The organism is Prosthecobacter sp. GW821-HT29F12, assembly GCF_058803405.1.
This window is the reverse complement of the sequence record NZ_CM179517.1, coordinates 7,509,986-7,567,656: the sequence shown is the minus strand read 5'-3', so window position 1 is coordinate 7,567,656 and position 57,671 is coordinate 7,509,986. Positions and strand designations below refer to the sequence as shown.

At 59.9% G+C, this 57,671-nt stretch carries 43 protein-coding genes and 1 tRNA gene (2 of these 44 running past the window's edge); 19 read left to right on the top strand and 25 right to left on the bottom strand.

All coding sequences use genetic code 11. From position 1 onward, the window contains the following. From AC3RLQ_RS31060 to AC3RLQ_RS31040, 5 genes are all read right to left on the bottom strand, one after another. A protein-coding gene (locus AC3RLQ_RS31060; RefSeq protein WP_493032949.1) for a DUF5906 domain-containing protein crosses the window boundary here: on the bottom strand, nucleotides 1-764 show its 5' portion. It extends 424 nt beyond the left edge of the window; the window shows 764 of its 1,188 coding nt (coding positions 1-764); the start codon lies at nucleotides 762-764; the stop codon falls past the left edge of the window. 149 nt (nucleotides 765-913) lie between these two features. Further along, entirely contained in the window at nucleotides 914-1,930 is a 1,017-nt protein-coding gene (locus tag AC3RLQ_RS31055) for a hypothetical protein (RefSeq protein WP_493032947.1), read from the bottom strand. Nucleotides 1,931-2,286: 356 nt separating this feature from the next. Continuing rightward, a tRNA-Lys gene (locus AC3RLQ_RS31050) sits at nucleotides 2,287-2,361 on the bottom strand. A 39-nt stretch (nucleotides 2,362-2,400) separates the two neighbouring features. Next, the gene (locus AC3RLQ_RS31045; RefSeq protein WP_493032945.1) at nucleotides 2,401-3,096 is read right to left on the bottom strand and encodes an HAD-IA family hydrolase; all 696 of its coding nucleotides are present in this window, start codon (nucleotides 3,094-3,096) and stop codon (nucleotides 2,401-2,403) included. Between the two features lie 63 nt (nucleotides 3,097-3,159). Further along, nucleotides 3,160-3,708, bottom strand: coding sequence for a hypothetical protein (locus tag AC3RLQ_RS31040; protein ID WP_493032943.1), 549 nt, complete (start codon nucleotides 3,706-3,708; stop codon nucleotides 3,160-3,162). Between the two features lie 264 nt (nucleotides 3,709-3,972). On the opposite strand from AC3RLQ_RS31040, the gene AC3RLQ_RS31035 reads away from it, so the two are divergent. Continuing rightward, a complete protein-coding gene (locus tag AC3RLQ_RS31035; protein ID WP_493032941.1) occupies nucleotides 3,973-6,258 on the top strand; it encodes a DUF1549 domain-containing protein in 2,286 nt (761 codons plus the stop codon). 59 nt (nucleotides 6,259-6,317) lie between these two features. Here the strand turns inward: AC3RLQ_RS31035 and AC3RLQ_RS31030 are convergent, their stop codons facing one another. Together AC3RLQ_RS31030 and AC3RLQ_RS31025 are read right to left on the bottom strand one after the other, a co-directional pair. Continuing rightward, on the bottom strand, nucleotides 6,318-7,718 hold the full coding sequence (locus AC3RLQ_RS31030; protein ID WP_493038791.1) for a DUF1501 domain-containing protein: 1,401 nt from the start codon (nucleotides 7,716-7,718) through the stop codon (nucleotides 6,318-6,320). A gap of 117 nt (nucleotides 7,719-7,835) precedes the next feature. Continuing rightward, nucleotides 7,836-8,942: a sensor histidine kinase gene (locus AC3RLQ_RS31025; protein WP_493032939.1), complete on the bottom strand. Its 1,107-nt coding sequence runs from the start codon at nucleotides 8,940-8,942 to the stop codon at nucleotides 7,836-7,838. Nucleotides 8,943-9,277: 335 nt separating this feature from the next. Between AC3RLQ_RS31025 and AC3RLQ_RS31020 the strand changes: the two genes are divergently transcribed. Further along, on the top strand, nucleotides 9,278-9,460 hold the full coding sequence (locus tag AC3RLQ_RS31020; RefSeq protein ID WP_487682164.1) for a hypothetical protein: 183 nt from the start codon (nucleotides 9,278-9,280) through the stop codon (nucleotides 9,458-9,460). Nucleotides 9,461-9,758: 298 nt separating this feature from the next. Here the strand turns inward: AC3RLQ_RS31020 and AC3RLQ_RS31015 are convergent, their stop codons facing one another. Further along, on the bottom strand, nucleotides 9,759-11,477 hold the full coding sequence (locus AC3RLQ_RS31015; protein WP_493032937.1) for a DUF4407 domain-containing protein: 1,719 nt from the start codon (nucleotides 11,475-11,477) through the stop codon (nucleotides 9,759-9,761). 84 nt (nucleotides 11,478-11,561) lie between these two features. Between AC3RLQ_RS31015 and AC3RLQ_RS31010 the strand changes: the two genes are divergently transcribed. Then, nucleotides 11,562-12,221, top strand: a complete 660-nt coding sequence (locus AC3RLQ_RS31010) for a GNAT family N-acetyltransferase (RefSeq protein WP_493032935.1) — start codon at nucleotides 11,562-11,564, stop codon at nucleotides 12,219-12,221. A gap of 70 nt (nucleotides 12,222-12,291) precedes the next feature. Here AC3RLQ_RS31010 and AC3RLQ_RS31005 read toward each other — a convergent pair whose 3' ends face one another. Further along, a complete protein-coding gene (locus AC3RLQ_RS31005) occupies nucleotides 12,292-13,668 on the bottom strand; it encodes an alkaline phosphatase family protein (RefSeq protein ID WP_493032933.1) in 1,377 nt (458 codons plus the stop codon). A 158-nt stretch (nucleotides 13,669-13,826) separates the two neighbouring features. Then, nucleotides 13,827-15,611, bottom strand: a complete 1,785-nt coding sequence (locus AC3RLQ_RS31000; RefSeq protein ID WP_493032931.1) for an SLC13 family permease — start codon at nucleotides 15,609-15,611, stop codon at nucleotides 13,827-13,829. 354 nt (nucleotides 15,612-15,965) lie between these two features. On the opposite strand from AC3RLQ_RS31000, the gene AC3RLQ_RS30995 reads away from it, so the two are divergent. Together AC3RLQ_RS30995 and AC3RLQ_RS30990 are read left to right on the top strand one after the other, a co-directional pair. Then, a complete protein-coding gene (locus AC3RLQ_RS30995; RefSeq protein WP_493032929.1) occupies nucleotides 15,966-17,237 on the top strand; it encodes a putative Na+/H+ antiporter in 1,272 nt (423 codons plus the stop codon). Nucleotides 17,238-17,518: 281 nt separating this feature from the next. Next, nucleotides 17,519-18,199 carry a hypothetical protein gene (locus AC3RLQ_RS30990; RefSeq protein ID WP_493032927.1) on the top strand — a complete coding sequence of 227 codons (681 nt, stop codon included), beginning with the start codon at nucleotides 17,519-17,521 and terminating at the stop codon, nucleotides 18,197-18,199. Nucleotides 18,200-18,215: 16 nt separating this feature from the next. Here AC3RLQ_RS30990 and AC3RLQ_RS30985 read toward each other — a convergent pair whose 3' ends face one another. Beyond that, nucleotides 18,216-19,163, bottom strand: coding sequence for a class I SAM-dependent methyltransferase (locus AC3RLQ_RS30985; protein ID WP_493032925.1), 948 nt, complete (start codon nucleotides 19,161-19,163; stop codon nucleotides 18,216-18,218). A gap of 176 nt (nucleotides 19,164-19,339) precedes the next feature. Here AC3RLQ_RS30985 and AC3RLQ_RS30980 point away from each other — a divergent pair, with 176 nt between their 5' ends. From AC3RLQ_RS30980 to AC3RLQ_RS30960, 5 genes are all read left to right on the top strand, one after another. Further along, nucleotides 19,340-19,873 (top strand): sigma-70 family RNA polymerase sigma factor, encoded by a 534-nt coding sequence (locus AC3RLQ_RS30980; protein ID WP_493032923.1) that lies wholly within the window; start codon nucleotides 19,340-19,342, stop codon nucleotides 19,871-19,873. Beyond that, nucleotides 19,870-21,333 carry a LamG-like jellyroll fold domain-containing protein gene (locus tag AC3RLQ_RS30975; RefSeq protein WP_493032921.1) on the top strand — a complete coding sequence of 488 codons (1,464 nt, stop codon included), beginning with the start codon at nucleotides 19,870-19,872 and terminating at the stop codon, nucleotides 21,331-21,333. Before AC3RLQ_RS30980 ends, AC3RLQ_RS30975 begins: the two co-directional genes overlap by 4 nt. 9 nt (nucleotides 21,334-21,342) lie before the next feature. Continuing rightward, complete coding sequence (locus AC3RLQ_RS30970; protein WP_493032919.1) at nucleotides 21,343-24,150, top strand: PSD1 and planctomycete cytochrome C domain-containing protein; 2,808 nt, start codon at nucleotides 21,343-21,345, stop codon at nucleotides 24,148-24,150. Continuing rightward, the gene (locus AC3RLQ_RS30965) at nucleotides 24,147-24,389 is read left to right on the top strand and encodes a hypothetical protein (RefSeq protein WP_493032917.1); all 243 of its coding nucleotides are present in this window, start codon (nucleotides 24,147-24,149) and stop codon (nucleotides 24,387-24,389) included. Before AC3RLQ_RS30970 ends, AC3RLQ_RS30965 begins: the two co-directional genes overlap by 4 nt. A 270-nt stretch (nucleotides 24,390-24,659) precedes the next feature. After that, on the top strand, nucleotides 24,660-26,135 hold the full coding sequence (locus AC3RLQ_RS30960; protein WP_493032915.1) for a DUF1501 domain-containing protein: 1,476 nt from the start codon (nucleotides 24,660-24,662) through the stop codon (nucleotides 26,133-26,135). A gap of 286 nt (nucleotides 26,136-26,421) precedes the next feature. On the opposite strand, the gene AC3RLQ_RS30955 is transcribed toward AC3RLQ_RS30960, so the two are convergent. Genes AC3RLQ_RS30955 through AC3RLQ_RS30930 form a run of 6 tightly spaced genes read right to left on the bottom strand, consistent with a single transcriptional unit; the run spans nucleotide 26,422 to nucleotide 32,248 of the window. Then, a complete protein-coding gene (locus AC3RLQ_RS30955; protein WP_493032913.1) occupies nucleotides 26,422-27,303 on the bottom strand; it encodes a ribokinase in 882 nt (293 codons plus the stop codon). Next, entirely contained in the window at nucleotides 27,303-28,298 is a 996-nt protein-coding gene (locus tag AC3RLQ_RS30950; protein WP_493032911.1) for a nucleoside hydrolase, read from the bottom strand. Before AC3RLQ_RS30950 ends, AC3RLQ_RS30955 begins: the two co-directional genes overlap by 1 nt. Then, a complete protein-coding gene (locus AC3RLQ_RS30945; RefSeq protein WP_493032909.1) occupies nucleotides 28,295-29,299 on the bottom strand; it encodes a nucleoside hydrolase in 1,005 nt (334 codons plus the stop codon). The genes AC3RLQ_RS30950 and AC3RLQ_RS30945 overlap by 4 nt, the downstream gene beginning before the upstream one ends. 5 nt (nucleotides 29,300-29,304) lie before the next feature. After that, entirely contained in the window at nucleotides 29,305-30,228 is a 924-nt protein-coding gene (locus tag AC3RLQ_RS30940; RefSeq protein ID WP_493032907.1) for an ABC transporter permease, read from the bottom strand. A 15-nt stretch (nucleotides 30,229-30,243) separates the two neighbouring features. Further along, entirely contained in the window at nucleotides 30,244-31,176 is a 933-nt protein-coding gene (locus tag AC3RLQ_RS30935; RefSeq protein WP_493032905.1) for a sugar ABC transporter substrate-binding protein, read from the bottom strand. Between the two features lie 52 nt (nucleotides 31,177-31,228). Next, nucleotides 31,229-32,248 carry a LacI family DNA-binding transcriptional regulator gene (locus tag AC3RLQ_RS30930; RefSeq protein WP_493032903.1) on the bottom strand — a complete coding sequence of 340 codons (1,020 nt, stop codon included), beginning with the start codon at nucleotides 32,246-32,248 and terminating at the stop codon, nucleotides 31,229-31,231. Nucleotides 32,249-32,506: 258 nt separating this feature from the next. Between AC3RLQ_RS30930 and AC3RLQ_RS30925 the strand changes: the two genes are divergently transcribed. From AC3RLQ_RS30925 to modA, 5 genes are all read left to right on the top strand, one after another. Continuing rightward, entirely contained in the window at nucleotides 32,507-33,037 is a 531-nt protein-coding gene (locus AC3RLQ_RS30925) for a sigma-70 family RNA polymerase sigma factor (protein WP_493032901.1), read from the top strand. After that, nucleotides 33,034-34,569, top strand: coding sequence for a LamG-like jellyroll fold domain-containing protein (locus AC3RLQ_RS30920; RefSeq protein ID WP_493032898.1), 1,536 nt, complete (start codon nucleotides 33,034-33,036; stop codon nucleotides 34,567-34,569). The genes AC3RLQ_RS30925 and AC3RLQ_RS30920 overlap by 4 nt, the downstream gene beginning before the upstream one ends. Nucleotides 34,570-34,957: 388 nt before the next feature. Then, the gene (locus AC3RLQ_RS30915; RefSeq protein WP_493032896.1) at nucleotides 34,958-37,810 is read left to right on the top strand and encodes a PSD1 and planctomycete cytochrome C domain-containing protein; all 2,853 of its coding nucleotides are present in this window, start codon (nucleotides 34,958-34,960) and stop codon (nucleotides 37,808-37,810) included. Nucleotides 37,811-37,813: 3 nt separating this feature from the next. After that, the gene (locus AC3RLQ_RS30910) at nucleotides 37,814-39,238 is read left to right on the top strand and encodes a DUF1501 domain-containing protein (protein WP_493032894.1); all 1,425 of its coding nucleotides are present in this window, start codon (nucleotides 37,814-37,816) and stop codon (nucleotides 39,236-39,238) included. 39 nt (nucleotides 39,239-39,277) lie between these two features. After that, nucleotides 39,278-40,804 carry a molybdate ABC transporter substrate-binding protein gene (gene modA / locus AC3RLQ_RS30905; RefSeq protein ID WP_493032892.1) on the top strand — a complete coding sequence of 509 codons (1,527 nt, stop codon included), beginning with the start codon at nucleotides 39,278-39,280 and terminating at the stop codon, nucleotides 40,802-40,804. Between the two features lie 164 nt (nucleotides 40,805-40,968). On the opposite strand, the gene AC3RLQ_RS30900 is transcribed toward modA, so the two are convergent. From AC3RLQ_RS30900 to AC3RLQ_RS30865, 8 genes are all read right to left on the bottom strand, one after another. Then, nucleotides 40,969-42,102 (bottom strand): ribonuclease D, encoded by a 1,134-nt coding sequence (locus tag AC3RLQ_RS30900; RefSeq protein ID WP_493032890.1) that lies wholly within the window; start codon nucleotides 42,100-42,102, stop codon nucleotides 40,969-40,971. Beyond that, nucleotides 42,099-43,565: a transcription termination factor Rho gene (gene rho / locus AC3RLQ_RS30895; protein WP_493032888.1), complete on the bottom strand. Its 1,467-nt coding sequence runs from the start codon at nucleotides 43,563-43,565 to the stop codon at nucleotides 42,099-42,101. The genes AC3RLQ_RS30900 and rho overlap by 4 nt, the downstream gene beginning before the upstream one ends. Beyond that, nucleotides 43,562-44,218 (bottom strand): dephospho-CoA kinase, encoded by a 657-nt coding sequence (gene coaE, locus AC3RLQ_RS30890; protein WP_493032886.1) that lies wholly within the window; start codon nucleotides 44,216-44,218, stop codon nucleotides 43,562-43,564. Before coaE ends, rho begins: the two co-directional genes overlap by 4 nt. 63 nt (nucleotides 44,219-44,281) lie before the next feature. Further along, nucleotides 44,282-46,873 carry an Amuc_1098 family type IV pilus outer membrane protein gene (locus AC3RLQ_RS30885; protein ID WP_493032884.1) on the bottom strand — a complete coding sequence of 864 codons (2,592 nt, stop codon included), beginning with the start codon at nucleotides 46,871-46,873 and terminating at the stop codon, nucleotides 44,282-44,284. Between the two features lie 169 nt (nucleotides 46,874-47,042). Continuing rightward, entirely contained in the window at nucleotides 47,043-48,035 is a 993-nt protein-coding gene (locus AC3RLQ_RS30880; RefSeq protein WP_493032882.1) for an Amuc_1099 family pilus-like system protein, read from the bottom strand. A gap of 38 nt (nucleotides 48,036-48,073) precedes the next feature. Further along, complete coding sequence (locus tag AC3RLQ_RS30875; protein WP_493032880.1) at nucleotides 48,074-49,066, bottom strand: Amuc_1100 family pilus-like protein; 993 nt, start codon at nucleotides 49,064-49,066, stop codon at nucleotides 48,074-48,076. Nucleotides 49,067-49,072: 6 nt separating this feature from the next. Further along, nucleotides 49,073-50,830, bottom strand: a complete 1,758-nt coding sequence (mul2B, locus tag AC3RLQ_RS30870) for an Amuc_1101 family PilM-like pilus complex protein (protein ID WP_493032878.1) — start codon at nucleotides 50,828-50,830, stop codon at nucleotides 49,073-49,075. Nucleotides 50,831-50,884: 54 nt separating this feature from the next. Next, nucleotides 50,885-51,517 carry an Amuc_1102 family pilus-like protein gene (locus AC3RLQ_RS30865; protein ID WP_493032876.1) on the bottom strand — a complete coding sequence of 211 codons (633 nt, stop codon included), beginning with the start codon at nucleotides 51,515-51,517 and terminating at the stop codon, nucleotides 50,885-50,887. 303 nt (nucleotides 51,518-51,820) lie between these two features. Here AC3RLQ_RS30865 and AC3RLQ_RS30860 point away from each other — a divergent pair, with 303 nt between their 5' ends. From AC3RLQ_RS30860 to AC3RLQ_RS30845, 4 genes are all read left to right on the top strand, one after another. Next, complete coding sequence (locus AC3RLQ_RS30860; RefSeq protein WP_493032874.1) at nucleotides 51,821-52,954, top strand: substrate-binding domain-containing protein; 1,134 nt, start codon at nucleotides 51,821-51,823, stop codon at nucleotides 52,952-52,954. A 23-nt stretch (nucleotides 52,955-52,977) separates the two neighbouring features. Next, nucleotides 52,978-53,718 carry a YdjY domain-containing protein gene (locus AC3RLQ_RS30855; RefSeq protein ID WP_493032872.1) on the top strand — a complete coding sequence of 247 codons (741 nt, stop codon included), beginning with the start codon at nucleotides 52,978-52,980 and terminating at the stop codon, nucleotides 53,716-53,718. Between the two features lie 252 nt (nucleotides 53,719-53,970). Beyond that, nucleotides 53,971-55,134, top strand: a complete 1,164-nt coding sequence (locus AC3RLQ_RS30850; protein ID WP_493032870.1) for a prenyltransferase/squalene oxidase repeat-containing protein — start codon at nucleotides 53,971-53,973, stop codon at nucleotides 55,132-55,134. Nucleotides 55,135-55,663: 529 nt separating this feature from the next. Continuing rightward, nucleotides 55,664-57,671, top strand: partial view of a hypothetical protein gene (locus AC3RLQ_RS30845; protein ID WP_493032868.1) — the 5' portion only. Its footprint extends 914 nt past the window's final position; only the first 2,008 of its 2,922 coding nucleotides appear in the window; the start codon lies at nucleotides 55,664-55,666; its stop codon lies beyond the right edge, outside the window.

Genomic DNA, 57,671 nt, shown 5'->3' with positions numbered 1-57,671 from the left:
ATTGCTTCGATGATTGAGATCAAGACGCTTTTGCCCGATCCCCCCTCCCCTTCAAGAATGGCGATGGTCTGTGCCTCGTTACCGGCAAACAGCTGGCGTCCAAGATCTCGCTGAAGAAGCAGGACATCGTCTGGATCAGGCAGGGCAGGACGAATCAGCTCATTGAGAAAACGTTCACATTGCGCCTCCTGATTATAGACGAAGGGGATCTTTTCAGTGAACCAATAATCAGGACTGTTTGGCAGCAAGACAGGAGCATCTGCCGAGAGATTGAGGACGCCATTTGCGATAGGTAAAAATGCTCCGACGGGCGGAGGAGGTTCACTGAATCCACGACATGCACCCACGAGATGCAGGAGATCCTTCAACTGCCCCGTTTTGCGTTTAACCAGCAATTCTGGTGCTTTGAACTCATCAGCCAGTTCCTTGAGCGTCGCAGCCATCTGCTTGATCAGGGAGTTGGAACTGACAGGGGCCCAAATGCCTTCTTTGTCGTGAAATTGGAAGAACTGCTTGTCTCTGGTCCGAAATGCGACCTTACGAGTTTCGGCGAACAAGGCGGCAAACGCTACCGGATTGAGCTTCGGCTTCTCACCTTCATTGATCAGGATGGAGCCGTGTTCTTCTGCGATTTTCTCCCGGTGTTTTGCTTTATCGTCATCCTGGTTGTCCGGGGCGTTATTGCTAGTGGGGTTGGTGTGAGGGGCATTTTTCTTGGTGAGAGGTGCCTTTGGTGATGGTTTCGTCTGAGGTGGTTTTTTCATAACGATGGGATGGTGCCTCCTCCACCCCTCTTCCGCGACGCACGGCTATTCCTTTGGAATACAAATGCACCTGTGCGTATTTGAACCTGCTTGCGAGCCAAGGTCGTACGAGTCGTCCGTCTCTGTCGCAACGATAGAGATTTTGATCCCTAATGCCTCCTCTTGGCCATTAGCATCTCCTCCCAATTATCGCACCTTCGCGCCTTCGCGACATGCTGCGCGCTCTCATCAACCGGGAATCGGCATACCCAGCTCATGCGCTCTTCCGCCTTATCCTGCGACATCGTTAAAAACCTCCGTGCGACCCGTAAAGGGACTCGTTCTGCAATCCATTCCGCCAGAGGCTTTTTGCCGCAATCCTTGGCGTTTTCCTTTGAAAGTTGGGACAATAGGCGCGCTTCAAGATCATGATTGCAGGTGAATTGCTTCTGAATTGGGGTCGCCCAGGCTTTGATTATTCGATCCGCCTGTTTCTTTGCAGCTGTCCAAACTGACGCTTTCTCTGCGAACAATCCCTGTGCGTTTCCTCTCCCGATTTTCGAGAGCTTCACTGCCGACTTGTATTCTCGGTTCTTCAGCAATCTCATGGCGCCAAGTGCCTTCAGAGCTTTCCGGACTGTCGCACGTTCGTCTTTACCCGGCTTCTTGACCTTGCAATCATCGGAGGCCTTTGGCTCGTTTTCATCGAGCCATTGTTTGAAAGCCGCAACAATTTCCCCGTTCGAATAGTGCCAAGAAAATACGAACGGCATGGCTGTCACGTGCACGAGTCCCTGTTCGCCAAAGCCGATTGCGTCCACCAGGCCATCCGTTGTTGTTTCCAGAGCCGCAAGACCACATCGAAACAACGGTGGAAATGATGGTGAATCCTTTCTGTGCTGATTCAAAATTGCCGTGCGTCTCTCGGCAGGTATTTTCAGCCATGGAGTAGAGGGGAAGTGTTTGGCGCACAACTTGTAGAACTTCTTCAGTGATGATGATTTCTGAATGACATCCTTGAGCGTTCCCCCATTGAAGATCCAGGCCCGTGAATATTCGTATTCAAAGCAGTCATACAACTCATCGTCTGAGCACGCCCTAAAGTCAGAATCCTTGTTCTCTGACGGATTAAAGTCCCATTCCTCTCTGAGGATGTCCTGGGGCTTAATAACGTTGTGGTCGGGCATACGCAAACAATGAAGAATCACCGATATTTGGCAACCTCCTCACCTGATCACATCCGGCAACGACTCCGCAGCCTTCTTCAGCGCACCAGTGCAGACGGATCCTGTGGTGTTTGCTCCACAAATGCCGAAAGGTCGTCCAAGTCGTCCGGAGACCATCGAGGAGGCAGAAAATTTGCGCCTGCGTCACATCCGGCTGAAACTCGGCTTTTCCCTTTGAGATTTCCCATTCCTGTGTCGCCCACTTTCACCGTGAAACGTCGCCGAACGATTCAGAATATAGGCGGATAATGTTCCCACTATGTTCCCTTTGGGCACCATTTGGGCCGCTTTTCTTCATCAACCACTCATTATCAAAGTGGTACGCAGGGAGGGGATCGAACCCTCGACCAATTGGTTAAAAGCCAACTGCTCTACCGCTGAGCTACCTGCGCATTCCCGAATCGGGGGCGGGTATGTATTCATAAGACAGCTCAGTGCAAGCCTGAATATGCCCCGGCGCGGACTTTCTTCACCAGCACGCAGAGTCCGCTTTCAGGTCGATTCACGTGAAAAGCATGAATTCCGCTGTTCTCCGCCCCGACCAGATCACACTTTTTGTCATCGCCGATATGCAGTGCCTCCTGTGGAAGACAGCCTGCAGTGGCCAGCGCGGCCTCAAACATGCGCGGATGCGGCTTGGCGGCCCCGACCTCGCTGGAAATGATGACCTGCTCAAAAAAGCGCAGCAGACCATGCCCGGCCAGGATGCTGCGCAGCCGGCGGTCGAAATTCGACAGCACCAACAGCCGGTGATCACGCGAGAGGTCCTCCAGCGTCGGCACCACGTCCTCAAACACGCTCCAGGCCTGCGGCAGCGCGTAGTGGAGGTAAAGCTCATCAAACAGGCCATCCAGCACGTGTTCCGCCACAGGATCACCCAGCACGCGGCCAAACACATCTCCCACAAGGGCCCGCCACCAGCCACGGTCATCATCTGCGGGCAGCTGGCCGACCGCATGCAGCGGTGGTGCAGTCTCCTTCCAGGCCATGCGGAAGGCCTGCATGATGGCCTCCGGCTCTGCCTTGATGCCATGCCGCAGGGCATGCTGCGCATACGTCAGTCCTACCGGCTCAGCAGGCCGGATCAGCGTACCGGCCGCATCAAAAAACAACGTTTGCAGCGGCATAAGGCTGAAAAACAAAAAACGGGAGCGACTTTGCAGTCGCTCCCGTGGGGAAATCAGATGCAATTACTTGGAAGCGGTGACCGGATTCTTCGGATTCTTGCCGTAGGTCTGCTCCTGCTCAGGCTCCACGGGGAGCTGTGGCAGGCGGCAATGATGGCCGGAACCAGGGAGGAGATAGCCACCATTGAGATCGTTCAGGCTGCCCACCATGTAGGACTTGGGCTCTGGCGGAGTGATGATGTCCACAGCACCAAAGAGACCACGGCTGACGGTTTCACCGTAGGTGTAGAGCGCGCTCTGATACACGCGCTTGGTCGAAACCATGCCACGCTGCATGATGCCTGTCGCCACCCCGGGCCAACGGCGGATCGCGCGGGAAGCAAAGCTGGCGCCATCATCCACGGTGTCCATACCGTAGTCGGCGTAGCGGTTGGTCTCACGGAAAGCGATGTCGTCAGTGCGATACACGGCATCCACGCCGATGTTGGTATAGTCACGGGCCTGGCGATCACTCACCTTGCCGACGAAATTGCTGCCGTCATCGACGATGTCCATCGTGCTGGTTTCCGCCTGACCGACGCCCTGACTTGCATAGCCGAGGCCTCTGTTCACGTAGCCCGCATCACGGCAAGGCAGCACTGAAGAAGGACGCGGGTTGTTCACGAGGTTCCTCGTAGCAGTGCAGGAAGCGAGTGTGGAGAGTAGAACAAGGGGCAGGAGCAATTTCATAGATTAATGCGTGATTCTGTCGGAAAGGACCATGGATTGTCAAAGCTAAAATCCTCCAATCTCCGACAAATGCACGCTCGAATGTCGCAGAATGTGAAAGACCCCTGCCAGCAGGGCGTTATCGCGCCATCCCCCCTCTGTATGTTCATGAAGCTGAATCCTCTCTGTGCCGTTATTGCATCGCTCGCCACGTCGGCCTTGGTGGCCCATGCCGCTCCCGATCTGAAGGCCACTGCCGCCAAGATTGACGAACTCGTCAACGCCAAGCTCGCGAAGGAGAAAATCCAGCCCAACAAACCCGCCAGCGATGAAATCTTCGTCCGCCGCGTTTATCTCGATGTCGCAGGCCGCATCCCCACGCTACAGGAGACCAGCGAGTTTCTCAAAAGCAACGACACCGACAAAAGGGAGAAGTTGATCGACAAGCTCCTCGCCGGTGACGGCTACGTGCAAAACTTCTACAACTACTGGGCCGACATCCTGCGCATGAAGAGCCAGATGGTCGGCGGTGGCCAGAGCCTGCCCGCCTTTTACGGCTACTCCAAATGGCTGAAGGACAGCCTGCGCGCCAACAAGCCCTACGATGAAATGGTGCGCGAAGTCGTCACTGCCAGCGGCAAGAGCTACGAAGACGGAGCCATCGGCTTCTACATCCGCGATTACAACATGCCGCTGGATAACATGGCGGTGACCACCCAGATCTTTCTGGGTACCAGCATGGTCTGCGCTCAGTGCCACAACCATCCGTTCGATAAATGGACGCAGATGGACTACTACCAGATGGCGGCCCACACCTACGGCATGACCGCCAGCAACGGTGTCACCAACCCTCTGCTCGCCCAGGCCATATACGGCGGCGGCGCGGCCAAGAACAAGGCCAACCGTTACGGCAGTGCCGTTACTAAATTTGAACTCCCCCAAGGCATCGAGCGCAAGGACGTCGGCCGAGCCATGACCGAAATCCTCCGCCCGCTGCGCTACAACACCGTGCTGGATCAGACGGACAAAAAGCCCCTGCTGCTGCCGCACGATTATCAGTACCCCGACGCCAAACCCAAGCAGAAGATCGGGCCCGTCATCCCCGCCGCCTTCAGCAAGGACGGCAAGATCGTGAAGGAGGGAGTGAAGCCCGTCGCATCCTACGCCTCATGGATGACGAGCAAGGACAACCCGCGCTTCACCACCGTCATCGCCAACCGCCTGTGGAAAAAGCTCATGGGCCAGGGCATCATCGAACCCGTTGACGAGATCACGGACAGCACCGTGCCGAGCAATCCGCAGCTCATGACCTTCCTCGAAGAGACGATGAAGGCCGCCAACTACGACATGAAAGCCGTCCTGCGCGCCATCCTGAACTCGCAGGCCTACCAGCGCGAAGCCTACACCAAGGACGTCGAACTCGGTGAAGTGTACAATTTCCCCGGCCCCCTCCTCCGCCGCATGAGCGCCGAGCAGATCTGGGACAGCATGGTCGCCCTCTACAAGCCGGGTGCCGACAATCCCAGCATCACCACCAAGGTGGATGCCGAGATCGCACTGCGCCGTATCGAGTGGCTGGATCGCGCGCTGAACAGCCTCACTCCACAGCAGCTCCAGGCCTGCACCATCGCAGTCGCTCAAAAGCAGAAGGAACTGGCCGCCGAAGTCCGCGCCGCCCAGGAAACCATGGATGCCGCCTCCAAGGCCAAGGACGAAGCCGCCATCCGCGCCGCCCGCAAGGCCATCCAGAGCCAGCGCAAGCGCATCGATGAAGCCGTGGACGCCGTGGTCTATGACGTCGGGTTCAAGCGCTTTGCCGAGCTCGCCCGCGAAGGCAAGCTGGATGAATTCTCCAAGGATGAAGACTTTGCCAAGGAAGTGGCCGCAGTCATCAAGCTCAAAAAAGACGGCGAAGACCTCAGCATGGATGAGGCCCTTGACATTCTGGCCAAGCAGCGCCGTGCCAAGCTCAATGCGCAGGCCAAGGCCCGCCTCGCCGCCGACGCCGGACGCTTTGAGGTCGATGACAAAAATGAAAAAGCCGCCCTCGTCGCCTGGGAAAACTTCCGCGACACCTACATGCTGCGCGCTGCCGATCTCCGCAGCCCGGCGCCCAACGGCCACTTCCTGCGCGAGTTCGGCCAGAGCGATCGCGAGCTCGTCGAAAACTCCAACGACGATGCCAGCGTGAGCCAGGCGCTCATGCTGCTGAACGGCAAGATCTTCAGCCAGCTCATGAACCGCTACACCGTCATCGCCCGTGCGATGGACAAGGCCAGAAAAGAAGGTTCCGAAGCCGTCATCGACACCGTCTATCTCAGCCTCCTCAGCCGCAGGGCCACCCCCGAGGAAAAGGAACTGCTCAAGCCCATCGCCGACAACGCCGACACCACCGACCGCGGCGACGTCCTCTGGACCGTCCTGAACACCCGCCAGTTCTTCTTCATTCAGTGAAGTTGCCCAGTTGCGGCGCAACTGGGATGCCTTGTTGCCAAGCAACAAGGCAGCTTTCTCTACGCCATCACGCCCTTCACCACCTCGCCCGCAATGTCCGTGAGCCGGAAGTCACGCCCGGCGTAGCGGTAGGTCAGTTTCAAATGGTCCAGACCCAGCAGGTGCAGGATCGTGGCATGCAGGTCGTGAATGTGCACTTTGTCCACAGCGGCGTAGTAGCCGTAGTCGTCCGTCGCGCCGTAGGCCGTGCCGGGTTTGCAGCCGCCACCAGCCAGCCACACGGTGAAGCCGTGCGGATTGTGGTCCCGGCCATCACTGCCTTGCGCCACCGGGGTGCGGCCAAACTCGCCACCCCAGACCACCAGCGTGTCTTCCAGCAGGCCGCGTGATTTGAGATCTGCCAGCAGTCCCGCGATGGGCTTGTCGACTTCGGCCGCGTTCTTCGTGTGGCCTTTGAGAAGGTCGCTGTGCTGATCCCACTGCACAAAGCTGTCGCTATGCGTCACCTGCACAAACCGCACGCCGCTTTCGGCAAAGCGCCGCGCCATGAGGCACTGGCGGCCAAAATTCGCCGTCACCGGATCGTCGAGGCCATACATCTTGCGCGTGGCCTCCGTCTCACCGGAGATGTCCTGCAGCTCCGGCAGCGTGGATTGCATGCGGTAGGCCAGTTCAAAGGAATTGATGCGCGCCTCCAGCGCCGCATTCGCCCCGGCCACCTCCAGATACGAGTGATTCATCTGCGACACCAGATCCAGCTGCGCGCGCTGCTGCTCAGGCGTGAGCATCTTGTTGTGGATGTGCTTCACCACCGCCTGCTCCGCCGGCACGCTGGCATTGCCCAGTGGCGTACCCTGGCAGTAGGCCGGCAGGAAGGCGGAGCTCCAGTTGCTCACTCCGCCATGCGCCAGCGTCGGGCAGATGGTGACAAAGGCCGGCAGGTCTGAATTCTCCGTCCCCAGACCGTAGCTCACCCATGAACCAAGACTCGGGCGCACAAACGTGTCACTGCCCGTGTGCAGCTTCAGCAACGCCCCGCCGTGCGCCGGGTTCGTGCCGTGCATGGAGCGGATGATGCACAGGTCATCCACATGCTTGGCCACATGCGGAAAGAGATCGCTCACCGGCAGGCCGCTCTGGCCGTACTGGCGGAATTTCCACGGCGACTTCAGAAGATTGCCCGTCTCGGCGAATTTCACGCGCGGCAGCGCAAAAGGCGGTGGCTTGCCGTGATCGCGGTCCAGCATCGGCTTCGGATCAAACGTGTCCACCTGCGAGGGGCCGCCCTTCATCAGCAGGAAAATCACCCGCTTGGCCTTGGCCGGAAAATGCGGCTGCTTCGGTGCCAGCGGATCAATCACCGCCGCCTTGGCAGATTCCAGCCCCAGCACGCCCTGCAGCGCCAGATAGCCAAATCCCGCGCAGGAATTGCGCAGCATCTCGCGACGGCTGAAAGGCATCATGGGGGGCATGGTTTTCACATAGCAACATACGGGCCTTGTTGGCCGACTCTTGCTGCCCAAGTACGCTGGATCGGCTTCGCCCGTGCCATTCCGGCTTCTACCGACCTGCCCTCATCAATGACGGACGCAAAGATTGGGAAGTCTCACCCCAAAGGATGCTCCCTTCCCCACCTCAGATTCAAACGTGATTTCGCCGCCCAGAAGATGCGTCAGGTACCGTGTGGCCAGCAGTCCCAGCCTCAGCCCGGGAAAATGGGAAGCAGATGCGTGATGCATCACACAAAACATCTGTCGTGCCTCCACCACGCTGATTCCATTCCCGTTGTCCGAGACCTTCAGCAGAACACCCTCCGCCCCATCTCCTGAAACTTCGACTTGGACCACTCCCGTCTGGGCTGCACAAATGGCATTGGTCACCAGATTGTCGGCAATGGCATTGAGCTTCTTCAGATCGGTTGTGATCGTCGCCGGCCCGCTGGTCCTCTGGCACGTCAGCCGAGTTTGCGTTGTCCTCGCCAAGGCGCGATGCCTCTGTTCCAGCGCTTCCAGAAAGGAATCCAAATCCACGCGATCACTCTGGGCCGGAGATTCGCCCGCCAGCAGGGGTGCATAGCTTTGCAGCCGGTCGAGAAGCCTCTGCAAGTGAGTGCCGTTCATTGCCAGCCTGTCCATGACCTCATTCACTCCAGGGTCTCTGGGCCCCTCCACCAGAGATGTTGCATTGAGCAAGACGGACTGCAGGGAGTTGCGCAGTTCATGGGTCACCCCCTGCAAAAGCTGCACCCGTGAATGAGCGGCCGCCCTGGAGATTTCTGATGCCGCCATCAGTCTCTTGTTCGCGTCTTTGAGCTGGCTGGCGTGCAAGGCAATCTCCGCCTCTTGCGCCGCCACGAAGTGCAGGCAGTAGTTCGCGACCTTGACATCAAAAAAAAGCCGCGCCTCTCGACAGGCCTCGGCCAGAGACGCGTCTGCAACGCATCCCTTCAACCGTAAAATCTCCAGCACCACCACCTCGCTGATGCCGCCCAGCGCCTTGATGACCACATCAAGCCGATGCCCCGTGTGGCACTCCATCCCTGCCGCAGGGCTTGGCGGCATTTGCGGCTCCCCGGTCATCACATGAGGAAGCACCAAAATCAATTCGTCCAGCAGCAGCGGCAGATTCGTTTGAATCGAATCCAAGATGGATTGATGCCCCTGCCCCCTTGAGTCAAAAGCCATGGCGCATTCGGCCATGATCCGGGCGCTGTTTTCTTTCAGGCACTGCCCCAACACTCCGACATCTGAAGGTTGGTTTGGGTGGGGCGTGATCATTTGGCATGACTCTTCGCATCTGCTGGCATCATCAGATGCGTCTAAATGCACCCGTGAGTAGCGGAGGCCTCCACGATCGCTCTGAAGTCGTCCCCGGAAGGCAGCAACCGGGTTTTTATGATCATTGAATGCATGGTCGAAATCTACGCTTCAAAGCACATCATTGCGCCAAAATTTCCCTCTGAAATATGCACGCGACTTTGGGGGTGCACGCGATTTCACGGGGAATCCACTTAAAAGCCATGTCATCTCACATCACCGTCGAACGCGTTGAGACAAAGCAGACCCTCATTGAAGTTGCCGCCAAGACTGCAGAAGAGGCCTTTAACGAAGTAAAAGCCGGTCAAGGACACGAATTGGGGACAGTCAAAAACTCCGAGCTCCTGATCCGTGACAAAGACCTGCCCAAGCGGTCGCGCAAATAAGCTGCCGAAGAAGCCAGACGACAAAATAAAGACATCACCTCATCAAAGCGGGACGATTCTTTAGCTGAGCATCAGGCCAGTACGATGGACACTCCTGTCGGTCGACCAGCGCTCACGCAGGCCGTATCATAACCGCGCCGGTGGAAGCCCTTCTGAGCCGGTTCCATCGCTGCGCAAAAGCACAAAGTTTGCAGCTGGCAAACCGGCGATCATGACTATTGAAGGCCGGTTTGGAGTGAAGCGTGAGCGAGACAGCCTGCACCGCCGCTGATCGACAGGCAGGAAAGCCTGTCGTACTTTACGCCCGCCCCGTCGCCGGCGTCCCGCGCTTGGCATCATCTTGGAAGAATCTCTCCATGCGCTCGCGCAGGTCGGCGTAGAAATTGCGGGACATCTCCTCGATCGCATCGGCGGTGTGGCTGACCCCGCTCTTGGCGGCCAGTTCCCGCGCAATGCGGCTCCGTTCTTCAAAGTCGCGCTCCAGGTCCATGAGGTACACCAGGAACTCCTTCGCGGAACGCGCACCGTCCACGCTGGTGACCAAAGAACGCTCCAGCGTCTTGTTGCGCGTGAGGTTCAGCATTTTGCTCCCCGCCAGCTCCTTCATCTGCAGGCTGAAGCCTTCCATGAAGGCCTTGCGCTCGCCTTCAAAACCCATCTCCTCGCGGTCCAGCAGCGTGTCATACGGGCCGGGCTTGGAGAAGAATTTCATGATCAGCGGAATCGTGTCCACCAGCATGAAGAGCAGCGTCAGCACCAGGTAGGCGACGAGTGCAAACGTGCCGCCCTGCGCCCCCTGCTCAAACAGCTCATGCAGCGCCAGCGTCTGCGTGAGGATGTCACGCCGCGGCTCCGCGCGGATGCCGGAGATGCGGGTGTCCTCGTCCTTGATGAGCTGGGTGATCTCCGTGTGCAGATTCTTCTGCTGCAGCAGCAGCGCGTCGATCTGCGTTTTGAGCGTCTCGCGGATGGCGTTCTGCTGGCCCACAAACTGGTCTGCCTGCTCCGTCTGCACCTTCTGCTTCAGCATTGCCACGCGATCCCGCTCCGCCTTGTCCAGCGCGGCTTTCTCAGCCGCCTGGGCATCCAGCGCGGTGTTCACACCATCCTCGGCCGCTTTGATTTCAGCCACCACTGCCACGCGGGTCTTCGTCATCGTGTCCAGCACGCCGCTCAGACGCGCGGACTCCGCACGCCGCCAGGTGAGCTGGTCTTCCTGAATACTCTTGGCACGCGGCCCCAGGCCGATGATGCCGCTGCGCTGGCCATTGACCTCGCGCTCAAATTCCGTCTGCCAGTGGTTCAACTCCTCCGCAATCTTTTGGTAATCCTTGCTCAGCGTGGCCATCTCCGTGTCCAGCTTCGTCAGGCGTTCTTTGCCCGGAGCCACCGCCTCGGCGATCTTCGCCTCGCGCTCCGCCTTGGCCGCCTTCTCATCTTCCGTCAGCGGCTTCTCGATCGGCTTGCCGCTGTCATCCAGAAACTTCGCCTGAAAGGTCGCGTTCCAGTTCTCGCGCTGTTTGGCGATCTCTTCCTCCAGCGGCACCAGTCGCGCCTCCACGGCGACCTTCTGCTGCTTGGAAACTTCACGCGCCGCTTCGATCTCGCTCTGCCGGTGTTTCTCGATGACCGATGAAATCGTGTCCTTGAACAGCAGCAGCGTCAGTGGATGTGAAATCGTCACGCCCATCAGCGCCGCCACCACCAGGCGCAGCGAGAATTGCGAGATCTTGCGGAAGAAGCCCTGATACGCACGATACGTGGCCAGCAGCGCACGGTCCACCGTGAGGATGATGAACGACCACACCAGCGACACCGGCGCGATGATGTACCAGTTGTCCGTCAGCGTGCTCAGCGCATACGCGCAGGCGATGATGGCAAACGTGGAGGGCACCAGCACCGTGGCGCCAAAGGCCACGTACTTGCGCCGCTCCCACGCCGGACAGGCATCGAGGTTGTCGGAGGAGGCTGCAGAGAGCCAGAAAAAGACGCGTTCGATGCGTTGCAGGAGGTTCATGGGCGTGTAGGGCTGCCGGATTCGGAGTGTGCGGGCGGGCGCGGGATTGTCAATCTGCGGGACTGGATTAATAAGACCCACCCTATGACGCCCGTGTTCGACGAAGCATTCATTTGTGATTCCGTGCCTGCGGAAATCATGGATCATGCTTGGGCGATGGGCTGGCGGCATTTCGGCAGGCATTTCTTCCGCTACAGCACCCAGCAGGCCCAGGACGGCAGCCTGCAGACCATCACCCCGCTGCGCATTGATACCGCCTCTTGCACCTTCTCCAAAAGCCAGCGCCGCGTGCTGAACAAGAACGCCGACCTGCGCACCGAGATCGCCCCCGCCACCATCGACGCCGACCTGCGCGCCCTCTTCCAGCGCCACAAGCAGCGCTTCACCCACAACATCCCCGAAACCCTGGAAACCTTCCTCGGCCCCGATCCCACCCGTGGCCCCTGTGAATGCCGCATGATCCGCGTGTTTGATGGCCCGCGCCTCATCGCCGCCAGCTACCTCGATGTCGGCCAGCACGCCGCCTCCAGCGTCTACGGCCTCTTTGAGCCCGAGCACTCCCGGCGCAGCCTCGGCATCCTCACCCTCCTGCTGGAGATCCATCACTGCCGCACCGCCGGCCTCCGCCATCTCTACTCCGGCTACGCCACCCGCGAGCCCAGTGTGTACGATTACAAAAAGCAGTTCCGCAGCACCGAATATCTCGACTGGACCCAAGGTGAGTGGCGGCCACTGCCGCCTTGACGTTCCCGGCAGGGCGGATGCCCGTGGACGACGGTGATTGCCTTTGATCTTTGGGCGGCGGAGAAGCTGCCTACTTGCCCTCCAAGAGCGGCTGCAAGACGGGACCATCCATGTTTTTCACCTTCAAGCCGAGCAAGGCGGCAAGCGTCGGTGCCACGGAGGTGTTGCTGACCGTGCCGCACCGGGCGCCCGCCTGGATGCCCGCGCCCCAGGCGACAAACGCCGCGTGCATGTCCGGCTCTGCGGCGTCAGATCCGTGTGAGCCCTTGGTCACACCATCCGGAGGCGTCACCACCACGTCGCCTGCCGGCGAGTCCACGAAATTGAAACCGCTCGCCGCCGACAGGACGAGGTCGGCCATCTGCGGATTCTTCGCTGGATCAGGCAGCCCCTGGGCGGCGAAGTCAGCCTGAGAGGTCACGGCTCCCACGCCTTCCAGTTGGCGGAACTGCTCTGCGAGCTTCGCCACCTGCGCCGCACGACCTTCATCCCGCAGCACATAGACAAAGCAGGCTCCGCCCTGCGCCACGGCGCGGACACTGCCGCCCGCGATGCGCGTCCCGAGCGCGGTGAGCAATCCCTCCTGCCGCAGCAGCACATTCGGCAGAACTCGCCGGCGGTAGGACACGAAGCCATGATCAGACACCACCACCAGCGTCGCGCGCCCGCCTTGAGTGCGCTGCAGCTCCTGCCAGAGCTCGGCCACGCACGCGTCCTGATTTTTCAATGCGGCATAGGCCTGCGGTGAGCGGGGACCAAACCGGTGCTGTGCGTGATCGAGCTCCACAAAATGCATGAGCAGCAGATGCGGGCGATGAAGGCCCAGCAGATGCTTCCCCATCTGCGCAAACATGCGGTCCCTCTCCGCGATGCGTCCGGTGTTCCACCACTCCTCCTGCATGCCCCAGGGGATGCCTTTCGCGGTGAACTCCTCCAGCAGCGAGGGTGTGGCGAACTGCTTCACCAGCGCCAGCGAGCCCACATCCGGAATGGTCCAGTCCAGCGTACGCGCACCTCGAGTCGCAGGCCAGATCAGCGCTGCCGTCTTGAGTCCCGCCTGTTTCGCGAGGTCGTAGATCGTCGGCACCTTCACAAGCTCGTCCTTGTTGAAAATGGGATCGACCACCAGCGGCACGATCTCATTCTTCACGCGATCAAGCACGCTGTTGCCAAGCACCCCATGCTTTCCGGGATGGACGCCCGTGACCAGCGTGGTGTGGTTGGGCCAGGTGACCGTGGGCATCGAGGCGATCATGCCCTGCGCACGCGCCCCCTCGGCGACCAGCCGGCGCAGCGTCGGGATCTCCGCCACGGGATCGTCGAGGTAGAAGTTCGCCAGGCCATCCACGCTCACCATCAAGACCATGCGCTCGGGAGTTTCCGCATCCACGCGGGCGGCACCAAGCAGCATGAAGAGAGCAAGCGGGAGAATGGAGAGACGGCACATTCCTGCGATGTAGCCTGCCAGCTCCGCGTTTCAAGCGATGCTGCACAACGCTGAAACCTCTCCGGCTGGGCGGAGTCAGAGCTGAAGCTGCTGGAGAAGCACGGTTCGCCTCTGTAACCTGATGTGCACTCTGACACCGTGCCCGCCCCCCCTCCCCGTCAAGGCCGCGCCACAAACGGCCAGAACAGCGGGATGAAATAAACGGACAGGCCCCAGAAGAGCAGGTTCAAGGGCACCCCCACACGGACGAAGTCACTGAAGCGATAACCGCCCGCATTGTACACCATCGTATTGGTCTGGTAGCCCACGGGGGTGGCAAAGCTGGTGGAGGCGGCAAACGTCACGGCCACCAGGAAGGGCTTGGGATCAAGGCCGATGCTATGCGCCGTGGCGATGGCAATGGGGGCGATCAGCACGGCAGCCCCAGTGTTGCTCATGAACTCCGTGAGGATCGCGGTGACGAGATAGATGGCCGCAAGCAAAGCCACGGGATCATCCCTCCCCGCGAAGCGGAGCACCACATCCGTGATGGTCTGTGCGGCGCCGGTCTTCTGCATGGCGATGCCCAACGGCAGGATGCCCGCCAGCATCACCAGCACACGCCAGTCCACCGCACCGTAGGCCTGCTCCGGGCGCAGGCAGCGCAGGATGATGAGCACCAGCACTCCCGCGAGCGCCCCCACAAGAATGGGTAAAATTTTCAGCGCGGCGAGCACGACGACAAGAACGAACACCCCCAGCGCCAGCAATGTCTTGCCACGCTGGCGCACTGGCGCCTCCAATTCGTTGAGGACGAGCAGGCCGTCCTCCGCACGCACGCGGTCGATGCCCGCCTGCTCTCCCAGCAGCAGCAGGGCATCTCCTATGCGAAGCCTCACGCTGGAGAGCTTTTCACGCAGCACCTGGCCGGTGCGCTGCACCGCGAGGGCGATGACGCCCGTCTTCTGGCCAAAGCGAATTTCCGCCAGCGTGCGCCCGATGAAGGGCGAGCCTGGCGGGACAATGGTTTCACAGAGTTTCACCTCGGTGGAGCGGATGGTTTCATCCCGCAGCTTGAACTCGGGCTCGATTTCAAGCTTCAGCTTGGTGGTGACTGCCAGCAGCTTGTCAGGCCTGGCGCGGACGAGCAGAAGATCCTGCTCCTGCACGCACTCACCTGCGGCGGCCATGAGGGTGTGGGTGGCACGACGGATCTCCAGCACGGTGACGTCATGCTCACGTGACAGCGGAGTCTGGCCAATGCGCTGGCCGATGAGCGGAGAGCCCGCCATGACGCGCAGCTCCGTGACGTACTCGCCAAGCTGATAAACGTCCGTGAGCTGCTCCGCACGGCGCGCCGGCAGCAGCCAGCCCCCGAAAAAGACAAGGTAGGCAACCCCCGCAACCGTCAGCAACAGTCCCAGCGGGGCAAATTCAAACAGGCTGAAGCTGCCGAGACCTGACTTCTCGTAGATGGAGTTCACGAGAAGACTGGTGGAGGTGCCGATGAGCGTGCACACGCCGCCAAACTGGGAGGCAAAACTCAGCGGGATGAGCACGCGCGAGGCGGGGATCTTTTTCGCAGCGGCAGCGGCGATGACCAGCGGCAGGAAGACGGCAACGGCCGCCGTGTTGTTGACGAAGGCGGACACGGGCACCACGCAGAGCATGACGAGCATGCAGAACATGCCCGGGCTGCTGCCGCCGCTTTTGGCAAGCAGCCTGCCCAGGGCATCCAGCGCACCCGTCTTCTGCAGGGCTGAACTGAGCACGAACATGCAGCCCACGATGATGACGGCTGGATTGGAAAAGCCCGCGATTCCCTCCTCCACCGTGACCACACCCGTGATGAGCAGAACAGCCGCGGCCAGCAGCGCCACGATGTCCACCGGCAGCTTTTCCGTGGCAAAGAGCATGACGGCGCCCAGAAGCGTGAGGAGGGTCACCCAGAGATCAAAACTCATGCGGGCAAATGATCATGGAAGTCCGGGCCCGCGCAGCGGGACCTTCGGATGAGGTGAGTATGTTTCATAGGGGGTGCAAAGAGAAACGCAGCAACGGAGCCAAGGCAAGATCAGGCTACGAACCGCAGCCCCCCATCATGAGAGAATTCGCACAATCTTTGTTCAAGGGTCTTTGAAGGCAGCGAAGGAATCGCAAACGACGCAGTCGATGGATGCACCACATGCATTTGAGAGGTATTCGGGCGGCTCATTCATGCCGCAGAAGCGCACGACAAACCCGGTTTCGCCTGCTACCTCATCCCACATCTACAGGACTCCAAACCCGCATCTGCCGGTGACTGACACCTTCAAAGCATGAACGCCTCCCCCATCGAAATCCTCGCGACCTCGCTCTTCGCCCTCGCCGTGCTGCACACCTTTGCGGTCAAGCGCTTCGCCCACTGGGCCCATCGCTATCCCGAAGGCTCCATCATGGAGAACATCCTGCATTTCCTGGCGGAAACCGAGGTCGTCTTTGGCCTTTGGGGGGCGGCGTTGTTCGCGGGAATCGCCGCGCTGAAACACTCGCTCCATGACGCGGTGGTCTACATCGAGGGGTTGAACTTTACGGAGCCCAAGTTTGTCTTTGTCGTCATGGTCGTGGCGGCGACCCGTCCCGTGGTGCAGCTCGCTGAAACCTGCATCTCAGGCCTCGCACGCATGCTGCCGTTCCAGGCCAGCGTGGCCTACTACTTTGCCGCCCTTTCCTTCGGCACCCTGCTGGGCTCGCTCATCACCGAGCCTGCGGCGATGACCCTGATCGCCATCCTCCTCAAACGCCGTTACTTTGACTGCGGCATCGGCGCAGGCCTCGCCTACGCCACGCTCGGGCTGCTGTTTGTGAACATCTCCATTGGTGGCACGCTCACGCACTTTGCCGCTCCACCCGTGCTCATGGTCGCCTCCAAGTGGCAGTGGGACTCCTGGTTCATGCTCACCCACTTTGGCTGGCGTGCCATCGCCAGTTGCATCGTCGCCACCGCCCTCATCACCTTTTTCTACCGGGCCGAGCTCAGCCGGGTGGAAGTGGTGGAGCAGCCCGCGCGGCCCCTGCCCGCATGGCTCACGCTGCTGCATGTCGTCTTCCTGGCGCTCGTCGTCCTCTTCGCGCATCACCCGGATGTCTTCTTCGGCGTGTTCATGATCTTCCTCGGCATGGTCAGCGCCACGCAGGAGTATCAGGACGATCTGCGCCTGCGTGAGGGCCTGCTCGTCGGCTACTTTCTCGCCGGCCTTGTCACCCTCGGCTCGCTGCAGTCCTGGTGGCTGCAGCCGCTCATCGCCGGGCTGGATGGCTCCAGCATGTTCTTCGGCGCCACCGGCCTCACCGCCCTCACCGACAATGCCGCCCTAACCTATCTCGGCTCCCTGGTCGAAGGCATCTCGCCCAAACTCCAATACGCCCTCGTCGCCGGAGCCGTCACCGGCGGCGGCCTCACCGTCATCGCCAATGCCCCCAATCCCGCCGGCATCGGCATCCTGCAAAGCTCCAAGGCCTTCAACAACGAAGGCATCAGCCCCCTGCGCCTCTTCCTCGGAGCCCTGCTCCCAACCAGCATCGCCATCCTGTTCTTCTGGTTTGTCTGATGCTGGCAGACGGCTCCCAGCCGGATTTGATGCCAGATGCCACGCCTAAGCACGGCATCATGGCATCTTTTTTTCAGAGCACCTGCCCAATCGTGGCAAACCATGGCAAAACACAGACACTTGAGCGCATCGAGGCGCGGCCTTTGGAAGTGAGTGATGGAGATGACGGCATCTCTTTCGCATGAATTTGATGCCATGGTTTCATGCCGCAGCCGCCTGGACCAGCCCCCGCTTCACTTCTCCCCTTGCCATCCGGCTGCCGCCGGGTATTCGCGCAATAGATGGCCTACCACCAAACCTCCGAACATGATCACGATGACCATGTCGAGCACCATGGCTACATCGCCATCGGTGAAGTTCGATCCGCGGAGGACGGGCAGCTCGCATGCCTGACCTTGTTTGAACTCGGCATCCCCTGCGAACTTGCCCACGGCGAATCTGAGGTGGACGAGTTGCGCCGCTTTCTCGAGAGCTGGTCCGCAGGTCAGCGGCTTTTCGTCAAACCGCAGGATGCCGCACGAGCTCTCGCTGCCGTTGGTCCCAGGCTCGCCCCCACGCAGATCTGGACGAATGAAACTCTGTATCTTGAGCAGTGCCCCACAGAGCATCTCTTCAAGATCTTGGACTTCCGCGATATTTGGACAAAACCCTGGGAGGAAGCCGCCCTCGGCACCGCCACGCGAGAGCTGGCGGCGCGCGGCATTCAGTATCCGCCTGACGGCGTTTCTTCCTGGATGCTCCCGGCCACTTGTTTGATCTTCGGAATCTGGGGCGGCCCCTTGGCTGGCCTCATGATGCGATGGCGCATCGACAAAATGAGACCCACAAAAGAAGGTGGCCAGCGTCCCCACTATGATGACAAAACCCGCCAAAGGTCAGACCGCTGCCTGCTTACAGTTTTCATCATTTGGTGTGCCGTCGTCTTTGCGGGCATGGTTTTCAGAGGGCTGCACCCCGACTAGCCTGGTCCGCGCCCCTCTACCGCCGGATATGCAAAAACAGATTCACGCCCTCGGGCTCCCACATCACCTCGATCGAATCCGCTGGCGCTCCCGCCTCCAGCGCCAGGGCGCGCAGGTGATCCCGCGTGCGGTGCTGCAGCACCCAGTCGCCCAGCAGCTCCATATAGTCGCGGCTCGGGTTGTGGTCGGAGAAATTCCCCACCACCACCTCCCCGCCACGCTTGGTCACGGCCATCAGGGCCTTGAGCAAAAAGACAAACGTCCGGTCCGTGAGGTAGTCAAACAGCCCCGCCGACCACACTAGCTCGTAGCCCTTGGCCGGCAGAAAGCGCAGCACATTGCGGTGGTAAAATTCCACCCGCTTCGCAAACGGCGCACACAGCTTCTTCGCCCGCTCGATGGCGTGGATCTCGGCGTCCACACAGTCGAAAAACACATCACAGTCCGGGTTGTCCAGCACCCACTCGCGCACGTCCCGCGCCGGGCCGCTGGCCACGTTCAGCACGCTCAGCGGCGCCTTGGTGCGCCCGGCGGAGTGGGAGTTCAGCAGTTGGTGAAAGTAGGCCTTCCTATTGCGCACCGCATTCGGCGCAGCCTGCGAATGGAAGTAGAGATCCCAGCGCCGCAGGTGCGGCTCTTGGGCGATCTGCAGCGTGTAGATGGCCTCAATGATCTCAAAATCACCGCTGTAGCCGTATTTCTTTCCCAGCGCCCGCGCCTGCATCGTCCCTTCCAGATGCCGGTTTGTAACGTCTTGAGCGTAAGCAAGCACATCATCCCGGGCGATCACCTTGGCCCGCACTGCATCCCCCAGCAGCCGCAGCGTGCGGTTCATCTGCGCATAGTCATTCGGCATCGGCCCCCCTTGGGCGATCAGCTCCCGCAGCAACTCGTCACACTCAATCAAAGGCGCAAATTCGTTCTTACGAACTGAATGGCGTTCTTGGAGGACAGGTGGCGGCATGCGCAGGGGGTGGCAGATTGAAGCCTCGATAGGCGTAATAGCTTGATAATAAGCGTTTATTTACATTTCGGGAAGCAAAAAGTAACAGCTCCCGCCTGCAAACCTCTGTTTTGGGTCAATTCACATTCATCCGTAAAATCAGCCCGTCTGGCGGAGATAAGAACATAAGCCCACTCATGTCTCCCTCCGAAAACGAACGCCACCACCGCTTCCTGCGCAGCTTCACCGCGCATGAGCCCGCCATCCGCGCCCACGTGCGCCGGCTGGTGCCCGCTCGGGCGGACGCCGATGACGTGATGCAGGAGATCAGCGTGGTGCTGTGGGAGAAATTCGACACCCTGCACGAGGGCGCAGATTTCAAAGCCTGGGCCTTCGGCGTGGCACGCTACGAGGTCCTCGCTTGGCTGCGGGATCACGGACGCGACCGCCTGGTGCTAGACGAAGAGGTCATCACCAAGATCGCCGAGGAAACCACCGCCATCGAGCCCCTGCTGGAGCGCCAGCGCGAGGCCCTGGAGCTCTGCATGCAAAAGGTGCCCGAAGAGCAGCGCGGCCTCCTCATGCAGGCCTATCAACCGGACTCCAGCATCCAAACCGTGGCGCAAGGCAGCGGCCGCACCGTCCCCGGTTTTTACCAATGGCTGCACCGCATGCGCAAGCTTCTGCTGGACTGCATCCGCCGCGCCATGACACAGGAGGTGGCCTCATGAAAGCAGAGCTGGAAGTTCTCACCACCGTCTATCTCGACGGCACCATAACGCCGCCGCAATTGCAGCAGCTCAATGCCCTGCTGCTCGCCGATGCCGAGGCACGCCGTGAATTCGCCGAGCTTCTCAACGTGGACTCCGCCCTCGCTGCGCTGGCGGCAGACTGGGCACCGCCTCAAGTCGCCGCTAAGCCCGTGAAGCCTGCCCGCTGGCTCACCGCTTCCCCACGCTGGCTCGCCGCAGCCGCCTGCATTTCCCTGCTGCTCGGTGCGTGGTTTTGGCAGGACACCCATCGCGCCTTTGCCACCGTGGGCAAAGCCGCCGGCGTGGTGGAGCTGGCAGATGGCACCAAACTGCGCGGCGAATCCTATGCCATCAGCGCAGGCAGCATCTCCCTCACCACTGCACGCGGCGCACGCATCGTCATCGAAGCCCCGGCGGAGTTTCGCTTTGAGTCCGCGCAGCGTCTACACATGAAGCGCGGCCGCCTTGCTGCGGATGTCCCACCTTCAGCCAAAGGCTTCACCGTCATCACCCCCACCGGAGACGCCGTGGATCTCGGCACACGCTTCGGCGTGGATGTGCCCTCCAGCGGCTCCGCCGAGGTCCACGTCTTCCAAGGCGAAGTCATCACCAAGGCCTCCGGCTCGCAGGCCAATCAAAGCCTGCGCGGTGGCGATGCCGTGTCGTTTGCTCAAGGTGCCAGCACCGCACGCGAGCTGCGCTCCTCCGCCTTCATCCAGCCCGATGAACTCCCCGGCCTCACCGCCGGACTCGCCGCCGGTCAGCGCGCGCGCTCCGCCGCAGCCGTCGCCGCTTTGAAGCAAGACCCCGCGCTCATCGCCCTGCTCGATTTCGAATCCGCCGAAGAACTCCCCGGCGTGTACCGCAGCGTGCAGGGCCGCTGGCCCGGCTCCCACGCCCCCGAGTTTGTGAATGTGGGCGATCACTTGAAACTCGATGTCGGCGGCGGCCGCGACTGGCCGCAGCTCACGCTCGCCGCCTGGGTGCGCATTGACCGCCTCGGCGCGCCCTACCAGTCCCTGCTACATACGGATGGCTGGAGCGGCAACAATCCCGGCCAGGTGCACTGGATCATCAACCGCGACACCACCATGCGCCTCGCCCTCATCGGCAACACCCTCGCCCCCGGCTCCACCGAGCGCCAGGGCCACCCCGACTCCCGCACCCCCGTGCTGCCAGAGCAGGGCCGCTGGGTTCACCTCGCCACCGTCTATGATTCCACACGCGGCACCGTGCGCTTTTATCTCAACGGTCAGCTCGACAGTGAAACTCACCTGCAGACCGCGCACCCCGCACGCCTCGGCCCCGCGCAGATCGGCAACTGGAACCAGCAGGACCGCAAGCTCAGCGGTCGTGTCGATGAACTCCTCCTGCTCGGCCGCGCCATGTCTGACGATGAACTCCGCGCCCTGCACGCCGCAGGCAATCCTTACCGCTGATCCCACTTCATGAAGCTGGCCGCTCTCCTTCTCCTCACCTCTTCCAGCCTTGCCGCTGCCGTTGATTTCGTCCGCGAGGTCCGCCCCATCTTGCAGAAGCACTGCTACAGCTGCCATGGCGAGAAAAAACAAAAGTCCGGCCTCCGCCTCGACATCAAAGCCGCTGCCTTCAAAGGCGGAGACAAACACTCGCCCGACATCATCTCCGGCAAAGCCAGCGACAGCCCGCTCATCCACTTCATCACCACCGATGACGACGATGAACTCATGCCCCCCAAAGGCAAGCTCCCCGCCAGCGACATCGCCACCCTCACCACTTGGATCAACGAAGGCGCCCCATGGCCCGACGGCGTCGATCTCGCCAAACTCGAAGACCGCCGCGATCACTGGTCCTTCAAGCCGCTTCAAGTTCCAAGTTCTCCTCAAAGCATCGACTCCTTCATCGACGCCAAGCTCGCCGAAAAAAACCTCCACCGCTCCCCTCCCGCAGATCCCGTCTCACTCATCCGCCGCATCACCTTCGACCTCACCGGCCTGCCACCCACACCCGAAGAAACCACCGCCTTCGAAAAAGAGTTCATCCATGATCGAGCATCCAGCATCCAGCATCTAGTGGACCGCCTGCTGCAAAGCGAACGCTACGGCGAACGCTGGGCGCAGCACTGGCTCGATGTCGTGCGCTATGCCGACACACACGGTTTTGAGGTCAACACCGAGCGCCCCAACTCCTGGCCCTACCGCGACTACGTCATCCGCGCCTTCAACAACGACACACCCTATGATCGCTTCATCAAGGAGCAGATCGTGGGAGATGCCATGGGCCAGGACGCCGCCACCGGATTCCTCGTCACCGCCTCCGTGCTGCTGCCCGGCCAGATCGGCAAGGACGATGCCTCCAAGCGCCTCGCACGGCAGGACTCCATCGATGAGATGGTCATGAACATCGGCCAGACCTTCCTCGGCCTCAGCGTCGGCTGCGCACGCTGCCACGATCACAAGTTCGACCCCATCACCGCCAAGGATTACTACGCCATGCAGGCCTTCGTCGCCGGTGTCGAATACGCCGACCGCGACCTGCACACACCCGCCGCCGAAGCCGCACGCGCCGAGGAGAAAAAGCTCAAAGCACGCCTCGCTGAAATCGACAAAGAACTCGCCCATTTCGTGCCCATGGCGAAATCCGGCGCCGAGCGCCCCATGATCAACGCCCGTGAAAACTCGGACCGCTTTACACCGGTAAAAACGCAGCGCCTGCGCTTCACCATCAAGGCCACCACCAATCTTGAGCCCTGCATCGATGAGCTCGAAGTCTTCAACACCTGCGGCGAGAACGTCGCCCTCGCCACCACCGGCACCAAGCGCAAATCCTCCGGCGACATCGGCGTGGCCGAGCGCCACGAGCTGAAATTCCTCAATGACGGCCGCTACGGCAACTCCCGCAGCTGGCTTTCCAACACACTCGGCAAAGGCTGGGTCGAGCTCGAGTTCCCGCAGGAGCAAACCGTCGAGCGCGTCGTTTGGAGCCGTGACCGCGACGGCAAATTCACCGACCGCCTCGCCACCGATTACCAAATCGAAATCAGCGATGCCGCCGGCCAGTGGCACACCGTCGCCGATGCCAGCGACCGGCAGAAGTTTGATCCGAAAAGCAAGAAGCTCGCGAAGCCCACACTCAAGGGACTCACTCCGGCCGAAAACAAACGCGCCCGCCCGCTCTTCGAGGAAAAGTCCCGCACCGAGAAACAAATCGCCCAGGCAGTCAACCAGCAGAAAGTCTTCGCCGGAACCTTCCGCACCCCGGACGACATCCACCTCCTCAATCGCGGCGATCCCGAGCAGCCGAAGGAAGCCGTCACACCCGCCGTGCTCAGCGCCCTTGGCAACGTGACACTCCCCAAAGAATCCGCCGAACAGGACCGCCGCCGCGCCCTCGCCGACTGGATCGCCAGCGCACAGAATCCCCTCACCGCCCGCGTCATGGTGAACCGCATCTGGCAGGGCCACTTTGGCACCGGCTTCGTGCAAACCCCCAGCGACTTCGGCCGCATGGGCATGAAGCCCACCCACCCCGAACTCCTCGACTATCTCGCCGCCGAATTCATCCGCAGCGGCTGGAGCGTAAAACACATGCACCGCCTCATCCTGCTCTCAGAGACCTACGCTCAATCAAGCCAGACTCATGATCAGCCACCGCCCTCCGCATCCCGCACGACTGGCAGCGAAATCATAAATCATAAATCAAAAATCATAAATGAAGGCCCCCTTCTCGATTCCGACGTCCGCTACCTCTGGCGCTACCCTTCCCGCCGTCTCGAAGCCGAATCCATCCGCGACTCCATGCTCGCCGTCAGCGGTCGTTTGAATCTGCAGATGTATGGCCGCGGCTTCAATCTATTCGATCAACGCGGCGGCCTCAGTGGCTTCGATCCCATCGAGACCTTCAATGCCGAGAACCAGCGCCGCATGATCTACGCCCACAAAGTGCGCCGCGAGCCCGAAACCGTCTTCGGTGCCTTCGACTGCCCAGATGCCGGCCAGAGCACCGCCCGCCGCATCGAAAGCACCACCCCCATCCAGGCCCTCAATCTCTTCAACAGCCTCTTCACCCTCGAACAATCCACCGCCTTCGCCACTCGCATCCAGCAGCAAGCCGGCACCGACCCCGCCAAACAAATCACCCTCGCCTACCAGCTCTCCCTCAGCCGCCCCCCCACCGCCACAGAACTCGCCGACTCTACCCCACTCGTTCAAACCCACGGCCTCCCCGCCCTCTGCCGCGCGCTCTTCAACAGCAACGAATTCCTCTTTGTGCCATGAGCTTGCTCATCCAAAATGCGGCGTTCAGTGGCAGTACCGGATTGATCATGACTTTCGACCAATTATCCAAAAAGCTGCGCCAAGTGCGTTCGCAGATGCCGCGAGTATGCGCTGAAGAAGCATATGCCCAAATGGATCGGCTGCTCGCAGCCCAGAAGAATTCATCCACTCAGCGGCTCCCGAAGGGAGCAGAGAAAATAGCCGGTGGTGAAGCGAAACCGCGAAGCGGTGCAGCGTGAACCACCGGACCAGTCACACAACAGCCCCACATTCAAAGCCGCATGCCAAAGGTATGCGAGAAGCCCTCGAAACAAACAACGCTCACGCGCCAACATGCCGTACCGTAGAATGGGTGTGGCGACAGCCCGCCCGTTCATGAGCGCGTGAAAATACCCCATAACTCACACCCCACATCTGCTCACTCCAAAAAATGAGGTTCACGAAACGCTATATCGTTAAATCTCCCCCCGTTGTGGAGAGTACCAAATGAACCTTCCTCATTTGAGCCGATGATCCACCCCTCCGAACACCTCTCCCCCGCCGGCCACGCATTGCTCGACCGCCGCCGCTTCCTCGGCAGCAGCGCCACGGCCCTCGGCTCCATCGCATTGACCAATCTCCTCGGCCTCGACGGCCTGTTGGCGGCGCAAGCGAATGGCCCCATCATCGATCCCGCGCGCCCCTACGCCCCACGCCAGCCGCATTTCCCAGCCAAGGCGAAAAACGTCGTCGTCATCTTCTGCGCCGGTGCCGTCAGCCAGCTTGAAACCTGGGACTACAAACCCGAGCTCATCAAATGGGACGACAAGCCCCTGCACGGTGGCCCCGCCGTCACCTTCCAAGGACCCGCAGGCAATCTCGCACGCCCGCAATACACCTTCCGCCAGCGCGGCCAGACCGGCAAGTGGGTAAGCGACATGATCCCGCATCTCGCGGAGCTCACGGATGATTTCGCCTTCGTGCATTCCCTCACCAGCAAGTCGAACACGCACGGCCCCGCCGAGAACTTCCTCTCCACCGGTTTCAATCTCGACGGCTTCCCCTCCCTCGGCGCATGGACGACCTACGCGCTTGGCAGCGAGAACCAGGACCTGCCCTCCTACGTCGCCATTCCCGATCCACGCGGCGTACCGCAAAACGGCGCCAACAACTGGGGTCCGGGCTTTTTGCCAGCCGCATTTCAAGGCACCACGATGAGCTCCAAAGCCCCCGTGCGCCATCTCGCCGCCACGGGTGTCTCACCCGCCACGGATCAGGCCGCGCGCACCCTCCTCCAGCGCATGAATGCCCGCCATCTGGAAGCCCATCCCGGCGATGGCAAGCTCGCCGCACGCATCGCCAGCTACGAACTCGCCGCACGGATGCAACTCAGCGTTCCGGAGATCAGCGATCTCAGCACCGAGCCCGCGCACATCCTCAAACTCTACGGTGCCGACGACACGCAAAACGCCGAGAAAGCAGCCTTCGCCAAGAACTGCATCCTCGCCCGTCGCCTCATCGAAAAAGGCGTGCGCTTTGTGCAGCTCTTCAACGGCGCCTACGCCAGCGGCGGCAAGCTCAACTGGGACGGCCACAACGCCCTCAAGGAGCAGTACGACGTTCACGCCCCCATCCTCGATCAACCCGCAGCCGCCCTCATCCGCGATCTCAAATCACGCGGCCTGCTCGATGACACCCTCGTCGTCTGGTGCACCGAATTCGGCCGCATGCCCTTCTTCCAAAAAGGAGCCAAAGGCCGCGACCACAATCCCGACGGCTTCACCTGCTGGATGACCGGCGCAGGCGTCAAGCCCGGCGTGAGCTGTGGAGAAACCGACGACCTCGGCCAGAAAGCCGTGAAGGACATCCACCCCCTCTACGACTTCAACGCCACCATCCTCCACCTCCTCGGCCTCGATCACGAACGCCTCACCTTCGAACACAACGGCGTCCAGCGCCGCCTCACCAACGTCGAAGGCCACGTGATCAAGCAGATGCTCGCGTGAGCCTCCCCATTTGGAGTGCGGTCGCGCAGTGAGGAACGAACGCAGCTACCGCTTTCCGCAGGCCGCTCAACTCGCTCATACTTCAAATCTCTCGATAGCTACACATAGCGTCGCACATACCAGCCCCAAAGGGGCTGCGGAGTCAGCCCAGGGTCAGCCGAGCCTCAGCGAGGCGACCCTGGGTAAAGTCATAGAACCTCGGAAAGCAAACCCATCACTCCGCCACACACCGCGCTCACCAGCAGCGTCTGTAACGAGTTCCGCCACACGCCTGCCGCGATGACATTCACCCCCGCATCAACCCCTCTATCTCCGCCCTCATCGGAATCGCAGGCTGCGCTCCCGCCTTCAGCGTCGCCAGTGCACCCGCCGCATTCGCAAAACGAATCGCATCTCCTCTTCCCTCGCTGCTCGCCACAGCAAACGCCCCCGCAAACGTATCCCCCGCGCCCACCGTATCCACCGGCATCACCTTCGGCGGCTCGATCTCCGTCACGCCATCTTCAGTGATGCTCAGCGTGCTATCCGCACCACGCGTGATGATCAAATGCCGGCACATCGCCTCACGCAAACTTCTCTGCGGCGTGATCTGCTCTGCCTCCCCCTCATTCACAATCAACACATCCACCGCAAATCGCGCCGCGAGATACACCGCACTCAACGGCGACGGATTCAAGACCAGCCGCACACCTGCATCACGTGCGATTTCTGCGGCCCGCTGCACCACTGCCAGCGGACACTCTAGCTGCAGCAGCAGCGCATCCGCCCCACGAATCAGCCCGGCATACTTCTCCACATCTTCCGTCGTGATCGCATGATTCGCACCCGCATTCACGATGATGGAATTCTCACCACGATCATCCACCGCGATGAAGGCCGATCCCGTAGGCATCGCCGAACGCAAGACGCCCGTCGTATCAATGCCCTCACTCTCCAGCGCCTCCATATATCGCGCCCCGAAGTCATCCAGCCCCACACAGCCAATCATGCTCACCGCACCGCCTGCACGCGCTGCCGCCACTGCCTGGTTCGCACCCTTGCCACCAAAGCACGTCAGCATGCCACTCGCCGTGAGCGTCTCTCCCGGCGCAGGAATGTGCGGCACACGCAGCGTGTGGTCCACATTCAGCGAACCAACGACGACAATTTTAGGGCGCCTCTCAGCCATCACTTCTTGTCGGCTGGAGGTTCCACACTGAGCTGCACAATCGCCTCGCGCACACGCGCCGTTTGCTCCGGGCTCATCACCAGAAAGCGGTGTTTCCCCTTGCCGTCCTTGCTGCGGCGGAACAGCGTGGCCGAATCATTTTCCACCACGACGTTCCCTGGCGGCGAAAGATCAAAGTAGCCGCGCTCTGGCAGCACCGCATACAGCACTGCCGTCGGATCCCAGGTCGGGCGATCATGCGGCGGCGGATTGTAAAGATAGTAGGCCTCCTTCAACGGATGATGCGGGATGTAGTTGAGGTCCTCTTCGATCACCACATGCGGAAACGCCGCCGCCACACCGATCTCATAACCGCTCCACACGATAGGCGTGGGCCACTCCTTGGCCAGCTTCTGCGCCGCCGGCACATCCAGCTTCACATTGTACTCCAGATGTCGCGTGTCCCACTGCACCGTCTGAAACGCACCCGCCATGATGCTGAGAAACTTCACCTTCTTCGCGATCAATTCCTTCCCGCCCGGCGAATCCAGCAGACGCGACAGATTGGTAAAGAAGCCCACCTGCGCGATGACCACGCTGCCATCCGGCTGCTTTGCCAGGATGTCCTTGATCAGGCCCACCGCTTCCGGCGCATCCGCTCCACTCTTCAAATCATGCGCATATCGCAGGCTGCCGTCCGCATTCTTTTCATCCGCCAGCAGATTGAATTTCCCCGCTTCCTTCGCCGCGCCATCACGCACCACACCAATGGGCGTGTCGGGATACCCATACAACGTGTTCACCGCATCCACAAAAGCCGCCGCCTGCGGATGGTCCTTCGTGATCGTAACAGCCAGCAGTTCACACGCGCCGCGCTTTTGCAGATTGTGAATCATCGCCAGCGCCATCATGTCATCGACATCATTGCCCATGTCGGTGTCGAAGATGAGTTTGACCGGCGCCGCCTGGGACAGGCCGCAGAGCGCGCAGAGGAATAGGGTGATGAGTTTTTTCATTTCTTGGGTGGTTGCACTGTGGTTTGGACGATGGCCTCCAGCACGCGTGCCTGCTGCACGGAGGTCAGGGTGAGAAAACGGTCTCGCTTGCCGCCTTTGCCATCTTTGCCCGGCGGCATGAAGCGCGTGAAGCCATCCGTGCCCACACTCACGCGCCCAGCCAATGACAGGCCGAAAAACTCACGCTCAGGAAACACAGCAAACAGCACGCTGCTCTCATCCCAGCACGGCCGGTCATGCGCAGGTCCGCTGTGCAGCAAATAAGCCTCCTTCACGATGTGGTGGGACAGATAGCCAAAGTCCTGCGCGATGCTGGCTCGCGGAAACGGCAGCGCCTCGCCGATTTCATACCCGCTCCAGTACACCGGCACCTCCTCCGGCCATTCATTCGCCACCGTCTGCATGAATCCGATGCCATTGATCACATTCGCTTCCAGATGGTAGTTCGTATGATTGCAGAAGGCAAACGCTCCCGCCATGATCGATAGCATCTTCACCTTCTGCCGGATCAACGCCGGACCATCCAACGGTGAATGCTTATCAGCCTTCGATTTCAGCAAGTTCGCCATGTTCGAGGCAATGCCCACGCTGATGATCGAAACACTCCCGTCCGGCTGCTTCGCCAGCAGTTCACGCAGCAGGTCCACCGCCTCACGCGCATCTTCATTCTGTTTCAAATCATGCGGATAGTCCGGCGAATCCGCCAGCTTCAGATAACTGCTCGCCCGCTTCTGCGCCGTCGGATCGAGCGTCACCCCAATCGGCAGATCAGGCCGACCATAAAACGTGTTCTGCGCATCCACAAAACTCACCGTCAGCGGATTGTCCTTCGAGATCGTCACCCCAAGAAACTCGCACGCACCACGATCCGCCAGCGTGTGGCACATCGTCAGCGCCAGCACATCATCCACATCTCCGGTGATGTCTGTGTCAAAGATGATGCGCGGCTTTTCAGCGAAAGCCGATGCACCAAACAGCAGTAAAAAAACGAGTGATCTCATGTCTGTTATTTCCTCCTCCAGGTATCCGCCAGCACGGCAGCAACAATGACGAGCCCGGTTACCACACGCTTCACCGGCTCCGAGGCTCCCACCTGAATCAATCCCGCCTCCAGCGTGGCAATGATCAGCACGCCCATGAAGCTCTTCAACACCGAGCCACGTCCGCCCATCAAACTCGTGCCACCCACCACCACCGCAGCAATGGCCCCCAGCTCAAAACCCGTGCCCGCATTCGGATCAGCAGACCCAAGCCGCGAGCAGTTAAACACCGCCGCCAGCCCCGTCAGCGCGCCTAGCAGCGCATGCGCAAAAATGCGCGGACGATCCACCGAAAGCCCCGAAACCAGCGCCGCCTCACGATTCGCCCCGATGGCAATCAAATGCCGCCCAATGGCCATCTGCGAGAGCATCACCTGCCCTGCCGCCACCATCAGCAGACTGATCACAAACGCAGGCGAAATCACCAGCCCGCCAAACGGTGCACCCAGCGCCTCAATATCCGCGCCGATGTACTTCGTCTGTGAGTTCGTCGTCAGAAACGCCAGCCCACGCGCAATCTCCAGCATGCCCAGCGAAACAATGAATGAAGGCAGTCGCAGCTTCACACTCACCGCGCCCGTCGTGCTGCCGATCACAGCTCCAACAGCGACACTGGCAAGCACCGCCATGGCCAGCCCCCAGTGCAGATCCGCCATCAGCACCCCCGTCACCGCGCCACAAAATCCCAGCAACGAACCCACCGAAAGATCAATCCCACCCGTCACCATCACCAGCGTCATCCCCGTGGCCACCAGCGCCAGCGCCGGAATCCGGTTCGCCACTGTCCCCAGCGTGCCCATGCTGAAAAAGCTGTCCCGCATCAGCCCAAAGAGCAAGATGATTGCCGCAAGCACGGCAATGAGGATGAAGAAGTCTTTCCAGCGGCGCATGGTGAAAAAGAGAGATCACTTCACCACCACATCCACCGGCGTCTGCTGATCCGCAGGCGTTGTCTTTTCCTTCAGCACTTTCAGTGCGGCCTCAATGCCAAACACCGCAAGCTTGTCCCCATGCTGATCGCACGTCGCCAGCACGCGACCATCCGCCAGCAACGGCTTGACCGCGGCGATGTTATCAAACCCGATGATCTGCACCTGCCCCACCTTGCCCGCTGCTTGTACGGCAGCCGCAGCACCTAGCGCCATGTTGTCATTCGCACACAGCAGCGCCTTCACATTCGGATTCGCGGCCAGGATTCCCGCCGCCACGCCATTGGCCTTCTCCATTTCCCACTGCCCGCTTTGTGACGCCACAATCTTCATTCCTGCCGCATTCATCGCATCTTCAAAGCCCGCCTTGCGCTGCTGCCCGTTGAAGGCCGTGGTCACACCTTCGATGATGGCCACCTCATCACCCGCCTGGAGTTTTTTCGCCAGCACCTCACCCACCGCCTTCGCTCCAGCACGGTTGTCAGGTCCGACAAACGGAATGCTCAGCCCCTCCTGCTTCAGCGTGTCCGCATCCAGCTTGTTGTCGATGTTGATCACCAGCACACCCGCCTCCTTCGCACGCTTCAGCACCGTGACGAGCGCCTTCGAGTCCGCAGGAGCAATGACGATGGCCTGCACTCCCTGTGACACCATCTGATCCACCAGCCCCACCTGCTCAGCCAGGTCCGTCTCGTTCTTGATCCCATTCACCAAAAGCTCGTAGTCACCTGCATGCGCCGCCTGATGTTTCTTCGCCCCTTCGGCCATCGTTTGAAAAAACTCATTCGCCAGCGACTTCATCACCAGCGCCACCTTCGGCTTGCCGGAGTGAGAGGAGGCGGTCTCGCCCGCAGGCTTGCAGGAAAGCAGCGCCAGGGCGGCAAAAAGGAGTGGAATGAGGCATTTCATGGCAGGAAAAGGTGATTTTGCGCAAACGATTGTGCAACAGGAAGCCTTTCGGTCAATCTTTCTTCTTTGGACCGATGGATGCACGCTCAATCAGCCGCACCGGCAGTGTCGTCAGCGCCTTCCGCGAAGCCTTGGCCCCCTGCTTGATCTGTGCGCACAATCTGTCCACCGCCACAGTCCCCATCTCCTCCACCGGCTGCGCGAGCGTCGTGAGCGGCGGCGAGAGCAACGACGCCCAGGGCTGCTCATCAAAGGCAATGAGCGAAAGATCATCCGGGATCACCAGCCCTCGTTCACGCACCGCTTCCAACGCCCCAAGAGCAAGCTGATTGCTCAGCGCCAGAATCGCCGTGGGACGCGGCCTCAAGTCCAGGAGCTTCAGTGTGTGCTCACGTGCAATGGCCAGCGAATGCTCACCACCAACCAGAAACCTCCTCTCAAACCTCACCCCCGCTTCTTCTAATCCCGCACAATACCCACGCACCCGTTCGGCAATGACCGAGCTGTCCTCCCTGCCCTGCAGGCACGCGATGCGTTTGTGTCCCAGCTTCACCAGCCTTCGCACCGCTTCACGCGCTCCAGCAAAGTTGTCCGCCACCACCGCAGCCGTTTTCAGCGAGGTAAACACACGGTCCACCTGCGTGAGCGGCAGCCGGGAGTCGATAAGCGGCCGCAGGTGCTCAGAGTCACCTCCCACAGGTGCGAGAATGAGTCCGTCAATTCGACGGTCCAGCAGCATGCGGATGCATTCAGCCTCCACCTCCGCAGATTCCTGCGAGTCAGCCAGCAGCACCGTGTATCCCAGAGCTCGCGCGCGCCGCTCCACCGCACGCGCCAGCGCGGCAAAGAACGGATTGGAAATGTCCGGAATCACCAGCCCCAGCGTCCTCGTGCTTTGCAGCCGCAGGCTGCGCGCCAGCTCATCCGGTCGCACACCCATCGCCGCAGCTTCATCGAGAATGTGCTTTTGCGTTTCCTTCGCAATCCGAAACTCATCACCCCGCCCCGCCATCACACGCGAGACCGTGCTGGCCGAAATGCCAAGATGCTGGGCGAGAGATTTGAGATTCATGCAATGCGGACGTCCGGTCTTTCAGCACAAACTGGCGATAAACCGCTCCCACCGCAACGTCCCCTTCTTCATGTTCCATTCAAGCCATCTGCTGCTCGCTCTCCCGCCACCCGAACAGAGCGCCCACGGAACACACGGAAGCATCAATCCAACTCTGGTTTCCGTGTATTCAGTGTATTCCGTGGTCAATCCTCTGGCCTCCCCTCTCCGAAAATATTTTGGCACTGCACCGCCCACCGCCGGGAATACACTGTGCCCATGCCAGACTCGCCCACCTCCACCGAAACACTCGTCCTGCTGCTCACCCAGCATCAGGAGCCGTTGTTTCGTTACATCTTCAGCCTCGTCCCGCGCGAGGCGGACGCACGCGACATCCTGCAGGAAACGAGTCTCGCCCTCTATCGCAAGTTCACCGAATACGATACCACCCGCCCCTTCCTCCCTTGGGCCTACCGCTTCGCCTACCTCCAGGTGCAAAAGCACCGCGAGAAATCCGCACGCTCCCCGCTGCTCTTCAGCGAAGACGTCATGGATCTCCTCGCCAGCGAGCGCACCCACATCGAGCCGCGTCTCGATGAGCGCCTGCGTCTCCTCGATGCCTGCCTGCAAAAACTCACCGCGCAGGATCAGGAGCTCGTCACCAGCCGCTACGCCATGCGCCAGAGCGCCGAAGAGATGATGAGCCGCTTTTCCCTCAGCCGCCGCACCCTTTTTCGCAATCTGGAGTTGCTGCGCCAGCGCCTGCATGAATGCGTCACACGCCAGCTTCAAGTGGAGGGCCTCGCATGAACCTCGACTCCCTCATCCACGCCGAGATCGACGGCGAAATCACCCCCGAGCAACATGCCCAGCTCGAAGACTTGCTGCGCTCAGACTGGCAGGCACGCCAGCGCTATCTCGAACTCGTCGATCAACACGCCCGACTGCTGCAACAGCCAGCCATAAACACCGGCCGCCTGCAAAAATCCACGCCCAAGCGTCCCACCCGCCGCTGGCTTCCAGCCCTCACCGCAGCCGCCGCAGTCATCGCCTGCGCCTTCATCCTCTGGCCTCGCCATCAGGCCGAAACCGAAGCCACCTCCAACGGCGTCGCCATGCTCAGCCAGACCATGGATGCCAGGTTCACCACCACACTCCGCAGCGGCGACACCCTCAAGCCCGGCACCGTCAAGCTCACTCAAGGCCTCGCACAAATCGAATTCTTCAGCGGCGCCACAGCCTTGATCGAAGGCAGCGCTGAAATCGAAATCCTCTCCGCCTGGGAAGCGCGCTGCCTGAGCGGCCGCGTGCGCGTCCATGTGTCACCTGCTGCGAAAGGCTTCCTCATGCACGCCCCCGGCATGAAGCTCGAAGACCTCGGCACCGAGTTCGCACTCAACGTCAAAGACGACACCAGCGCCGTGCACGTCTTCGAAGGCGAAGTCATCGCCCACACAAACTCGCAATCACCCGCAAGCTTGAAACAAGGCATGTCCTTGTCCTCCGCCAAAACCACCACCGTCACACCACAGGATTTCCTCTCCATCAGCGAACTCCATGGTCTCGTGAAACAACGCGACACCCAGCGCTTCGCCGACTGGCAGCAGTGGTCCCTCAACGCCTGCAAAGATCCGCGCCTCATAGCCTACTACACCTTCAAGCACCTCGAAGACGATCGCTGGGACCGCCTCGTGAAAAACGTCACCGAGCCCCGCCACCCCCAGCGCGCCGGTGGTGCCGTCGGTGCCGCATGGACCCAGGGCCGCTGGCCGGAAAAAACCGCGCTGGAGTTCAAGCGCCCCGGTGACCGCGTCCGCCTGAATCTCGACGGCACCTATCACGCTCTCACCCTCGCCTGCTGGGTGAAGGTCGACTCCGTGGACAAAAAGTACAACTCCCTGCTCCTCACCGACGGCTACGACAACGGCGAGCCCCACTGGCAGATCTACGAAGACGGCAGCCTCATGTTCTCCGTCATGTATCGTCCCGCGGACGCTGCGAAGAATGCCAAATACAACCAGATGTACTACAGCAAGCCCGTCTTCACTGCCGACAGCCTCGGCCGCTGGCACCACCTCGCCGTGACCTATGACAACACCAGCGGCACGGTCATCCAATACTTCGATGGTCAGCCCGTCGGCCACGAAATCTCCCCGCTGCACCAGCCCGGCCGCGCCATCGTCTTCGGCCCCTGCGAGATCGGCAACTGGGGCCTCCCCACTCAGGGCCACCAGTTCCCCATCCGCAACCTCAACGGCGCCATCGATGAATTCGCCATCTTCAGCAACGTTCTGAGCGCCTCTGAAATCAGCACCCTCTACAACCATGGCAAACCCGACTGACACGCATGCCACTCTGTTAAAGCGGGGTTTCGCTCATCTGCTTGGTCTACCACGTCGCTTGGACCAGCGCCCACTGGGAGCGCCGATATTTTATCGGCTCTGGGCGAACGTCCCTGCCGCCTCGTCGCGCTCCACTCCGCTCCGCCACACATCAGCCCCAAAGGGGCTGCGGATTTCAGCCCGGGGTCAGCCGAGCCTCAGCGAGGCGACCCTGGGTATGGCAACACACGACCAGGAAGCAAACCCATCACTTCGCTGCACCCAGCATTCACCAGCAGCGTCTGCAAAAAGCGCCGCCTCACATCGGCGCCGTAATTTCACAACACGCCCAGACTCTAAATCAGCCCCCTTGGCCGTTGGCACCTGCATATCTTTTTATTCCCCAGCCATGACCGGCAAAGTTCTTATCCTCTCCCTGCTCGCCGCTACCTCGCTCTCAGCCGAGGACGCTGAAGCCCTCTTCGCACGTCGCGTCTGGCCACTCTTCCAAGAGAAGTGCCTCGCCTGCCACGGCAATGACGAACAAAAAATCAAAGGCGGCTTCGACATGCGCACGCAGGAAACCGCGCTCAAAGGCGGCGAGAGCGAGAAGCCATCCATCATCCCCGGCAAACCCGAGCAAAGTCCCCTCTACCTCGCCTCCACACGCCAGCACGAGGCCGACTGGGACCCCATGCCACCCAAGGAAGCCGACAAACTCTACGCGGAGCAACTGAACTGGATCAAAGATTGGATCTCCGGCGGTGCCCCTTGGCCAGATGAAACAAAACGCAGCGCCATCGCGAAAGCCAACGCCGAAAAATGGAGCTCCGAAGATGGCGTCACCATAAAAACCACCGGCGCACTCTCGCCCGAATGGGCCAATCGTCGCTACAAGCCCGAAGGTCTCTGGGCCTATCAACCGGTGAAAAAACCGACAGTCACAAGCCCCAACCCCATCGACGAACTCATCGCCCTGCACATGCCCGAAGGCGTGCACCCCGCACCCGCCACCGATGCCCACACCTTCATCCGCCGCGCTACCTTCGACCTCACCGGCCTCCCGCCCACCCCCGAAGAAATCGCAGCCTTCGAAAAAGAGTTCATCCAGGATCAACCATCCAGCATCCACCATCTGGTCAACCGCCTCCTCGCCTCCCCTCACTACGGCGAGCGCATGGCCCGCCACTGGCTCGACGTCACGCGCTATGCGGACAGCAGCGGCTTCGCCAACGACTACGAACGCGGCAACGCCTGGCGCTTCCGCGACTACGCCGTGCGCAGCTTCAATGCCGACAAACCCTACGATCAGTTCATCAAAGAACAAATTGCCGGAGACGAGATGCAGGAAAGTAATGCGGGCACTCCTGCCCGCACCTTCCCCAACCCCGAACTCCTCATCGCCACCGGTTTCCTCCGCATGGGCCCTTGGGAGCTCACCAGCATGGAGGTGGCCAAAGTCGCTCGTCAGCGCTTCCTCGATGACGTGACCAACAGCGTCGGAGAAACCTTCCTCGCTCACTCCCTGCAATGCGCCCGCTGCCACGATCACAAATTCGATCCCGTGCCCACGCATGACTACTACTCCATGCAGGCCTGCTTCAGCACAACCCAGCTCGCCGAACGTCCCGCGCCATTCCTGCCTTCGGAAAACACCGCCGGCTTCGAAGAAAAGAAATACCTGGAATCACGCCGCATCGAGCACATGACCATGCTCGCCCGCCTTGACGACAAGATGCTAGCCAATGCCGGGAAATGGTTCGCTGAAAAGAAACTGGATCCTGCCGCATGGAACAAAGCCGTCACCTCCGCTCGCGACTTCATCGCCAACGGCGGCAAGATGAAGAAGAACCGCAGCTTCACTGGCGTGTTCGAAACCGCCCGCGCCATCCTGCAAAAGCAAAACATACCCGAAGACCAATACCCGCCCAAGCTCGTCGGCTTCGAGCCCGAAGACTACGGCAACGAACGCGTCGCGCGTAAAGGACTCGAACGCCTCAAGTGGGAGCTCGAACGATACGAGCCCTATGCCTTCAGCGTCTATGATGGCCGCACGCCGCAGATCACCAGCATCAATCAGCCCATCCGCATGCCGCAGGACCGCATGACCACCGGCGAGCTGGAGCAAACCGCCATCCTCGGCGGCGGCGATCCATTCTCCCCCACTCAACCCGTAAAACCCGGCGTCCTCTCCGTGCTCGGCAGCGTCGAGTTCCCCGATGCCATCGAAGGCCGCCGCACCGCGCTCGCCAATTGGATCGCCGGCAAGGACAACCCGCTCACCACCCGCGCCATCGTCAATCGCCTCTGGCTCTGGCACTTCGGTCAGGCCATCGCCGGAAATCCCAACAACTTCGGCAGCACCGGCAAAAAGCCCACCCACCCCGAACTCCTCGACTGGCTCGCCGCCACGCTCGTGGAGAAGAACTGGTCCATCAAAGAAATGCACCGCCTCATCATGACCAGCGCCGCCTATCGTCGCAGCTCCGAGTTCAAAGCCGAAGGCACCAAGCTAAGCCACGAAGAAGCCGAAAAATCCTACGCCGTCTTCAAACCCCGCCGCCTCATGGCCGAAGAAATGCGCGATGCCATGCTCAGCATCACCGGTGAACTCAACTCCACCCTCGGCGGCATCCCAAATCGTCCCGAGATCAACATCGAAGTGGCCATGCAGCCACGCCAGGTCATGGGCACCTTCGCCGCCGCCTGGGTGCCGAATGCGCTGCCCTCACAGCGCCACCGCCGCAGCCTCTATGCCTTGAAGATTCGCGGCGTGCGAGACCCCTTCATGGAAGTCTTCAACGAACCCGGCCCCGACTTCTCCTGCGAAGCCCGCGAAGTCTCCACCGTGACCCCCCAGGTCTTCAGCCTCTTCAATGGTCAGGCCACCTATGATCGCGCCCTCGCACTCGCAAATCGTGTCATCAAGGAGAAGCCAGCAGACGCCATCACCCGCATCTTCCAGCTCGCCTATGGCCGCCCTCCATCCGCCGATGAGAAATCCGCCTGCACCACACACTGGCACACCATGGTATCCAGGCAGGCCGCCATCGCCTTCAAGCAACCCCAGCCCCCTCTCAGCGTGAAACGCGATGCCGTGGAGGAAAACACCGGCGAGAAATTCAGCTTCCAGGAAAAGCTCCCTGGCTACGCCGATTTCATCCCCGATCTCCAGCCCGCCGATGTCGATGCTCAAACACGCGCTCTCGCAGACGTCTGCCTGGTCCTCCTGAACTCCAACGAATTCGTTTACCTCTACTGAGCCATGAACACGCCCTTCTTCCCCTGCGCCGGAGCACGCGCACTGCATGCGCCCACACGCCGCGAATTCATCTACGGCCTCGGCACCTCCCTCGGCAGCGTCGCTTTGACCTCCCTGCTCGCCGCAGAACAAACCGGCCCACTCGCACCCAAGGCCCAGCAAATCCCCGCCAAGGCCAAAAACTGCATCTTCCTCATGATGGAAGGCGGCCCCTCCCACATCGACACCTTCGATCCAAAACCCGTTCTCGAAAAACTCCACCTCAAGGAGTTCACCCGCGAAGGAAAGCAGAAGTCCGCCATGGAAAGCGGCAAGCGCTACTACGTGAAGTCACCCTTCAAGTTCGCCCAGCACGGCCAGAGCGGCGCATGGATGAGCGAGCCCTGGAAGCACCTCGCCAGTGTCGCCGATGAACTCTGCTTCTTCCGCGGCTGCCAGGTGGATTCCGTGAATCACCCCACCGCCATGTATCAGATGAACTGCGGCAACCGCTTCGGTGGCGATCCCGCCATCGGCTCATGGGTCACCTACGGCCTCGGCTCCGTAAATCAGGACCTCCCAGGCTTCGTCGTTCTGCCAGAAATCAGCTATCCCCAAGGCGGCAGCGCAAACTGGAGCAACGGCTACCTCCCCGCCCAGTTCCAGGGCACCCCGCTGCGTCCCAAAGGCTCGCCCATCCTCGATCTCCAGCCACCGCAGGGCATCGCATCAGACCACCAGCGCGCCAATCTCGACCTCCTCGCACAACTGAACACACGCCATGCCGAGTCTCACCCATGGCACGACGAACTGCGCGCCCGCATGCACAACTACGAGCTCGCCTTCCGCATGCAGACCCAGGTCCCGGAAACGCTGGACCTCAGCAAGGAAGACGAAAAGACCAAAGCCATGTACGGCATCGGCAGCGATGCCACCGACGCCTTCGGCCGCAAGTGTCTCCTCGCGCGCAAGCTCGTGGAAAAAGGCGTGCGCTTCGTGCAGCTCTACGCCGGCACCTGGGACAGTCACGACTACATCGAGCGCGCTCATGGGAATCTTATCCATCAAGTAGACCAGCCCATCGCCGCCCTCATCAAAGACCTCAAACAACGCGGTCTGCTGGAAGACACCCTCATCGTCTGGTGCGGTGAATTCGGCCGCACCCCGGACAATGGCGTGCGCGGCGGCACCGCCTATGGGCGCGATCACAATCCGAAAGCGATGACCGTCTGGCTCGCCGGTGGCGGCGTGAAGGCAGGGCACACCATTGGCAGCACCGATGATCGCGGCATGGAGGCCGTCGAAGAAGTGCATCACGTCCGCGATCTTCACGTCACCCTGCTGCGTCTGCTCGGCCTGAACGACAACAAGCTCACCTTCTACCACGCGGGCCGTTTCAAACAGCTCAGCCAGTTTGGCGGCCAGGTCATCGAGAAATTGATCGCGTAGTATTTGAGCGATGCCGCCTTTCTGGCACGTTCTTCCCTCATGCTGAAAAAACTTGTCATCGTCCTCTGCCTCGGAGCCGCCGCCGGTGCCGCATGGGTGGCGCTTAAACCCGCCAAGAACAGCGCTGCATCACTCACCGTCTTTTGCGCTGCCGGGATCAAGAAACCCGTGGAGGAAATCGCCGCCGCTTACCAAAAGGAAACCGGCACCGAAGTCCGCCTCCAATACGGCGGCACCGGCACGCTGCTCAGCCAGCTCAAAATCACCAAACAGGGCGATCTCTTCATCGCCGCCGATGACGGTGCCTTGGCAGACGCGAAAAAGCTGGGAGTCACCCGCGAAGAGTTCCCTCTGGTCATTCAAAAGCCCGTGCTCGCTGTCGCCAAGGGCAATCCCAAACACATCGACGGTCTCACCGCCCTAAAGAACCCCGACATCAAACTCGCCCTCGCGAATCCCGAAGCCGCCAGCATCGGACGCGTCACGAAAAAACTGCTCGGCCCCGAGTGGGATGCGCTGGCCGCGAAAGCCGCCGTGATGAAACCCACCGTCACCGAAATCGCCGCCGATCTCTCCCTCGGTGCCGTCGATGCCGCCATCGTCTGGGACTCCACCGTCCCGCAGTTCAAAGGCCTGGAGATCGCCCCTCTGCCAGAGATCGCAAAGCACGAGGAACATGCCACCGCGACCATCCTCTCATCCTGCCAGCAGCCTGCGGAGGCGTTGCGCTTTGCACGTTACCTCACCGCCCCGGAAAAAGGCGCCCCCATTTTCCAAAAGCAGGGCTTCAATCCCGTGCCCGGAGACAAGTGGGCTGTACGCCCTGATCTGATCATCTACAGCGGCGGAGTGAATCGTCTCGCCATCGAAAAGCTCCTGCAGCAGTTCGCAACTCGTGAAGGCATCACATTAACCACCGTCTTCAATGGCTGCGGCATTCTCTGCGCCTCCATGAAGACCATGAAGGACAGCAGCAATCCCAAGTTCCCAGACGTCTATTACGCCTGCGATGTCTGCTTCGTTCCTCCAGTGGCCGAACAGTTCCCCGAAGCCATCCTCCTCACCGAGGCCGAGATCGTCATCGCCGTCCCCAAAGGCAATCCAAAGGGCATCCACACTCTCGCAGACCTTGCCCGCCCCGGTCTGCACGTCGGCATCTGCAATGCAGAGCAGTCCACCATCGGCTTCCTCACGCGCTCCATGTTGAAATCCATGAACCTCTGGGAAAGCGTGAGCAAAAATGCCTCATCCCAAGTGCCCACCGCAGACTTCCTCGTCAATCAGATGCGCACCGGCTCGCTCGATGCAGCCGTGGTTTATGGCATCAACATCAACAACGACAAAGTCCACTTCGATGCCATCCCTCTGCCCGCAGACAAGTCCAAGGCCGTCCAGCCCTTCGCCATGCGTCGTGACTCCCCGAACCAGCAGCTGGGCCGCCGCCTCCTCGCCTTCCTGCGCGAGAAACGCACCACGTTCGAAGATGCCGGCTTTGTCTGGAAAGGCGACACCGCTCCCGTCAAAAGCGCGGACATCGTCCTGCCAGATTGGTTAAAGCAAAAGTAGCTGTTTCCTGCAGGCACAGCACCGCGTCCGTAGGTTGGGTGTGTTTGGCGTCCATGGCGTCCCGTCACCCACAACCTCCTTCGCCAAACCGCCCGACTTCGAGCGCGTTCATACGCCATGGCGTCTGCCACACACGGATAGCCGGGGCGTGCTAGCGCCCCCTTCTACTCCGCCGTCTGCAACACCTGCTCCAGACCGCTTGCCATCAGATCATGCTGCCAGTTCATCAGATGACTCGATGGATTCCCGTCCACGACGAGTTCTTCGATGGTCGCACGTGATCCCAGCAGCGAGGGCTCGATCTCAAGCTCCTGCGCCACTTTTTCACGATGCGCACAAAGCTTGTCGATCTGATCACGCTGAGCATCACTGAGGCGCCCTTTGGTCTTCTTGGCACGTTGCGGCCAGTCGGCGGCAGTGGATGCCATGATCGCCGCCACAATGTCAAAAAACTCCTTCTTCCAGCGCGGACGCCAGCCGTTCGGCGGATTCAGCGGCTGGCCGGCTTCAAACTGCTCGGCATAGGCCACCATCTGCTTGTTGGACATGATCTTGAAGCAGGGCGTGTCACGTTCTTTCGCGATCCCTTCACGCCATTCCCACATGCCTTTCAGGATGGCCAGTCCTCTGGGGTGCAACCTTCCACAGCCCTGCACACGCCACGGATCTTCGCGCGCCACATTGTCACGCGCGGCCACATCTTCCTGCAAAGACATGCAGCTCTGATGAAACCACTCTTCACGCCCCTTCGCTTTGAGTTCAGCCACGAATTTATCCGCGATCGGCAGCAGATAGCGCACATCATCCACCGCATAGGAAAGCATGTTCGGCGGCAGCGGCCTGCGGCTCCAGTCAGCCTTTTGTGAGGCTTTGCACAGGTCCAGATCAAAGGCGTTCTTCACCAGTGCCGCGAGCCCAAACTGGCGCGCGCCAAGCAGGCGCGCCGCGATCTGCGTGTCACGAATCACCTTCGGATTCCAGTCGTAGGTCCTCCGCAGCATCGTCAGGTCGTAATCAGCCCCGTGAAACCACAGCTCATGCGCATCCAGCAGTTCCAGCAATGGCGTCACATCTGAAATCGCCAGCGGATCCACCAGAGCATAGCGCCCGGCACAGTTCACCTGCAGCAGGCAGAGCTTCTCGTGGTAGTGGTGCAGGCTGTCCGCTTCCGTGTCCAGACAGCAGCGCTTGTCCGGGCTTTCTGCCAGCCAGACTCGCATCTTGCCCACCCATTCATTGAGGTGCTCCGGGGTGTCGATGAACTCGTAGTCCTTCGGTGGTGATCCTTCCTCGTTCATTTCAGGCCCATGAGGAGGATTTCCGCATTGTTGCTGGTGCGGTTGATATTGCGAATAAGCATCTCAAGTGCCTCGACAGCCGGGACGGCGGCAAGCTGTTTGCGCACCTGCGTGATGCGCCGGAATTCGTCAGGATGGTAGAGCAGGTCGTCACGCCGCGTGCCCGATTTGAGCAGGTGCAGGGCGGGGTAAATCCGCCGCTCGGAGATTTCTCGGTCCAGCGTGGCCTCCATGTTGCCGGTGCCTTTGAACTCTTCAAAGATCACTTCATCCATGCGGCTCTCGGTTTCGATCAGCGCCGTGGCAATGATCGTCAGGCTTCCGCCCTCTTCCACATTGCGCGCAGACCCGAAGAATTTCTTGGGCTTTTGCAGCGCCTTGGTGCCGACACCGCCGGCCATGTACGCTCCACCCTTGCTGCCTTGGGAAGAGTTGTAGCCACGCGCCAGACGCGTGATGCTGTCCAGCAGGATCACCACGTCCTTCTTCATCTCCACCAGACGGCAGGCGCGCTCACGCACGATCTCCGCCACTTGGCTGTGCCGCTTCGGACTCTCATCAAACGTGGAGCTGTAAATCTCGCAGCCGCTCACGGTTTCTTCGAAATCGGTCACTTCCTCGGGGCGTTCATCCAGCAGCAGCACGATGAGAGTGATCTCCTTGTGATTCTGGGAGATGGACTTGGCGATGTCCTTCAGGATCACCGTCTTGCCCGAACGCGGCGGTGCGCAGATCAGACCACGCTGGCCTTTGCCCAGCGGTGCCACGATGTCGAGAATGCGGGAGCTGACCGCGCAAGGCTTGGCCGTTTCGAGAATGATGCGCTTGTTGGGAAAGGTCGCCGTCAGCTTGTCGAAATCCGTCGGCGTCTCCCATTTGTCGATGGTAATCCCCTCGACTTCGGTGATCCGGTCGATCGCCAGATATTTGTCCCGGTCCTTCGGCGCCTTGGCAATCCCAGCGATTCTCTGGCTGGGGCGCAGATTGAATTTCCTGACCAGAAACAAAGGAACGAAGACGTCCTCTGGCAGGGGCATGAAACTGTACTTCGGATAACGGATGAGACCGTAGTTGTCCGTGCCGATTTCCAGCACACCTTCCACCTTGAGGCGGGTTTTGTGTTCCCCCATCCAAGAACAAAGATCGTAAATGAGCTGATGCTTCGTGCGGCTTGCATTCAGGCGGAAACCCACCTTTTCCGCAAGCTCCAGCAGATCAGCCAGCGAGGAGTTTTGCAGCTCGTTGATGGAGATCTCCTCTGGAAACGGTGGCTGTGCGCCATCCGTCTTCTGTGGCTCGGCAGGCGGCTCGCCTGAAACGGCGGCAGGTTGAGCAGGAGATGCAGCCTCCTGCTGCGGCTCGGGATTCTCCGGGGGGAGAGTGGCAACGGGGGTGGGTTCCGACACTGGGGAGGCGGGGGGTGCCGCAACCGTTGCGGGGGATTCGGTAGATGGGTCGTTCATGCTTGCAAGAGTGGACTTGCCAGCGTCAGCACCTGGGCTTCAAGAGAGGCCAGAGAACCATCATTCCAAATGACGGCATCTGCTCTTTCTACCTTGGCTTCGATGGGCCATTGGGCCTCCAGGAACTTGTGAACGGTCTGTTCGTCGAGTCCCCGGGTTTCCATCATCCGCCTGACTTGCACCGACCGGCTGGAAGCCACCACGATGACGAAGTCTGCTGAAACTGTACCTCCAATCTCATAGTGGAGGGGGACTTCCGCAAGGAAAAGATTCACCCCCGCCTTTTCGGCCTCCCTGCGGGCGTCCTCCAGAGCGGCCAAAACGGGGGGATGCAGCAGGCCTTCCAGTTTTTTGCGCAAACCCACATCCGGCAACACCACATCGCGCAGCCACTGGCGGTTGATCTCACCCGAATCACCCACTGCCTTCGCCCCAAAGGCAGCCACCAGTTCCTTGATCGTCGAGGCACGTTTCATGATCTCTGCCACCATCAAGTCGGCCGAAAAGAAACGATGCGGCACAGGAAGCTGCTGCGTCAGCAGCGTGATCAGTGAACTTTTGCCGCACCCTGCCCCACCGGTGATCAACCAAGATTTCATCGAAGTAAATGGCCTGTGCTTGCCCCGTCTGCAATCGCCAGTCGCTAAAAACACATCAGGCAGGATGCTTTCGCAATCCTGCCTGATGTTGGGTTAAGTATGTTTAGCTTAGGACAGTTAAGGAGCCACCGACGGCAGGAGAGTTCCCACTGAGCCAGGACCGGCTGCAGTATCAGCACCAACTGCTGCCTGCGTAGGGTTGACCGGCTTGAGACGCTGACCCGAAGGGTCGATCAAATGGGCCGTCACGAAGATCATCAGATTGCGCTTGTAGTGCTGCTCGGACTCACTCTTGAACAGGCGGCCCACGAAGGGCAGATCGCCAAGAATCGGCACTTTGTCCTGAACGTCCTGCACGTCTTCGCGGATCAGGCCGCCGAGAGCAACAGTCTGTCCATCCCAGATCGAAACACCGGTGGTCACTTTGCGCACCGAGAACACCGGCTGGTTGATGATGTTAGGAGTGATCAGACGCTCTGGCTGTTGCAGAGGAACGTAGCCCTGAACCTGTGTGGCGGCACCCAAGGCATCAATAACCGTGGAGGTAACGCTCAGCACCGACTGGCTCGAAGGAGACAGAATGGGGGAGCCATAGTTGATGAAGCCATCGAACTCCACCACTTCAGGAGCGAGGGTCAGTTCAATCGTGTTGCCATCCGCACCCACGGTGGGTTCAGCCTCAAGGCGAACACCAGTCTGGCGCATTTCAAACGCTGTCGGAGTCGTCGGAGTGGCAATCTGCTGGCCACCACCACCACCACCACCAACGTTCAGACCGCCACCACCCTGAGGAAGACGAGGAGGATCAAATTCCGTTGGGTAGATGAATTCGCGAGTCACTTCCATGGTGGCACGAGTGCCGCTCTTCGTTGTCACGCTTGGGGCGCTCATCAAATCCACGCCTTTTTTCTGGCTCAGACCGCGGATCACGTTCTGGAACTGCGGATCAGAGAAGATACCAGCGGTGGAGAAAATGCCCGGAGCCACACTGGTGGTGGAAGTGGTGGAGCCCGTTGTCAGCAGATTGTCGATGCTGCTGTTGTTGATGGCAAAACCACCACTGCGGTTCCCAGCCGTGATGGGGCCGCCACCGTATGGGAAGGGAGAAGTAAGGGTGGTGGCATCCACCGCACCGGAAGGGATCGGGCCTGCGAAAGCACCACTGATCGGAATGTTAGGGAACACCGTTTGGCCACCGACAACATAACCAGGCTGCACCAAGTTAGATGTGAACGGATAGTTGGCTGAGTTATAAGCATTGCCATTACCGGTGCTGCCACCGCCGAAGAAGACGTTGCCCTTGCCCACTCCGCCAAGGAGCCAGTCAAAGCCGAGCTCTTCGGTGTTCTTCTGAGTGACTTCGACGAACTTGGAAGTGATGACCACCATCTTGGGAGCCAGCTTGGTGATGGATTCCACATAGGCTTCCACCAGATCCAGGTTAGGCTGCGTGTTTCTCACCACCAACTGTGAGGTGGCAGGATTGTAGCTCGCCGAAGCGCCTTCCGGGAAAACGATCCCCGATGCTTCAAGAATCTGACGCGCTGTTCTTCTGGCGATCAAACCACTGCCGCCAGCTGCTGCACCAGCACCACCACCAGCAGCAAAAGGATCTGCGGCAGCTGCCGGAGCAGGAGCAGCGCCGTCGCCACCACCACCCGAGCTCAGGAAGTCAGGCGGCACGCGGTAGCTGCGAGTATACTGCTCGCTGGCATTTTCGGAGATTGGCACCACCAGCACGGCATGCGCTTCCACTTTGTATTTCATCTGCGCCAGCTCGGTCACATAGCGAAGAGCTTCAGACATCGGCACATCTTTCAAGTCCAGGCTGATGGACGCATTGCTTGGCGCATCGCCCATGCGGAGAATGATGTTGACCCCTTTGACTCCGGATTTGTCGGTGAAGGTGTCCAAATCACGGCTTTTAACACGAAGGTATTCAATCGCCTCTTCAATGGTTGCCCCTTCGAATTGCACCGTTGGGAAAATGATCTTGTTCATTTTTTCCGTCAGATACGCACCCGGGCTGCGTCCCACACCATATTCAAAGACGACAGCCTGGCCCTGCACAGGCACCTTGTCCTCCCAAGTCTCGGTCACCTGCGTCAGCATTTTGGCACGCTGGTGATCGTAGGCCGTCTTGAAGTAGGCCTGACGCTTGCGCTCAGCATTCTCCATGCCGCGGCGGGCGGCGCTGTTGTAGGGATCTGTCCGCAGAACATCCTGATACTGCGTAATGGCAGCATCATACTGGCCGGTTTCAACGGAGCTGTTACCCAGCAGGAGTCCTGCTTGAACCTTGCCCACGTTGGTCACGTGCTCGGCGGTGAGTGATGGCGGCCAGCGGTCTGGATCCTCAAGCTGCTTCTGGAATGCCAGAGCGCCTTTGTGCCCTGGAATTAACACCAGCGCACCTTCCAGCAACTGACGGGATTCCTTGTAGTTGCCTGCCTTGGCACGTTCCTGAGCAACCGTGACACTGCAGTCAGCATACTTGAGCTGGGCCAGATCCAGCCAGTCGCGGGTCAATGGCGCATTTGGCAGCGAATCGATGGCGGCTTTGTAGGAGCTAAGCGCACCATCATAATCCCCCTCGCTGAATAATTTGTCACCACGATCCATGGCCGTGCGTGCATCTTCAATGCGGGCATAACGGCGTGCGATTTCGCGATTGGCCATTCCAGTGACGGTACTTTGACTTTGGGCCATGATCGATGGCGAGGCCGCAGTCAAAACGAGAAGGGAAAGGTTGAACACCAGACGAGAGTGATGGGTCATAGGGCAAACTGACAATATTTTGTGGTAAAGAGAGATTACTAACAGAAGAGGGCGAACTTTGGCGAGCTAATTTTTGTGCCGGGATGAAAATAGCGAAGGCTCAGCCCTGCTTAATTTCGATGGTTTCTTTCGTGGGTTTACCATCCGCCCCGAGAGGCGAAATAATGGCTTTGGTTTCTTCCAATTTGAGAATGTAGTAGGTCTTGCCAAGGCCGGGAAGCTGGAACGAGCCTCCTTCTTTCACCCCCGGAATGACCTGACGCTTCTTCCAGCGGAATTCGAACTCAGCCTCATAATCGGCCAGATTCACTTCCTTGCCTTCCACCAGCTCAAATTCCTTCTGGGTGGACATATCGAGCATTTTCAGAACGTAGGCATCCTTGGGCCCAAACTTCGTTTCGATGGTCTTTTTATCAGCGGAGAGAATTTTGAAGCGCAGGGTGCCTTTGTCGAAACCAAACTCCTCGTTGAGAGGTTTGAAAACACTCGCGCGAGTCGGCACCAGACGCTGAATCTGGAAAGTGCCATCGCTGCCTCCCTTGAGCATCAGGATGTAGTCATGGCTGATTCGCTTGGTCAGGAACAGCTTGTCAGTATAAGGCGGCATCGAGCTCGCATCCCGGGGATCAGTCTTGGCATTGAACTCTTCCAGGTTGGAAAACCCGTCGTTGTCCGCATCCAGCTGGCCGACGTTAGGCGAAAAGATGTTGGGGAGCTGTGCTTCCGGCGGGTTTTTCGTCAGATCTCCCGTGAGGAAGAGGTTGGTCATCGGTTCACGCAGCTTCGGCTCCGGCAGCAGAAGGTCGAAAAGCTTCCCGTCCTTCATCACCAGCATCACGGACTTGTTCAATGGCACCGCCTTCTCATTTCGCACCGGGGAAAGCCATGAATACTTCTTCTTGAAGGTTTCGGTGGCGTCTTTCACCTTCTGGCTTGCGGGTGCGTTCAAGTCATTCTTGGAGAACCCCTGTGGCAGGGTAAGACTTTCCTCAAGCCCTTGCGATTCGAGGATCAGAAACACGGCCACCCCAATCGCTAGGAGGGAGGAAATGATCAGAATGGTTTTTTCGTAGTTGCCCTGTCGGTTCTGCATGGTGGTGCTTTAAGGCTGCGGATTTTTATAAAGTGAGATCAACGTCCGGCGGGAGCCTGGGCCGCAACCCCTGCGGCGGCGTCCAAAAATTTGATCAGATCGATTTCGAGCCTGACTTTCAGAAGCTCATTCCCAAACACAGGAATGGCATCCACAAAAGCCGGCGGCGGCGGCTTGATCTCATCCGAGGGCGCCTCCTCCGTTTTGACAGGTGCATTCGGGTCACTAGTCCCTTCGGTCGGCAGTCTGACTTCAGAAACAAGCGGGCCATCCTGACGTTGATTCTCAATGCGCAACAGGCGCAGGCTGGTGAAATACGGCATGTCAGTCGGGCTGGTCAGGCGGCTGATCAGCAGCTGCAATGGCCCCTGATCCAAGGTCAAAACCAGCGAAATCTGACGTTTCTCAACAATACCAGAGGGCACCTGCGCCCCTAACGCTGCGGCATTGTTGTTCCCCTGCGCGGCGGTGGAAGTTTTAGCGGAAGCAGCCTCGACGGGCAGCTTGGAGCGCTCCAGTAGATCCAGGGACTGCACTCCGCATTTCATGAGGAGCTTCGTCAGCTCATCCACGGCATCCAGATAACCGGAAAGCTCGGTGGCTTCGGCGCCGGATTTGGGCAGCGTGTGCGTGTAGTCATCAAAACCGAAGGCAAATTCTGCAGGGAGCTGCATCTTCGCCTGCACGGATGTCTTGCGGATTTCGGAGATCTTGGCTTTGAGTTTGTCCTGAAACTCAATGTCATTGATCGCCGCAACCTTCGGCTGAAGAATGAGCACCGTTTTTCCAAGGGTGTCCACCAGCTTCGAGTATTCAGCCACAGAGTCCTGTTTCGCCTTCAAATTGGCCTCCGTAGGAGCCAGTTGCGCGCCTTTCAGGCCGGCCACCTGGTTGCCCAGGCCAAGATAACCCTCCTTGGTTTCTGCATAGACACTCCATGCATCAAACAACAGATAGCCAAGGGCCAGCGAGCCGACGACGATTACGCCAAGAATGGCGGCCAATGGTTTATTTTCACGTATCCAGTCCATGATGCTTTATTGAAATTGCAGAGGATTGCGCAGAGGCATTTTAATTTCGAAGTGATAGGCGTAGCGCACTTCATCCACGCCACTGTCAACCTTCACATATGTGTCACGTTTGGCTTCAAAGTCCGGCGCGTTGAAGGCGTTCAGTTTGGCAAGCTTCGCGGCAAAATCATAGACCACCTTCTGCTCTCCTTTGTCGTTTTTACGATACAGCCCTTGCATGCGCAGAGTGTAGACCGGTGCAGCAGGCGCCCCTCTGGAGTTGCTGCTGTTATTGGGAGCAGGCTTGCTGTTGTTCTCGTCACCGCCCCACAGCGATTTGGTGATGGGTTTGTCATCCTTCAGCACTTCGATCACAGGCAGCCAGATCAGATCATTGTCGAACTGCTGATTGAGGTCATTGAGCAGATGCGCCCACCAGGAGCGGTCGGTCACCGCCTGCTCCAGCTGTGCGCTGCGAACTCGGAGTTCTTCCTGCTTGGCGTCAAGCTGGCGGATTTGATTGGCCAGACCATTGAGCTGACTGCTTTCAGCCTGCAGGGTGGCAGAACGTGTTTCCACCACCGCAGTCGCGCTCTTGAACCAGAAGATCGAGGCAGCCAGTGCCCCCATGATGCAGATCCCGGACAGAATAAGGGCCGGCGCACGACGCGCCGCGTCACGTGCCGAGGCCAGCTTCCCGGGGACGAGCTCGATTTCACAAGGGCAGGAGCCCATGCCTCGCAGCGCAAGACCAACGAGTTCTCCAAGCGCCGGTGCATCCATCTGGGCGGCATCCGCGCTCACTCCACGATCAGTCTGCACACCACGCAGCCCGTTGTAAATCTCCACCGGCAGCTTCAATTTTTCCGCGAAAAACTCCGCAATGTAGCCCGCACCCGAGCCACCGCCCGCGAGGAAAACGCGCTTGGGCGCGCTGCCACCCTGCTGGCTGCGGTAAAAGGTGATCGTGCGCATGATCTCAGCATGCAGCCTCGTCATCGAATTGCGCATGACCTTGGACATGGCGTTCACGCCTTCGTCCGGATGGTCTTCCACCGCTCCACCAAGGGCCACAAAGCCCTGGGAACGCTTCTGGCGCTCGGCCTCGGCAAAGGAAATGCCGAATTCCTTGGCGATCGCGTTGGTGACGGCAGCACCGCCCACCAGCAGATTGCGGGTGAAAAAGCGATCGCCTTCAACAAACACCAGATTCGTAGAGCGGGCGCCCATGTCCACGATCAACGCAGGCTCATCCACATCAGGATAGCTGTAACGGAAAGCGTTGTAGAGCGCCAGCGGCCCCACATCCATCCCGACCACATTGACGCCACAGGAAGAAACTTCCTCGTGCATCTCGTTCAGCGGCTCGCACTTCATGGCGGCCAGCACCACTTCGATTTCGCCCAGATCAGACTTGGAAACCACTTCGTAGTCCCAGGAGACTTCATCCAGCTGCCACGGCACATTCTGCCGCGCTTCGAACTCAACGATCTGCGCCAGCTTGTCCCCCTGCACAGGAGGCAGCTTCACAAAACGGCTGAACACCGGATGCCCGGGGACGGAACACCAGGTCTTCTGCCCCTTGATCTTCACCTTGGAGACGAGCTCCTGCAGCGCCGACTTCAACTGGGGCAGGCGGCTGACATCCACGGAAGGATCTCCATCCAGCTCAATGATTTCGTACCGCTTCAGGATGAGATCCCCTCCCGACGTCTTGCCAAAGAATGCTCCGCTGACACGCTGGGAGCCAAGACTGATGACTGCAATGCTGTTTGGGTCTGCCATGCTGGATAAGGTAAAAAATCGCTGAACTGCTGGGAACTGAAGGTACGGCTGGGGTTATTTGGCTTTGACCTGCACGTCGTAGTCACCAAAAACATCTGCGAAAGGCGTTTGCATCTTGTTCAGCAACATTCCCTGCATCATCGCAAATGCGTCTTTGTTCTCCCACCAAGGCTTGTTGCCCACGCTCGACTTTGCCGCAATGACCTTGCCTTCCGCCACAAATTCGACACCCCAGCCCTGAATGTCAGAGGAGGCTGTCACAAAATCTTTTTGGAAAATGGATTTGAGCGTCGAGGGCGAGATGTAAGCCAGCGCATGGCAGGGCTCATCAGCTGGAATGTCCACCAAATCCAACGTGCCGGTGAGCACCTCACGCTTGTTATCCTTGGTCATGTGCTGCAGTGCCACATAGATGTTGAGCTGCATGGAGGCATAGGTGCCTTTTCTTCCGCCTGCTTCTTCAGGAAGCTTGATGTCAAATTCCACATCCAGCTCAATCCAGTTCTTCGGAGTCCAGCGCTTCATCTTCACGTTCGTCGCGCTGATCATCGGCGTCGGCTGCTCTTCGACCTGCACGTTTTTGATCTTCAATTTCACCCCGGGCAGTTTTTCACCTGTCGCCGGCGCTTGCGCCTGAACGACATTGGCAAGAAGGAGAGATGCGAGAATCAAGCTGAGAGGTTTCATTGTGTGGGCTGGTTGTTCCAATATTTAAAAGTTTTATCAGCAAAACACCCTGCGCATCAAGCAGGGATTCGAGAAAGTCGCGAAAATACGTCACTGCGCGGAAATTTCCGTCTTCATGCAATTCCTGCGATTGCAGGTAAAAGAGGTCTTCTTGGGGTGGCTCATTACGGTCAGTTCAGGGGGCGGGGAGCGCGGAGTCTGTGGCAATCCCGTCAGAGTGCAAGCAAAAGACAGGCGGGGATTTCGTGAACATCTAAGGCTTGTGCAAGTCTGATTTCGAAGCCTAAACTCACCTTCTTCATCATGACGTTCTCCTGCACTCGACCCGCCGCCCTCCTTTTGGGCATCCTTTCATTGACCGCTTGCGATCAGTCGGACAGCCCCGTGGTGGAAAAAGCGATCAGCGATCTGGAAAAACAAAAGCAGGCAACTCAGGCTAAACCAGCAAGCGCACCCGCTCCTCCCGCCAGCGCACTGCCTTCCCCCGGCATTCTTGCTTCCACCGGCCTCGCAGCCAAGGATGAGCGCGCCGAAATCATCCTGCTTCTGCCTGACACACGCGTCGCCATGCAGGAATTCCAGCGCAATGGCCTCGCCATGCTCGTCGGCAGGCAGGTGGGCTACAAGCTCACCACCAGCGACGCCGCCGGCAGCAGCGCCAGGCAGATCGAACAGTTCCGCCAGGCCATCGCCGCCAAGCCTGCCGCCATCATCATCAGCCCCATCGATCCCCCTGCGGTTGCGGCACTCATTGTCGAAGCACAGACCCATGGCATCATCGTCATCGGCCTCGACAAACGCATGCTCAACGAAGGCTGCGCCAGTGTCGTCTTCACCGATCAGCGCAAAGTCGGGCGCATGGCCGCAGACACCCTCATCGAAGCCCTCAAACGCAAAGCCGCCGAAGAAAAACGCACCGAGGTCACCGGCCGCGTCGTCCAGCTCCGCGGCGCTGCAGACAGCTACTCCACCAACGAGATCGCCGAAGGCTTCAACGAAGGCCTTCGCACCCAGTCCGGCGTCATCCTCGTCCATGACGCCCCGGCCGATTGGAGCACCGATATTGCCACCAAGTGCACCACCGAAGCCTTCAACCTCCAGAAAAATTTCGACGCCATCTACGCCCAGAGCGATGCCATGGCCCTCGGTGCGGCCAAAGCCGCAGAAACCGCCGGCCAGCGTGAAAACATCTTCATTGTCGGCACCGACGGCCTCTCCGGCCAGAAGCGCGGCCTCGAGCTCGTCCGCCTCGGTGACCTCGACGCCTCCGTCGTTCAGCCCGCCCTCGTCGATCTCGCACTCAAGATCATCACCAAGTTGCGCAGCGACAAAGCCTTCAAACCACTGCCCTCCTATGAAATTCAGTCCGTGGTAATCCAGCCCAAAAACGTGGAGCAGATGCTCCGCACCGGCACCTACAGGCTGCCAAATCTGTGAACCAACAACACACCCCATCCGCCATGTTGCGCTCGCTCACCGCCCTCTTCTTCCTCCTCGCCTGCGTCGACCTGTCCGCGCAAGACGCAACCGCACCCAAGCCCGACGCCAAAACACAGCTCGAAGCCGCGCAAAAGCTCGTCAAGCAGGTCTCCCCCGGCGTCTACGATCTCAACGGCATCCAGATCACCGCCGCCACCCGCGAGCTGCGCATCCCCTGTTCCATCCTTCATCAAAAGCTGCCCATCGAGTACGCCCTCTGCCATGAAAACGGCGAGAAAGTCCACGAGACCATTCTCGAGACCAAGGTGAAACCCATTCAAATTCAACTCGCCCTCCTCCTCGCCAATTACCAGCCCGGCACCCTCGGCATCCTCGAAAAGCTCGATCCCAAAGCCGAGCGCCCCTACAACGCCAAGGACACCGAGCCCAAAACCCCCGGAGCCAACCGTCTCGCCATCCACGTCGAATGGAAAGAAGGCGACAAAACCAAAAAAGTCCCCCTCTCCGACTTCATCCAGAACATCGAAAAACGCAAAACCCCCGACGACCTCGACACCTGGATTTTCAACGGCTCCATCATCGATGAAACCGGCTTCGCCGCCGAGCAGACCGGCTCCATCATCTCCACCTATGTGGATCGCGCCGCCATCATCAATTCCGCCGCCAAAGGCAACGAACGCGACGACCTCTGGATCAGCATGCCCGCCAACATCCCCGCCGAAGAGACCAAGGTCACCCTCATCATCACCCCCGGAAAATAGCCTCGCCTCGCGGCCGAACAACATGCCCCTCCGTAGGATGGGTGTGGCGACAGCCCGCGTGTCCTTCGAAGCACGTAGTGCGAAGAATGGGCCCGTCCATCAGCGCTTGGCAACGCCCCTGACTGCGAAATAAAATAGCCCCGGTCAAAAAGCGCCCGCCGCCGTTTCGCAGTGGACAAGAATCGTCCACCCACCAAGACGCCCCCCTTGCCCATTGACGCCGCCCTCTTTTCACATCCAGTGCTCTGTACCATGAAAATCTCCGCCCTCCTCCTCACCCTGGCGCTCGGCACCACCGCCGCCTTCCCCCAGGCCGCCACCCAGGCCTCGCGCAACGAATCCCTCAAGCAGGAGCTCCGCCTCGGCGTCGAGCGCGGCCTCAATTTCCTCCGCTCCAAGCAAAACCCCACCACCGGCCAGTGGGGCGAGGCCGAGCCCGTCGCAATGACCGGCCTCGGCATCATCAGCTTCATGCTCGATCCCAATCGCAAGCCCGGCGATCCCGTCCCCGCTGAAGTCGAAAAAGCCACCAAGTTCCTCGTCGCCCAGGCACGCCCCGATGGCGGCATCTTCATCAAAGGCCGTGGCAACTACAACACCGCCCTCGCCCTCACCGCACTCCTCCTCAACAACAAGCCCGAGAACGAGGAAGTCATGCTCAAGGCCCGCCGCTACCTCGTCCACTGCCAGGTCGATCTCGATGAAAAAGGCAAGCAGGACAACCCGCTCGATGGCGGCATCGGCTACGGCGACGAAAAAGGCATGCACGCAGACATGTCCAATCTCACCTTCGCCCTCGAAGCCCTCTACTACTCCCAGCAGCTCCTCGCAGACAAAGGTGACGCCGCCAAAAACGAGCCGCAGTTGAACGTCGCCGCCGCCATCGACTTCATCCAGCGCTGCCAGAACCGCCCAGAAAGCAACAAGTCCGCCTGGGTCAGCAAAGACCCCGACGACGCCGGCGGCTTCATCTACAACCCCACTGAAACCCGCGGTGCCAAAGTCACCAATCCCGATGGCAGCATCGCCCTCCGCAGCTACGGCAGCATCAGCTACGCCGGCCTTCTCAGCTTCGTCTATGCCGGTGTCGACAAAGACGACCCCCGCGTCAAAGCCGTCATCGAATGGCTTCAAAATCACTACAGCCCGGATGAAAACCCCGGCCTCGGCGCCGCCGGCCTCTACTACTACTACCAGACCATGAGCAAGGCCCTCAGCATCGCCAAAATCGACTTCATCAAGACCAAGGATGGCAAGCTCATCGACTGGCGCAAAGACATCACCGAAAAACTCCTCAGCCTCCAAAAAGGCGACGGCTCCTGGTCCAACACCGAAGGCCGCTGGATGGAATCCGACCCCGTCCTCACCACCAGCTACATCCTCATGGCCCTCGGCCGCATCCACCAGACCCTCTAAAAGTTGCCCAGTTGCTGTGCAACTGGTCCGATCCCCACAAACGCCGCGCCCTCAAAAGCGCGGCGTTTTTTTATGCCCTCGAATGGGCCAATCCATTCAACCTCACACCCAAACGCCCCGCACGGCACAGCCCCCATTTGGACTGCGGTCGCGCAGTGAGGCACGAACGCAGCTACCGCTTTCGACGGCCTCGGTGACTCACCCATGCCAAAGAAAACCCGAATGCGGGAGCCAATCATTTTCCGCAAGCCACAATATCTCACGCCCACCGCAAGCCCTTAGCCCCCCCCGGCATCTGCCCTTCTCAAAAATCAGTTTCAGAAACCGCTCAAGATATCCATCTCGACATCCCGCCACCGCATCCCGTAGTCTCACCGGCATGCACCCCACCTGCAGCCTCCTCCTGCTTTTGACCTTCCTCACCTTGGCACAAGGCAAGGACCCAGCAAAAGACAAAGCACCGGCTCAAGACACCGCACCAGCGCCTCCCCCCGTTGACCTGGATGCAAAAGCTCGCCTGAGGCAGAAAATGAATGAGATCATCATTCCCACGGTTCATTTCGAAAACGCCACCCTTGAGCAGGCGCTGGAATTTCTCCGCAAGCAAAGCCGCGAGCTGGACAAGTCATCTGCCCCAGCAGGCGCCAGAGGGGTGAACATCATTCTTAGCCAGACAGGTTTTCAAGATTCGCCCCACATCAATCTGGATTTAAAGGATGTCCCGCTGTCCGAGGTTTTACGCTATGTCACCGAACTCTCGCTAAGGAGATTCAGGGTCGAGTCGCAGGCAGTGATCGTGACAGGACTGCATGATTTCGAAGACGCGATGCAAACCCGCACCTACCACGTCGTGCCAGATTTCCTCTCAACTGGCAGCACTTCGAGCACTGCGCCAGCGGACCCTTTTGCCACCGTCTCCCCCGTTCCCCCTGCGGCGCAGGATGTCCCACCTTCCCAGTTCAAGTCGGCCAGACAAATTCTCGAATCAGCAGGCATCACATTTCCCGAAGGTGCCAGCGCCATCTTCAATCCGCTCACCAGCCAGCTCACCGTCAAAAACACGCTGCCGAATCTCGATCTCATTGAGGCTTATACAGTATCAGGCCACCTTGCCCCCGCCCTCGTCGCCTACACCATCACCGTCATCGAAGGCCCGGGCGAACTCATCCGTGAGGCCAATGCGCAGGCCTCACAAAACGCCAATGCCGCGCCCGCACTCGCCTCGCTGCTAGATCACTCGAAAAATCCCGACTCCAAAGTCCGCGTCGTTGCCGATGCCTTCCTCGAAACCAAATCCGGCACCCGCGCCGTCCTCGAAGCCGGGTGCGAGCACAATGACTCCACCAACTTCACCCTGGATGCCAAAAGCCGCGCCTCCGTCACGAGGGAGACGCTCCAGACCGGCCTGCACCTGGAAATCGAGCCCATAGTCGGTGCCGACGGAGCCACCATCGAGACCACGCTCAGCCTCGCGCTCAATGCCGCACCTCCCACCCAGCGCCAGATCAGCGTCAACGACCCGCTCACCGGCCACCCAGCCGAATTCCCCGTCACCGACATTCCAGGCACGCACATCGCCACCGGCCTCAGCATCCGCGCTGGCACCACCAAGCTCATCGGCGTCACCAAACCCGTCGGCACACCGCAGGAGAGCACAGACATCCTCTGCGCCGTGTTTCTCACCGCCTCTCTGCGCCGTGTGGAAGCTGTGCCCCCATCGCAGCCCAAAGTCACATCCCCCACCTCCGTCCCGCCCGGCATGACCTTCGCCGCCCTCCCTGCGCCAGACGGTTTGTTCGATGAAGTGCTGCATGGCCCAAAGCACCTCACACTCCAGGCATGGATGGCTCAATCCGGCATCACCTTTCCCTCTGGCTCCATCCTCGAACATCGCGACGGCATTCTGCGCTGCGTGAACACGCCCGACAACATCGCATTCATCATGGCGATCATTGACCAACAGCTTTCCGTCTACCCCAAAACCATCGCCCTCACCCTCCACACCTTGGAGGCCCCCGCACCCTTCCTCCGCGATCTCACCCGCCAGACACTCGCCTCCGCCGATGATTCCGCCATGTTCGCCGCTGTGGAATCCGCCGTTGCCCGTGGCGAGGCAAAATTCATCAACAGCACCTTCGTCGAATCCAAATCCGGCACGCGAGTCAACCATCACGCCGCCTGCGAACACCGCTACCTCAAAGGCATCGTCACCGATGCCCAGGGCCGCCCCAGCCTCAGCTTCGCCACACGTCAGGTTGGCTCCATCTTCGAAGTCGAGCCAACCATTGGTGCCGACTCACGCACGGTGGAACTCATTTTCAGCCACGAACTCCATCCCACGCCGCCCATCCTCCGCCGCGACCACTTCCGCGATCCCGCCTCGCAGCAGCCCTTCGACATCCCCGCCACCGATTTCAACTTCCACAAAACCGTCACCGGCATCAGCATCGCCAAAGGCAGCACCAAGCTCATCTCCATCAACAAGCCCATGGGCCTCGGCAAAACAGACCTGCTCTGGGTCACCTTTCTGAAATGCG

Coding starts and splice junctions, on each gene's coding strand:
- AC3RLQ_RS31055 (WP_493032947.1), bottom strand. CDS start 1,930: ATGCCCGACCACAACGTTATTAAGCCCCAGGACATCCTCAGAGAGGAA.
- AC3RLQ_RS31045 (WP_493032945.1), bottom strand. CDS start 3,096: ATGCCGCTGCAAACGTTGTTTTTTGATGCGGCCGGTACGCTGATCCGG.
- AC3RLQ_RS31035 (WP_493032941.1), top strand. CDS start 3,973: ATGAAGCTGAATCCTCTCTGTGCCGTTATTGCATCGCTCGCCACGTCG.
- AC3RLQ_RS31030 (WP_493038791.1), bottom strand. CDS start 7,718: ATGCCTTTCAGCCGTCGCGAGATGCTGCGCAATTCCTGCGCGGGATTT.
- AC3RLQ_RS31025 (WP_493032939.1), bottom strand. CDS start 8,942: ATGGCTTTTGACTCAAGGGGGCAGGGGCATCAATCCATCTTGGATTCG.
- AC3RLQ_RS31020 (WP_487682164.1), top strand. CDS start 9,278: ATGTCATCTCACATCACCGTCGAACGCGTTGAGACAAAGCAGACCCTC.
- AC3RLQ_RS31015 (WP_493032937.1), bottom strand. CDS start 11,477: ATGAACCTCCTGCAACGCATCGAACGCGTCTTTTTCTGGCTCTCTGCA.
- AC3RLQ_RS31010 (WP_493032935.1), top strand. CDS start 11,562: ATGACGCCCGTGTTCGACGAAGCATTCATTTGTGATTCCGTGCCTGCG.
- AC3RLQ_RS31005 (WP_493032933.1), bottom strand. CDS start 13,668: ATGTGCCGTCTCTCCATTCTCCCGCTTGCTCTCTTCATGCTGCTTGGT.
- AC3RLQ_RS31000 (WP_493032931.1), bottom strand. CDS start 15,611: ATGAGTTTTGATCTCTGGGTGACCCTCCTCACGCTTCTGGGCGCCGTC.
- AC3RLQ_RS30995 (WP_493032929.1), top strand. CDS start 15,966: ATGAACGCCTCCCCCATCGAAATCCTCGCGACCTCGCTCTTCGCCCTC.
- AC3RLQ_RS30990 (WP_493032927.1), top strand. CDS start 17,519: ATGGCCTACCACCAAACCTCCGAACATGATCACGATGACCATGTCGAG.
- AC3RLQ_RS30985 (WP_493032925.1), bottom strand. CDS start 19,163: ATGCCGCCACCTGTCCTCCAAGAACGCCATTCAGTTCGTAAGAACGAA.
- AC3RLQ_RS30980 (WP_493032923.1), top strand. CDS start 19,340: ATGTCTCCCTCCGAAAACGAACGCCACCACCGCTTCCTGCGCAGCTTC.
- AC3RLQ_RS30975 (WP_493032921.1), top strand. CDS start 19,870: ATGAAAGCAGAGCTGGAAGTTCTCACCACCGTCTATCTCGACGGCACC.
- AC3RLQ_RS30970 (WP_493032919.1), top strand. CDS start 21,343: ATGAAGCTGGCCGCTCTCCTTCTCCTCACCTCTTCCAGCCTTGCCGCT.
- AC3RLQ_RS30965 (WP_493032917.1), top strand. CDS start 24,147: ATGAGCTTGCTCATCCAAAATGCGGCGTTCAGTGGCAGTACCGGATTG.
- AC3RLQ_RS30960 (WP_493032915.1), top strand. CDS start 24,660: ATGATCCACCCCTCCGAACACCTCTCCCCCGCCGGCCACGCATTGCTC.
- AC3RLQ_RS30955 (WP_493032913.1), bottom strand. CDS start 27,303: ATGGCTGAGAGGCGCCCTAAAATTGTCGTCGTTGGTTCGCTGAATGTG.
- AC3RLQ_RS30950 (WP_493032911.1), bottom strand. CDS start 28,298: ATGAAAAAACTCATCACCCTATTCCTCTGCGCGCTCTGCGGCCTGTCC.
- AC3RLQ_RS30945 (WP_493032909.1), bottom strand. CDS start 29,299: ATGAGATCACTCGTTTTTTTACTGCTGTTTGGTGCATCGGCTTTCGCT.
- AC3RLQ_RS30940 (WP_493032907.1), bottom strand. CDS start 30,228: ATGCGCCGCTGGAAAGACTTCTTCATCCTCATTGCCGTGCTTGCGGCA.
- AC3RLQ_RS30935 (WP_493032905.1), bottom strand. CDS start 31,176: ATGAAATGCCTCATTCCACTCCTTTTTGCCGCCCTGGCGCTGCTTTCC.
- AC3RLQ_RS30930 (WP_493032903.1), bottom strand. CDS start 32,248: ATGAATCTCAAATCTCTCGCCCAGCATCTTGGCATTTCGGCCAGCACG.
- AC3RLQ_RS30925 (WP_493032901.1), top strand. CDS start 32,507: ATGCCAGACTCGCCCACCTCCACCGAAACACTCGTCCTGCTGCTCACC.
- AC3RLQ_RS30920 (WP_493032898.1), top strand. CDS start 33,034: ATGAACCTCGACTCCCTCATCCACGCCGAGATCGACGGCGAAATCACC.
- AC3RLQ_RS30915 (WP_493032896.1), top strand. CDS start 34,958: ATGACCGGCAAAGTTCTTATCCTCTCCCTGCTCGCCGCTACCTCGCTC.
- AC3RLQ_RS30910 (WP_493032894.1), top strand. CDS start 37,814: ATGAACACGCCCTTCTTCCCCTGCGCCGGAGCACGCGCACTGCATGCG.
- modA (WP_493032892.1), top strand. CDS start 39,278: ATGCTGAAAAAACTTGTCATCGTCCTCTGCCTCGGAGCCGCCGCCGGT.
- AC3RLQ_RS30900 (WP_493032890.1), bottom strand. CDS start 42,102: ATGAACGAGGAAGGATCACCACCGAAGGACTACGAGTTCATCGACACC.
- rho (WP_493032888.1), bottom strand. CDS start 43,565: ATGAACGACCCATCTACCGAATCCCCCGCAACGGTTGCGGCACCCCCC.
- AC3RLQ_RS30885 (WP_493032884.1), bottom strand. CDS start 46,873: ATGGCCCAAAGTCAAAGTACCGTCACTGGAATGGCCAATCGCGAAATC.
- AC3RLQ_RS30880 (WP_493032882.1), bottom strand. CDS start 48,035: ATGCAGAACCGACAGGGCAACTACGAAAAAACCATTCTGATCATTTCC.
- AC3RLQ_RS30875 (WP_493032880.1), bottom strand. CDS start 49,066: ATGGACTGGATACGTGAAAATAAACCATTGGCCGCCATTCTTGGCGTA.
- mul2B (WP_493032878.1), bottom strand. CDS start 50,830: ATGGCAGACCCAAACAGCATTGCAGTCATCAGTCTTGGCTCCCAGCGT.
- AC3RLQ_RS30865 (WP_493032876.1), bottom strand. CDS start 51,517: ATGAAACCTCTCAGCTTGATTCTCGCATCTCTCCTTCTTGCCAATGTC.
- AC3RLQ_RS30860 (WP_493032874.1), top strand. CDS start 51,821: ATGACGTTCTCCTGCACTCGACCCGCCGCCCTCCTTTTGGGCATCCTT.
- AC3RLQ_RS30855 (WP_493032872.1), top strand. CDS start 52,978: ATGTTGCGCTCGCTCACCGCCCTCTTCTTCCTCCTCGCCTGCGTCGAC.
- AC3RLQ_RS30850 (WP_493032870.1), top strand. CDS start 53,971: ATGAAAATCTCCGCCCTCCTCCTCACCCTGGCGCTCGGCACCACCGCC.